This is a genomic window from Bacillus cereus group sp. Bce041 (genome assembly GCF_052646455.1).
Map to the genome: position 1 here is coordinate 1 of NZ_JBQXON010000005.1, position 57,671 is coordinate 57,671.

Here is a 57,671-nt window from a genome sequence, read left to right on the forward strand (position 1 = left end):
TTTTTCTTCTTCTTTAGCTTTTGCTATTTCTCTTGCTTTCTCTTCTTCTTTAGCTTTTGCTATTTCTCTTGCTTTTTCTTCTTCTTTAGCTTTTGCTATTTCTCTTGCTTTTTCTTCTTCTTTAGCTTTTGCTATTTCTCTTGCTTTTTCTTCTTCTTTAGCTTTTGCTATTTCTTATGCTTTTTCTTCTTCTTTAACTTTTACTTCTTCTTTAGCCTTTACTATTTCTTGCGCTTTCTCTTCTTCTTTAACTTTTACTTCTTCTTTAGCCTTTACTATTTCTTGCGCTTTCTCTTCTTCTTTAACTTTTACTTCTTCTTTAATTTTTGCCTCTTCTTTAGCCTTTGCTATTTCTTGCGCTTTTTCTTCTTCTTTAACTTTTACTTCTTCTTTAATTTTTGCCTCTTCTTTAGGTTTTACCATTTCTTGCGCTTTCTCTTCTTCTTTAACTTTTACTACTTTTGCCTCTTCTTTAGGCTTTACTATTTCTTGTGCTTTCGTTGTTTCTTTCGCTTTTGCTACTTTCTGCGTCTTTATTTCTTTCTTTTCTTTAACTGATTTTTGTACTTTCGCTACTTGCTTCGTTTTCTCTTCAGTTTTCTTTTCAGTTGGTGCTGTACTTGATAGGAAAGAAACGTTTGCATAAGCAGTTTTTCCTTTATACTCAAATTGCAGCCATCCGTCTTTTACTTGATGCGTTGATTCAATTACATCATCTTTTTTTAGTCTGCCAAGAATTTCTGAATCCGTGTTTGCTTCAGTACGTACATTTAACAAATTCGCCGTTACATGATATACATCTTTTGTAAACTCCGAACTTACAAACACTTCTTTACCATTCAACTCAATTTTTGACCAGCCATCTTCGGTATTTATGACTTTTAACTCTTGCCCATTCTTTACTTTTTCGACCACTTTTGATTCTGTAGTCGGTTTTTCACGTACGTTAAGTACATCTGCTGTTACGATTGTTTCTGCGGTAGCAGTTGTGGTAAACGCTCCTAATCCAAAAACAGTTGCTGTTGCTGCGCCAATTACTTTTTTCATATTAGCCTCCATTAAATTTTTTTGAATTTTATCAAATGCCTCCGTAAAATTGTATAATTTTACATAATATCAAAACATTTGCAACAGTATATTAATACGGCTTAATATACTGTTATTAAAAATCCTCACTTCAATACTAACAAATTCTTATTTCTAATTCTATATATTATAAATCTCCTTATCTTTTATAAAAGCTCCATGCCCTTCTTCACACTAAATAGTTGTGGCAATTCCCGCCAAAAATAAACTTACGATTGCTAAAATTTGAGTAGCGACTATAGCCCCTCTTAAATGAAACTTATAATCTTTATATCCTTTCATACCTTCCGTACTAGGAATCACAACAAACCTTGGAGTAATCCAGCAAAAAATTAGCCAATCAATTATAAGTAAATCTACTAAATTGAAAATCATTAAAATACCAAAAGTGTGTAAATAGGAATCCATATACATTAACTTTTCATGCTTATGTAGTATATATGTAGAAACGAAAGGACTACCGAAAAGAATAGTATTATATACAATATTAAAATAAATGGTTTGCTTTTTTTCATGAATCGATTTTGGAAAAACTACTTTTTGAATATCTTTCGGATAATCAGTTAAAGAAAGTCGTGGATTATAATATAAGGACCCTAAAATCATTACGGATAGTACAATAGACATGATGACACCAACGTACATCATTTGCTCAAATTGATTCATAAGCTTCATTCACCCTTTTCTGTAATTACTATGATGGTCATTCACTTAATTACATATTGTATGTACGTACATAATCAAAAATTAACAACTAGCTTTAATAGCGAAGCAAAATTGTTGCAATGCAAATGCAAATTTAATACAGTGGAAGCCTAATTGATACAGATAGGATTGGTGAAACCTATGAAAATTGAACATATTGCAATTTGGGCAAATGACATAGAATGTATGCGTGATTTTTATATGAAATACTTTAATGGTAAAGCAAACTCTTTATATTATAATAAAACGAAACAATTTGAATCTTATTTTATTACGTTCGAATCTGGAGCAAGACTTGAACTTATGCGTAAAAAAGGGATTGAAAATAAGCCTAATTTAAACATAACTGGCTATGCTCATATGGCTTTTTCTGTCGGTAGTGAAGAACGTGTGAATGAACTGACAAAGGTGATAAAAGATGCTGGTTATCCTTTATTAAATGGACCACGTTTTACTGGAGATGGCTATTATGAAAGTGTAATAGGCGATCCAGAAGGCAATCAAATAGAAATTACGATTTAACTTACCCTTTTCCACCACCTCCGTATTTTTCCACGGATTAGGCGGTGCTGTTGCTGAGGTGCCAAATGAGGCAACTGCTTACTTTTACCGAAAAGCACTATCAAACATGTCAATATTCGCTACTTGGGAGCAACCAGAAGGTGCCGCTGGAAGTATTCGATGGGTTGAAGACTTCCGCTTAGCGATGCTTCCATTTACAAAAGGTGTCTACGTTAATACGCCTGACCTATCCATTAAAAATTGGCCAGATGCATACTTCAGTTGCAACTTTGACCGATTAATGAAAGTAAAAGCGAAATATGATCCGAAAAATGTCTTTAACTTTCCGCAAAGTATTCCGCTTTTTTAAACTATATACTCCACCTAATCTATCTAAATGCAAAACATCCATTTTAAAAAATGGATGTTTTGTAAAAGTAAGTTTACATAATATAATTATCAATCACTTATACCGAATAACTATTCAATCACCGAAAGTAAAACTTTCTCAAGCTCTTTTTTGGATAACATACTTTCGTTTATATAGCCATTCTTTTAATTGTACTTCATCCAAAGTTTCATTCCCCTCTCGTGATCTTTCACACTATATTCGCTCGTTTTTCACAAAAGGTTCATTTTACATGAAAATTTATTTATTACAATAAAAATATAAGGTATATTTTTAAGAAAAGGAGGATTTCAAGAATGAATCAAGAGGATAAAATTTACGCTGAAAAAGTGTTAAAAAATCTATTCATCGGATCACAAGTTGATGGATTACAATTTGGTATTTCTCCAGCCGCTATAAAGATTCATTTCACAAACTTTCACGACTCAGTTGATTATGACGGACAATTATATATCAATATCGAATCCAAATGGTTTTTATTTAATAAACCTCAAAAAAGATACCCATTAAATGAAGCTGAATTTGAAGTTTATTCTGAGGAAGAAGAATATGAAAGAATATGTAAGATAAGAAGACAAAAAGTTACCGATATACAACTCGGCTTAGAAAGCCCTCATTTAATTATTACATTAGAGAGTGGACAAATTATTTTTTTAAATGGTTTTCATGATTATTATGAATGTTGGCAAGCTGGTGTCCTATGTGAGCAATGGCTTGTAGTCGCTACACCTGGGAATGAAATCGCCACTTGGGCTCCCGATGAGTTTATCGATAAATAAACTGTCTTCACGAAGAAGAACCGAAGATATTTTATGAACTACATAACTATTTCTATTACACTTAAACGAATGACCATTTTACTTTAATAGAAATCACTTTATTAAATTTGAAAGGATGATAATGATGGCATCTGTCCATGATTTTGGAATAATTGACGATTTTACTATTCAAAAAAATTACGAAGATTATACACCAGAGAAATATCATTGTATTTCTGTTGATGATGATATTATCAGTAGTTTAAATCAAAATTTATCAATTATGAAAACCTACTTCCATACAGTCAAAAATCAGAAATACGGTTTAGCTTATTGTGGTATTACAATTATCCCGCCTGAATCATTAGCAATTTTCTATGAAACAGTTACATCCTCAAAGTTCTTCAGAAAATCTGATGAGCTGAATGAGTTAGCTTCAAAAATTGTACAAGCTGCAGCAGAACAGAAGTACATGATCCATTATGGGGTTTAAATGTAATTCAAAAAATGCTTAGGATTTCTCCGAAGCATTTTTTGTATGTTACTAATACATTTATTCCTTAACCATTTAGTCAATGCTTGAGCCTATGGACCCATCTTTTACAAGTGAGGGCGCCCCTATTAATCTAAATAAGCGTCTCATTTCCAATCTTCCAGCTAAACCATCTCCCGTGCCCTTCTGTTTCTCCAACCGTTTCACGATATTCGTTTCCGTTAATATAATAATCAATATGAAGGTCACGATCCCACATGTTGTTATACAGGTGGAATACATCACGTTTTGCGCCAATTTCTTGTATTTGTTTTTCTAACTTATGTTTTACTTGTTCTGGTATTTGATTTGCAACATGTGTATGGAAAATACAAATAACAGCTTCTTCACTTATTTGTTCAATAATAGATGATAATAGCTCTACACCGTCTCCTTCTATTAATTGGACAGATTCATTTTTCACTAAAGATGCAGCTTGATCAAACATCTCAAGCCTTTCTTTATGTTCTGGCCAAATTAAAGCACGTAACCATAAATAATCTTCCTCATTATGTAAATCATTCACATGTAAGTCCAGTCCAATTCTTTCTACGACAGATGGGCTTTCTTTTAGAAAATGCGGCACATTTTCCCCTCTTATTTCAGAAGTTACATGCACATTTGAATTTATATTTCCGTACATTTCATCCGTCCCGTACGAATAACTATATTGGTCCCAGAACAGTTGCAACCCAGAACTTGTCCCAATTTCAATTAACGCTAACGGCTTCTTCACTTTGTTAAATATGTAGCAGAAACTTGGGTATAAGTATGCGCACCGTCTTACTTCATTTGTTTGAACGAGTTTCGTTTGTAACAAAGTAATGATTTCTTCTCGGTACTCTTTACAGAAATCTTTAAAATGATTAAAAGCTTTATCTAAATTTGTATCAGCATTTTCAACTAAACTACTATAATACGTTTTTAAATGATGTTCTTTCCCTGCTAGCAATAAATAATGTACTGCACCTAATAGTAAGTTTGGGACTGGTTGACCTACCTGAGCATAGGACGATAGTGTAAGTACTTCCTCATCTTCAGCAATTTTCATTGATAAATATTCATATAAATCACTTGACCCTTTACATTCCTTTATTGAAAAGTTTCGAAATAAGTTTGAAATTTGTTCTTTTGTACACATTAGAGTCCCTCCTTTTTATTTTTCAGAATAATCTTACCATTATAGAAAGAATAATCCTATAAAAAGGTACTCGATTTAGTCACTTAAGGATACGTAAGCTTTTTCGAGATAATTTCAAACTGTAATTTTTTTCTATTTATCACCTTAAAAGAGCTTGTTAAATAAGATTTTTAGCGAATAAAACGTTAAATAGTTTAAAATTATCAGATAACACTAGATATTTTAGTCTATTAATTATTATAATAGAGTATGAGATGGTTATATAATTGAGACAAAAAAGGTATACACCTAGGTGGGGCCTAGGCGGTGTTTCTCTTTTACGGCTTAGACATAGAAAACACCTACACTTTTTTGCCAATATAGGGGATGGAGAGATTATCATGAGCAACATGCAGCAAAAAACAGACGTTATCTTAATTGGTGCAGGAATTATGAGTGCAACGTTAGGCTCATTACTAAAAGAATTAGCACCAGAATGGGAAATTAAAGTTTTTGAAAAACTCGCAAGTGCCGGGGAAGAAAGCTCTAACGAATGGAATAATGCAGGTACAGGGCATTCTGCGCTATGCGAACTGAACTATACTTCCGAAAAAGCTGACGGATCTATAGATATTAGTAAGGCTGTAAAAGTGAATGAGCAATTCCAGCTTTCAAGACAATTTTGGGCATATCTTGTAAAGAGCAAATTAATTCGTAATCCACAAGATTTTATTATGCCACTACCTCATATGAGTTTAGTACAAGGGAAAAAAAATGTTGAGTTTCTAAAAAACCGTTTTGAAGCGCTTTCAAAAAATCCACTGTTTCAAGGAATGGAATTTTCTGATGCTCCTGAAACATTAAAAAAATGGCTTCCACTCATTATGGAAGGCCGCACATCTAATGAACCGATGGCGGCAACGAAGATTGACTCTGGAACGGATGTTAACTTCGGTGCATTAACACGTATGTTGTTTGATTACTTAAAAACAAAAAATGTCGAGCTAAACTACAAGCATAGTGTCGAAAATATTAAGCGCACGAAAAATGGTTTGTGGGAAGTAAAAGTACACGATATGAATAGTGGTAAAATTGAGCATCATACTGCTAAATTCGTCTTTATTGGCGGCGGTGGCGGTAGCCTACCTCTACTTCAAAAGACTGGTATCCCTGAATCAAAACATATCGGTGGATTCCCGGTAAGTGGACTATTTATGGTATGTAAAAACCAAAAAGTTGTAGAGCAACATCATGCGAAAGTGTACGGTAAAGCTAAGGTTGGTGCTCCGCCAATGTCTGTACCTCATCTAGATACGAGATATATAGACAATAAAAAAGCTTTACTGTTTGGACCATTCGCAGGCTTCTCACCTAAATTCTTAAAAACAGGTTCAAATCTTGACTTAATCGGTTCTGTAAAACCGAATAACGTCTTAACGATGTTAGCCGCTGGTGTAAAAGAAATGGGACTTACAAAATACTTAATTCAGCAAGTTATGTTATCACACGAAAAACGTATGGAAGAATTACGCGAATTCATTCCGAACGCGAAAAGTGAAGATTGGGATATTGTAGTTGCTGGGCAACGTGTACAAGTAATTAAAGATACTGATGCTGGTGGTAAAGGGACACTTCAATTTGGTACAGAAGTAGTAAGTGCAGCTGACGGCTCAATCGCCGCATTACTAGGCGCATCACCAGGTGCTTCTACTGCTGTTCACGTCATGCTTGAAGTATTAGAAAAATGTTTCCCAAGCCGCATGATAGAATGGGAAGAAAAAATAAAAGAAATGATTCCTTCATATGGCATTTCACTAACTGAAAATCCAAGATTGTTCCAAGATCTTCACACTTCTACTGGTCGTACACTTGGATTAAACGAAAAAGAAACTGTTCATAATTAATGAAGAAATAAAAAAACGTCCGATATATTCGGACGTTTTTTTGTCTACTAAAAATTATACTTATCAATATTATCTTTCGTAAATACAACTCGTTCTGGTAATACGATAATTCCATTCCCTTCTGCCTCATAATCATATCCTTGAATGGAGTTTGGCTCTACCTTCACTTTTCCAATTCCTTTTACTTCGAAGCTATCCCCTACTTTTAACTTCTTCCCTTTTACAACAATTTCATTTGCTACATACGTTGCGAGAGCACCTTGTTGTTTTACATCCCATAAACCAAATTGTGCTACTGTTCCTCGTTTTACGTAATCACGCATAACGTTTGGTGTAGAGAAGCCAGTTACGACAACCTTTTTATCCATTTTTAAATTTTCAGCTGCTTGTGCCATTGCCGGAAGTGCCGTTGCATCTGGACAAATGACTGCATTAATATCAGGATACGTTTTTAAAATATTCTCTCCTACTGACAAAGACTTTTGCGCATTATTTTCACCGTACTGCGTCGTTACAATTTCCCAGTTCGGATATTTCTTTTTAATAATTTCTTTCGCTTTCGTTACCCATTGGTTTTGATCCGTTACTGTCGGGCTAGAATAAAAGAAGGCTACTTTTCCTTTATCTCCAATTTGCTTTGAAGTCATTTCTATTAATAAATTAGCAAGTTGGTCTGGTGTTCCTTGGCTTATATAAAAAGAACGATCTTTCGGATTCACATCAGAATCCCACGTTAAGACAGTCATTCCTTTTTTCTTAGCACGTTGTAGTGATTGCGATAAACCATCAACTGATGTAGAGGAAACCATAAGTGCATCATAGTTTTGGTTAATAAAATTATTTATATACTTTACTTGCCCGGATACGCTCGCTTCAGACGGTCCATCATACTTCACTTGCACGCCTAACTTATCTCCCATCTCTTTTGCCCCTTCACCACCCGATGTGAAGAAACCAACTCCTGTTAATTTCGGAATAAATGCAAATTTCACATCATCAACCTTTTTCTTATCTGCCGTTTGGCTAGAACACGCAATTAAACCGATTAAACAAATACATACAATCAATACAATCCCCAGTTTTCTCTTCATGACATTTCCCCCTTATGCAAATTCTTTCTTTTCTCCGCTAAGAATTGATGTAATTTGAAATGTCTCATAATAACTGAAAGAATAAGGATAATACCTATTACTACATTGGATTGTTCATTTGTTAAACCCGTCATTTGCAAGCCATACTGCATGAGCCCAATAAAAATACTCGCTAGTACAGTACCAATAATACTTCCTTTTCCCCCCGTAATAAGTGTCCCGCCTAATACGACTGCTGTAATGATTGGTAAAATTGTTTCACTTCCCATATCAGCACGTGCGGAACCAAAATATGCGGTTAAGAAAGCACCTCCTAATCCACCTCCTAACCCGGAAAGTATGTAAGCGATAATGACTACTTTTTTCGTTTTAATCCCGGTGTATTTTGCTGTATTTTCGTTCGCACCTGTTAATTTTACATGGCGCCCGTATATAGTTCGGTGAAATAATACAGTACATAAAACTGTTAATACGATCAGTAGCCATAATAAATTCGGTATTCCTATAAAACTACCGTTTGCCAGTTGTACAAATGTGTCAGGTAAACCGCTTATTCCTTCGTACCCAGAAGCACCTGCCCCTCCTGAAATGACGAGGGCAATTCCCCCGTATAAAAACATCGTTCCGAGTGTAACGACGAGTGGTTCTACATCCGTCATTTTTATAATGAGTCCGTTTAAAGCGCCTGCTAAACAACTAATTATTAGGGCGATTATAACAGCAAACAAAATAGGTATTCCGTTCATCCAAAGTACACCGATTAAGATTGAAGTGAGCCCCATTATTGAGCCGATCGATACATCAATTCCTCCTGTTACTATAACAAAAGTCATTGGTATCGCCGCAATTGCGATAAATAGGAAATCATTTGTACTAAAAAGGAGATTACTAATATTTAAGAAATCACTATTTATTAAACTAAAAAGGATGAATTCTACAAGAAGTAATACAATTAGAACCCCTTCCCATCTATATACATACTTCATAGATTCATCCTCCTTTCTGCCTTCCACTTTTTCATAACACTATCTAATATGATGATAAGTAATAATAAAAAACCTGAAATAGCATTATTCCAAAATGCTGGTATTTTTAAAAAGACGAGTGAGCTACTTATTGTTTCTAAAAATAACGCTCCTAATGCAGCTCCAAATAAAGATCCTGTTCCTCCTTTTAAATGAATTCCTCCTAGTACAGCGGCTGCGATTACTTGTAATTCTAATCCTGTACCTGTTTGATTTGGCACGAAACCGATATTCATAACAAATATGCAACCAGCGAGCGCAGCGCTTATGCCTGAAATCATAAACGCATATATCTTCACTTTATTTACAGGTATACCAATAAGCCTCGCGCCATCTTCATTATCACCTACCGCATAAAAGTATCTTCCCAATGGCACTTTTCTTAAAAAGAAGTATAGTAGTAGTAAAATAATAAGAACGAACCATACAGTTATAGGTAAACCAAGAATGATGATAGATGACAGCTGCTTAAAATCGTTTGGAATATCTTCAATCCACTTCCCGCCTGTGAAAATTAACATTGTACCTCTAATAATTCCTAACATGCCTAATGTCATAATAATGGCTGGTACCCGAAACTTCGCAACTCCAATACCATTTACGAAACCAATAATGGCCCCAAGTATAATAGCTACAAATATCGACAAGAATGCACTATACCCATTCGTTAACATCATTCCGCAAACTGCTGCACTTAACCCCATGCTTGAACCAACTGATACATCTATATTTTTCGTAAATAAGACGAACGATTGACCGATTGCTAGCACGACTAAAATAACGCTTGATTTCATCAGTAAAGATAACGAGTTAAATTGAATAAAACTAGGGTTTATCATTCCTACAATAGCTATATAAATTAGTAGTAACAGTATGATAGACGTTTCATGCATTTTTAACATATGTTTCATTCCGCTACACCTCCGTATGCAAGGCGTGTAACTTCATTCACACTCAGTTGTTCTTTTTCCATATGAGAAACAAATCGCCCATTTCTCATTACATATACACGGTTTACTAATTGGACAATTTCTTCAACATCTGAAGAGATTAATAAAATTGCGAGTCCTTCCCTTTTCATTTTTTTTATCGTCTCATACACTTCAAGCCTTGCTTTCGCATCAATTCCGCGAGTCGGCTCATCAAGAATAATAATTTTAGGATTACATGCAAGATACTTCGCAAGCACGACCTTCTGCTGATTACCTCCTGATAAAGATGCCAGTTCTTTATTCATATCCTGTACAACAATTCGGAACTGTTCTATAAACGAATTAACTAAAGCGCTTTCTTTTTCTTTATTTATAAAAAAGCGATTATTTTGATATAAACTTGCTGCTGCAATATTTTCTTTAACAGAAGCAATTGAGAAAATTCCATTCCTCGCCCTATCCTCTGGCACATAAACTAGTCCTTCGTCTAGCCTTTTATGCAAAGAACACGTATCAATTGATTTTCCACCCAATAAGATAGACCCTGATTTTATAGTTTTCAATCCAAATATCGCTTCTGCTAATTCCGTTCTGCCAGATCCTATAATGCCAGCAACACCTACAACCTCACCCGCATGTACAGTGAATGATATATTTTCGAATGCGTGACCATTTATATCAACCACTTCTAATATTTTTTTCGTCTTTACTGTCTCTTGAACTACTTCTATTTTCTCTTTCTGTTTATATCCTTTTGGCAATAGTCCCTCCATCAGCATGTCATATGTATAGTCACATACATCACCTTGGCTTACAACCATTCCATCACGTAGTATTGCTACTTTGTTGGCAATTTCAAAGATTTCTGGAAAACGATGCGTAATATAAATCATCCCAATTCCTTTTTCTTGTAAACTTTTCATCAACACAAAAAGACTCTTAATTTCGTGTGTTGTTAATGTCGATGTTGGCTCATCTAGAATAAGAATCTCAGCTTCTCTTATTAATCCTCTAACGATTTCTACTAACTGTTGTTGCGCAATCGATAATGTTCCTCCTAGTTTATTAAGGTCAATATCCCATCCTAAGCTGCTAATCAATTGCTGAATCTGTACTTTTAGTTTCTTTTTCTTTTCTTTTAACCCGATACATATATTTTCTTCAATAGTCATATGCGGAAAAATGAGTGGTTCTTGCGGTATTAAATAAATACCTTTTCGGTGTGCTTCTGATGGATTTGAAAACTGTTGCTTCCTTCCTTTTACATACATCTCTCCATCATCATACGAATATAACCCCGTTAATATTTTCATTAATGTTGATTTCCCGGCGCCATTTCCCCCCACTAAAGCGTATATATCTCCGCGCTCTACTTGTAAGTTCACTTCTTTTAATACAAGTTGATTTAAAAACGCCTTACTCATTTTCTTTACTTGTAATAAAGGTACGTTCTCCACATGATGTCACCTGCCTTTATCCAGAACATTTTTTGAGAAAATGATTATTTGTTCTACTTGTTTTGTAGCATTGTATATTCCTTTTTTTATATCTAGAACACTTTTTTCTACGTACTATTAATCGTTTCAACTGGAATAAACAAAATATATGGTACATATGTTTAAGCTGTGGTCAATTGTTGAAAGGGATGAAGAGTATGACTCAGCTGAACTTTGAAGAAAATTTATTAACTAAAGTAGCTTGGTACTATTATAAAGACCAATTAACACAACAGGAGATCGCGTCACTTCTTCATATTTCAAGAAATAAAGTCGTCCGGTTATTAGATAAAGCGCGAAGTGAAGGTATCGTTACATTTCACGTAAAAGGGACTGGTTTGCACTGTTTAAGTATTGAGCGTGACCTAATGAAAAAATTCCACTTAAAAGATGCTTTTATTATCCCTACCCCAGTAAACAATTATCACGCTTCTCTCGGAAAAGCTGCTGCACAATATTTAGAAACTCATCTCCAGCAAGGTGATTTACTCGGTATTGGCTGGGGAGAAACAATTAGCAAAATGCTAGAAAACATTCATTTTGAAAGTTCTATCAACCTTTCAATCGTAACGCTCACAGGCGGGGTAAATCACTATCTCCCGAGAAAACAAAACTATTTACACTACATGCAAGGCGAACTTCACATTATCCCTACGCCGTTTCTAGCGTCTACAACCGAAATGGCACAAAGTATTCTATCAGAACCGAGTGTAAAAGATATGCTTCAAGTCGCTTCACTTGCTCATACGGCTGTTGTCGGTATTGGGGGATTATCTCAAGACGCTACGATTGTAAAAGAAGAAAAATTAACACTACGTGAGATGACATATATTCGTAGTCAAAACGGTGCTGGCGATATTTTAGGACAGTTTTATAATACAAATGGCGATTTATTAGAGCTCTCGCATCACAATCGTCTAATTGGCACGCCCCTCTCTATTTTGCGCAATATGAAGCATGTCGTCGGTGTTGCTGGAGGTACTGAAAAGATAGATGCAATTTATGGTGCCTTAAAAGGAAAGTTTATTCATTCATTAATTACCGATGAGGAAACTGCCCTCTCCTTATTACGAAAGGATGGTGATTGTTAATGTCCCATTTATTAGCTTTCGATGCTGGTACAGGGAGCATTCGAGCAGTTCTTTTTGATTTACATGGTAATCAAATTGCAGTAAGTCAAAAAGAATGGATTCACAAATCTGACCTTCGTTATCCAGGCTCTATGAACTTTGATGTAGTAGAAAATTGGAAGCTAGTACAAGAATGTACGAAAGAGGTGCTTCAAAAAAGCAACACTCCTGCCTCTTCAATTCTTGCTATTAGCGCTACAAGTATGCGAGAAGGATTTGTTTTATATGATCAAGATGGGCAAGAAATATGGGCGTGTGCAAATGTTGATGGGCGCGCATCCGTCGAAGTTAGTGAATTAAAAGAAATTCGGTCACATCTTGAAAAAGATTTATATACAAAGTCTGGTCAAACTTTTTCATTAAGTGCTTTACCACGCCTACTCTGGATAAAAAAACATGAACCCGACGTCTATAATAATATTTACTCTTTTACAATGTTAAACGATTGGATTTTATATAAACTAAGCGGCGTACTACAAATTGATCCCTCAAACGGATGCACGTCAGGTATTTTTGACTTACAAAATAGAGTGTGGGATAACGATGTCGCTAAGGAGTGCGGTCTATCTTTGCCATTTTCACCAACAGTAAATGAAGCTGGTACAGTAATTGGCAACGTTACAAAAGAGTGTGCAGCATTAACTGGATTACGTGAAGGGATTCCTGTCGTCGCCGGGGGTGGAGATGCTCAAATGGCATCGCTCGGAACAGGAATCGTGAAACCGAATCAAACGTTAATATGCGGGGGTAGCTTTTGGCAACAAGAAGTGAATGTTACTGAGCCAATAACAGATCCACATGCTGCGATTCGAGTAAATTGTCACGTCGTTCCGAACCTATGGCAATATGAAACAATCGCCTTTTTCCCAGGTCTCGTTATGCGCTGGTTTCGAGACGCTTTTTGCCAAGAAGAAAAGAAACTTGCTGATAAACTCGGTGTAGATGCTTATGAATTACTAGAAGAACAAGCGAAAGACGTACCTGTCGGTTCATATGGTATTATCCCTACTTTTTCAAACGTTATGAACTACATTTCTTGGCGTCATGCCGCACCTTCATTCTTAAATTTAAGTTTAGACGCTGACAAATGCGGAAAAAAGGAAATGTTCCGTGCTATTGAAGAAAATGCGGCCTTCGTTACACTTGGAAACTTAAAACTAATTGAAAATCTTACTGGTACATTCCCTTCTGAAGTCATTTTTGCTGGCGGTGCCGCTAAAGGGAAACTATGGCCACAAATTCTATCAGACGTACTCGGCATTCCTGTAAAAGTACCAGTTGTGAAAGAAGCAGCTGCTTTAGGAACTGCAATTGCTGCCGGAGTTGGCGCTGGCATATATTCATCTATGGAAGAGACTGCCGAACAATTTGTACAGTGGGAAAATACATTTGAACCAATCACTGAAAATCACGAGCTATACAAAGAATTCTATGAAACATGGAAAACCGTATATAGCAGTCAGCTCGCTTTAGCTGATAAAGGACTTACAACACATATGTGGATTGCACCTGGTGCACTGTAACTCATTTACATAAAGGAGTGAACTGTATGTTAAAAGCGAATGAAAATGATTTCTCCTATCGCTTCGGTGATAACGGGCCGAAATATTTAATACAAGGCCCGAATATTGATCTTGGTCTTGTTGTCATTCAGCCTGGGCAAGAATTTCAAAATCATTACCATACAACGTGTGAAGAAGTTTTTTATGCGTTAGAAGGTGAAATAGACTTCTATGTAAATAACGAAAGAGTTCCCATTAAACAAGGTGATGTCCTGCAAGTTCGCCCTCATGAATCTCACTATCTGATTAACCATTCTGACAAACCTTTTAAAGCTGTTTTTATAAAGTCACCACATTTACCAAATAAAGATACGGTACAAACGGAAAATCCAACATTAACGAAGGAGTGATTTTGAATGACTTGGGGATTTAAAAATCGATTAAATACAATTTTACCTGATGGTAGAGCGGTTATGTTAGCAATAGATCACGGTTATTTCTTAGGACCAATTCACGGACTAGAACAACCACTTGAAACAGTTAAAAACTTACTTCCTTATACAGACTCCCTCTTTTTAACACGCGGTGTACTTAGCTCCTGCATTCCTGAAAACTGCAACACACCGATGGTTATGCGTGTATCTGGTGGCGCTACTGTCGTCGGTAAAGATTTAGCGAATGAAACAATTGTTACACCTGTGAAGGAAGCAGTGAAGCAAAACGCAATTGGCGTTGGCGTTTCTGTTTTTGTCGGATCAGACTATGAAACACAAACTGTTACAAATCTCGCAAATGTAGTCTCTGAAGCTCACGATTACGGCCTACCAGTACTCGGCATTACCGCAGTCGCAAAGGAATTACAAAAACGTGAAGCTCGCTTTCTAGCACTTGCTTCCCGCGTATGTGTTGAAATGGGTGCTGATATTATTAAAACGTATTACTGCGAAGGATTCGAAAAAATAACGAGCACATGCCCTGCCCCAGTCGTCATCGCGGGCGGCCCAAAACTAGATTCAATTGAAGACGCATTAAACATTACGTACAATGCATTGCAAGAAGGAGCAATTGGAGTAGACATGGGCCGAAACATATGGCAATCCGAGCACCCAGCTGCGATGATCCAAGCAATACATGGCATTGTGAAAAATGGATTGAATGTGAAAGAGGCACTTGAACTTTATGATGATGTGAAGAATTAATGTGAAAAGACAGACTATTTATTAGTCTGTCTTTTTTACTTTACAGTGAAACTTTCATAATCCGTCTTCTAATATGATACATACTTAAATTTTATACACCTTCAAATGATTACTCTTGTTGATCGCTATTAAGCTTTGAAACTTTCTTACCTTCTCTATAATCAAGACAAGACACTTCAATTAATAAGCCATTAAATACTGTAAAATAAAAACCATAACTACTACCTCGCATCGAATAAGGTTCCTTATCTATTTCAATGCCGCCTGCTACTAAACGATTATACGCTTGATCAACTTCATTTGAAGTATCCACTAAAAAACCAATATGAAAAGCTTCAGGATACATAACTTCCTTATTTCCCTTAAATGCTTTTGGATCGCTCAGCACAAGTATAAATCCACTTTCATCACTCATAACTACAAGTGCTTTCCCTTTTTGTTCCAAAAATTGAAAATCAAAAAATGTTTCAAAGAAATGTCTCGCTTCTGATAAGTCATCAACACATAAATTTAAATGATTCAGCTTCATGTACTCATCTCCTTTTAAAAAGAAGGGATATAGACTCATTTTCATAACCCTTAAATATGTAAGGCAAGATATTCAAGCGTTCCATCTAAGACTATGCTTTATAAGTCTAATACTTTTCTCCATAGCCTAGAACGTTTTTTATGACTGCAATTATATAAACTGTTCGACGTGAAATATTAATGTACCTATATAAAATAGTCTCATTATTTATTTTCCAGATTGTGTAGAACCCACTCAACCAGGAAAATTGCTGAAGGGATGCGCTCTGTTGTATCACCTAAAAATAGCTTATTAAGTAACTCATCTAAATGAATTGGCTTATTCGGCAACGTTTGAATATACCTTAAAGCAGATCCCGCTGGCGGTACTGGCTTATTATTAATAGCCCATATCCCTTCTAACAATGTCCAAGTTGACGTATGAACTAAGTATGAAGCTTTTAACTCATCATTTGCTTTTAAAGCAGATTGAATTTTAATAAGCGAACTATGCAACCAATGAGAAATGCCCTTCATTTTGTCGCTTGAAACACGATAGTTTTCAAATTCATATGTAGCTATTTCCTTTAACTTTTTTAACTCACCGCTTTTATCAAACAAAATTTTCCCTTCTAGAAATGAGTATAGTTCCATCGGATTGTTTTTAAAGTTTACTTGAATTTGATTAAAATCTGCACCCTTATATTCAACTAAAATATCTTCTCTCATTTCAGAATGAAATTTCTTCTTTTGTCCGTCTTCTAAAAGAATATAGAAGTCTAAATCAGATTCAGGATATGCATCGCCTCTTGCAACAGATCCAATTAGCATGAATCCATTTACCTTTTCCATAGATAAGACTTCCGCTACTATTGTTTGCACTAATTTTTTATGTTGTTCATATGTAATGAATGCAAGTTTTTCTATCATTCCCATCCCCCCAGTCATAAAAAAGAGGATACATGATTGCTTCTACAACATGTATCCTCTACTTATATATTACGACTGTTGATAAGCCGATTTCGATGATTTCACATAATAAACTGCATGATCCACATTAATAATATGATCTGGCTTTGGTTTACCACGGCCCGCTCTATGTCCAGCTAAGTGTTCTTCACTTGTTTCCCAGTTTTTCCATGCTTCTTCAGATTCCCAGCGAATCATTACGACAACTTCTTCGTCGCCGCGTCTTACTTTTTTCACGAGAACACTTAAATCGATGAAGCCTTCAAATTTTTCAATAATACCTTCTCCAGTGAAACGTTCTACAACTATATTTGATGTACCTTCTTTTACTGTAAATGTTTTCGTTTCGATAAACATATATCCCACTCCCTCTTTGTTATACGAATACTAGTATTCTTCTATTATAATTGATTATGATAATTATTTTCAATTGTAAAGTTTTAATTTTTTGAATTATGCTGATTTCTTTTCTATCGCCTCATCTAAAAATTTGAAATATGGAAGTAACATGCCTATTAAAGATGTAACACATATAATTGCACCGATGATTACATATAGCGCTCTTACTCCCCACATTTCACTCAATATCCCCCCTACTAACACACCTAATGGCATAGCGGATCGTATAAAAAATAAACGCACTGAAAATACTTGTCCTATCATATTATTTGGGACGGTTTGTTGGCATATTGTCGTGTTATGAACATTGAAAAATGCAATACAAATCCCTGCTATTACTTCAATTATTATTGCAATGATAATACTATGATTGAATCCTAATAAAATGTATGTGAGTCCCCCTATAAACAATCCTCCAAGCATAAGTATACGCCGGCTTTTATATGTTACTTTTCCGACTAATACTGAGCCAATTACGTAGCCAAGTGGAAAACCTGCCATGAAATAACCGTACTCTGCATATCCCGCTGACAGCTCGTCTTTTATATAAGGAAGATTTGTGACCATCGTTACCCCTACTCCAAACTGCACGAAAGTAAGAAATATACCGAGCCAAACGATGATTGGTTTTGTGAAAAAATATGTAAAACCGTGAAAAAACTGTTCTAGCCACGTTTTCCGAATAGGTTGCGACGTTCTATTTTCTTTTATATAAAATAAGAAAGTGCCACTAACAAATAAACATATGCATACGAAAGATAATGTAAGTTCTGTTCCAATCAAATGAATGACTACTCCGCCTAATACTGGCGCAAGAAACATCATAAGGCGAGTCATTCCATCAATGTACGCATTTGCATCTTGAAGTTGTTCTTTCCCTGCAATGCTCGGTGTAATTGCTTGACTTGCAGGTGTATAAAGTGGTGTAATAAGTCCCACTACAATTTGAACAACATAAATGTGCCAAACTTCTATACTACCCGAAACTAGCATCACCAAAGGTAATAAAAATACGGACGCTCGTATCCATTGTGAAAATATCATAATCCACTTCCGGCTCCATTTATCAATAAATGGGCCACTTATTAATTGCAATATGAGTGATGGGATGAAATATAATAACCACATACTACTTAAAGCCATTTCTGATCCTGTTAACTCATATACTAGAATTGAATTACCTAACGTTCCGAAAGCCCCTCCTAATTCAGAGATTGCACTACCAATCCACATAAAAAAGAACGAACGATTTTTCAATACACTCTTCATTATAGCTCACCAACTTTTCTCTTAAACTCCTCCCTTTATGTACATTCTTGTTGCATATTATCTACTCAAAAACGCTTCTAATTCTTTCGCTAACGACTGCACTGCTTTCTTCCTTAATACATACTTTCCATCATGTATATCAACTAACTTCGCTGCACGTAACAATTTCAAATGATGGTGTACTGTCGATTTACCAAGCTGCAATCTTTCCGTTATTTCCTGTAATGTACGTTCTTTTTCAAACAACATTTTTACAATTCGCAATCTCGCCTCATCCCCAAGAGCCTTATGTTTTTGAACTAAAAAATAATTCGGTTCATACGGATCTTCAGGATGAATGCTTTCATTCGCAACTGGATAATGAAATACTTTCGTATCATCAATATCTGCTTCAATATTCCACGGTCTGTACGTCATTTGCGGAATAAGAAGTACGTGATGAACACTTGGCTCTGGCATATAGTTCACGCCACCAGTCGCCCACTCGACAAACTCTTCCGGCTTCATCTTTTTATTCATTTCATTTTTTGCTTCATAATCTCGTTTTAATATAGAAAGTATTTCTTCTTCCTCACTCTTAATTACACTCTCATACCAACCTGTCATTACAGCGATTAAATGAGATTTCAGCACTTGTACATCTACATCACATATAAAGCGAATGTACGTAGAGAAAAACTGATGATCATGTGTTAATTCCTTTAGTTCATGTATTGCAGTTCCATCTCTACTTGCGGCTAAACGTCTTTTTTTCTCATATTTCTCCCCTAAAAACGGTAAACATATATACTTCAAATCTTCTTCTGAAAGTGAATCGATTTTAACATGAAACTGTGATACATCCTGTATGTCTTCTTCATACAACAACTGAAGCAATGCTTTCCACGTATTATTTTCTTCGACAAATTGTAAGTGCTCTCTCATTTCTTCTGTTAATGATTTCTTAATTTCTTCCCATTCATTTTGACTCTTTTCAAGTGTATCAATTAACCTCTTATGAGTAATTGCTGCAATGCCAAGCGCACATTCGAAAAGTATCGAATATTTCACTTGAACGTTATAAGTTTCCCTCTTTCTACTCGTTATGTGATAGACCTCCATTTTTATCCCCTCCTTGTTTGCTATATATCAAATTCTATTTTTATCGAATTTAACCTTCTATATTTTTAGAATTATTTTGCGACTTCAAAAAAACTCTAATCCATGAGCAAATAGAGAAAGGTTTATACTCTTTTTCATTCTGACTCAATTAAAGCCTTGATTATTAAGTATCATATTAAAAAGAAGTTTTTTAATGGCTCTGTTATAAGTTGTCTTTCACCCTCTTGTGCAACTATAGAAAAGGTTTATTGAAGAGAAAAGAGAATTGGTTTTATTAAGAAAAATGAACAGGAGGCTATACGAATGGGAAGAAAAGAAATGTTGCAAAATGGAGTCCAACAAGTTTTTTACGAAGAAGAATGGTACCCACCAATATCAGAAGCGTTAAAGAATCTTACGGTTGAACAAGCATGTTGGCAACCAGAAGGTGCTGCCAGTAATACGATTTGGGAAAATGTGAACCATTTATTAATCTTTAAAGAACGCCTACTTTCCCGCTTACATGAAGACGACACATTTGTTGCTCCACAAAATAATGATGAGACGTTTATCCAAGGTGGACCTAATGATGATGCCGCTTGGTAGCAAACCGTAAAGCGAACGCTTCAAGTACATGATGCCTTACAATCTTCATTAACCGCCCTTCAAGAAGCAGAACTAGATCAACTAAGTCCTTCTCTACCAGTTTGGCAACAATATATGAATATCCTTTTGCATGATGCTTATCATACAGGACAAATTATACAGCTTCGGAAACTTCAAGGTTCATGGCCAACTCACCGTTCTTATTTATAAAGTGAAATTTTAATCAGCTCTTACCAATCGGGATTTTGCGGGCAGCCCATCCCCACCTCACTTCTTTGCTTTCCTTGAATTTTGAGGTAAAAATCTTACTGTCCGTTAATCCGGAATAAACGATGTTTAAAATCGCATACGTTTAATATCCAACAAAACAATTGAAAACAGCTAATTGTTCGATAATTACTGCGATTTCTCAAAATAAAGCAAATTAAAATACATTGATTCCTAACATAACTTACATGCTTCATAACTTCTAATCATAATCCAAATTTGGAAGAATAGATGCTTTTTTATATACAAATAATAACTCTCAAGGAGTTGTTGACATGTATTTCATATTGAATATGTTAGGGATTTTCGTTGTCATATTAATCATTTTCTTATGTTCGCCTAATAAAAAACATATAAAATGGAGACCAATTGTAATTCTCATCCTATTGGAGCTTTTTATTACGTGGTTTATGTTAGGCACAAAGCTCGGCAGTATTATCATTAATAAAATTGCGTCATTTTTCAGTTGGCTACTAGCATGTGCGAATGAAGGTATTCGATTTGCATTTCCTTCAGCTATGGAAAGTCAGCACATTGATTTCTTCTTTAGTGCGTTACTTCCTATCATTTTTGTTATTACTTTTTTCGATATTCTTTCTTATTTCGGAATCTTAACTTGGATTATTGATAAAGTAGGTGCAGTTATTTCAAAGATTTCTCGTTTACCAAAGTTAGAAAGTTTCTTTTCGATTCAAATGATGTTTTTAGGAAACACCGAAGCACTTGCGGTTGTTCGTGATCAATTATCTGTTTTAAAAGAAAATCGATTATTAACTTTTGGAATTATGAGTATGAGTAGCGTTAGCGGATCCATTCTTGGTGCTTATTTATCAATGGTTCCAGCAACATATATTTTCAGCGCAATCCCATTAAACTGTATTAACGCATTAATTTTAGCCAATGTATTAAATCCTGTGGAAGTTTCGAAAGAAGAAGACGTTGTTTACACACCTTCAAAACATGAAAAAAAGGATTTCTTTTCTACTATTTCAAACAGTATGTTAGTTGGGATGAATATGGTTATCGTTATTTTAGCTATGGTAATTGGTTATGTAGCTTTAACAGCATGTTTAAATGGGATTTTAGGATTTTTTGTAACGGGGTTAACAATTCAAAAAATCTTCTCCATTATCTTTAGTCCTTTTGCATTTTTACTCGGTTTATCAGGCAGTGATGCTATGTATGTAGCTGAATTAATGGGGATCAAAATAACGACGAATGAATTTGTTGCAATGATGGATTTAAAATCAAACTTAAAGTCGCTACAACCGCATACGGTTGCGGTTGCAACGACATTTCTAGCTTCTTTTGCTAACTTTAGTACAGTAGGTATGATTTACGGAACTTACAATTCATTATTTGGCGGAGAAAAATCATCAGTCATCGGTAAAAATGTTTGGAAGCTTCTTGTTAGCGGGATGGCTGTTTCTTTATTAAGTGCTATGCTCGTTGGGCTATTTGTATGGTAATTAATTTTAATAATAAAAGACACCCAAGCCAATTGAGTGTCTTTTATTATTATTTTCGAATTTGTCCATTTCCACGAATCACATATTTTGTAGAAGTTAATGCTGGAAGCCCCATTGGTCCTCTTACGTGTAACTTTTGTGTACTGATACCAATTTCCGCTCCGAATCCAAATTCGGATCCATCTGTAAAACGAGTCGATGCATTATGATAAAGTGCCGCGGCATCTACAGAAGTAAAAAACTTGCTGACGTTTTCCTCGTTTTCAGTAATAATTGCTTCAGAATGCATAGATCCATACGTATTTATATGATGAATCGCTTCTTCAACAGTGGAAACCACTTTCACTGCTAGTGTGAGAGATAAAAACTCAGTTTCCCAGTCTTCTTCTGTCGCAAGTAAGATAGAAGAATCAATCGCCACTGCTTTATTATCACCACGTAGCTCCACTCCTCTTTCATTCAAGGAAGAAAACAACTCGCTACCATATTGCTCTGCCCAATTCTCATGAAGTACAATCGTCTCAATTGCATTACATACAGATGGACGCTGTGTTTTTGCATTTATAATAATATTAAACGCCATTTGTTTATCTGCTGTTTCATCAATGAATATATGACAATTTCCCGCACCTGTTTCAAGTACTGGAACAGACGCTTCTCTCACTACTGTATCAATTAATTGTTTACCGCCTCTTGGTATAAGAACATCCAAGTACTCGTTCAATGTAAACAACTGTTTTGCACTATCTCTCGTTGTATCTTCTATGAGCTGTACACTTTCTGAAGGCAAGCTAGTTTGCTTAAGCGCCCGGTGAATAACGCTAACGATGGCTTTGTTAGAATGGATAGCAGAAGAACTACCACGTAGTATTACTGCGTTTCCTGTTTTTAAACAAATTGTAGCAGCATCAACAGTTACATTCGGTCTTGCCTCATAAATCATCCCGACAACACCAAGTGGTACGCGCATCTCCTGAATAGATAGTCCATTTGGCCTTTCCCATGCACTTACACATTCTCCTACAGGATCACGTAATTCAATTAGCTGCTTAATCCCCTCTGTCATATCAATAATACGATTTTCAGTTAGCAGAAGACGATCAAGGAGTGAATCAGAAAATCCTTTTGCCTTACCTTCTTCAATATCCCTCTTGTTTTCTTCTAAAATATAAGCTGTTTCTAATATTAACTGATCAGCTATTGCGGAAAGTGCTTCGTTTTTTTGCTCTGTAGATTTAAGCACAAGCTCTCTAGCAACCTCTTTTGCTTTTATCCCCTTTGCCAACACTTCATTCATTTTTATTTCCTCCTTTTTAAAGTGAAACCCAATGATCCCTATGGATGACTTCATAACTATGTCTCTCGCCTCTTACTTGAATATCTTGGCTTTGCATACCTTTTACATCTATTAGTTCCTCTGCACTATATGTGCATTGTCCTTTTCCTATTACGCGCCCTTGTTGCGTTACAACCTCTACAACTTCACCCACTTGGAAAAATCCTGATACATTCGTAACACCAGCTGGAAGTAAACTCTTACCATGCTGAATGATGGCAGTAGCTGCCCCAGCATCTACTTCAATTTGTCCGCTAACAAGCGAATGTAAGGCAATCCATTGCTTGTTCATCTTCATTTCTTTTTGAGGAGCATTACCAACATACGTTCCATCACCCTTACCCTTCAAAACATCTACAAACTTTTCCTGTCCACGTCCTGTTCCGATAAATACACTCACACCAAGAGAGAGCGCTGTCTTTGCAGCGTCGATTTTTGATTTCATACCGCCAGTCCCAAGTTTTGAGCCAGCATCTCCTGCAAGAGAAGAAATTTCTTCCGTAACTTCAGGAAGAAAATAATATTTTTTTGCATCCGGATTTTTCTGAGGATTTTTGTCATATAACCCGTTCACATCCGTAAAGATCATAAGCATATCCGCCGAAACAAGCCCGCTTACTAAAGCTGACAGCATATCATTATCACCGAACGTCAGCTCCTCTAAAGAGATGGAATCATTTTCATTAATAATTGGAAGAGCGGAGCGGTTTAATAATTCTCCTAACGTAGCGTAAGCATTACTATATTGTTCTTTTCTAGAAAAATCACTCCTCGTCAGCAAAAGTTGCGCAGTAACGATGCCATATTTACGGAATTCCTCCGTGTACGCCTGCATTAACAAACTTTGTCCGACAGCTGCTGCAGCCTGTTTCCCTTTAATCGTTACAGGTCTGCTAGGATATCCTAGCGCTGAAAAACCTGCAGCGACGGCTCCAGATGTAATTAACACAACCTCGTGCCCCTCTTCTTTCAACCGAGCCAATGCGGCAACGTGATCTGAAAGCTGTTCTGTAGAGATGCCTCCGTGACTATCTGCCAAGGAACTACTCCCAATCTTTACAACAACTCGTTGTTTTTTCACTTTTTTATCCCCCAAGTCTAAAATCAAAGTTTTTTATAAATTACACTTCATTCACTTTGTAACTATATCTATTCTCATCAATGCTGCAATGAGGTATTTAAGAGCAAAATAAAAATGACCGCTTCGCCCTTAATAAAATAAAAAGGACGAAACGGTCATTGTTCCGCGGTACCACCTTAATTGATATACATAGATATCCACTTGGTGCCTATAACGCAGGCGAACGCCTAAACTTTCATTTAAGACTCAGGGATAGGTTCGATATATTCTATACGAGGAATCTTTCAGCCGGTGAATTCCACTCTCTTTCGCAAGAAGACATATGTACTAATTCCCTTCAACGATTTTCAATCTAATTTTTTTATATTATGCGATATAGTTCGATTCGGTGTCAAGAGGTATTTTTAAAAATAAATAGAGCCGCAAGTTATTTGTATGAAATTATCGCCCTACTGAATGAAAATACAAAATGATATAAGTTTAACTCATATTCATAAACATAAAACCTTACATTATAGTGTATATATTTACATAATGTCGAATATAATTAATTTTTATCTTTTAGTGTTGCAAAAAGGAATATATTCTCTTAGAATGTTTCTTTATATTGCACAGGGATGTTATTCTTATTCTAAGAAAATAATATCAAACCGATATAATTGATTATAAAAGGAGCAAGATTGAGTTATTATGGATAAACAAATTGGATTCATCGGTTGCGGAAATATGGGAATGGCTATGATTGGCGGAATGATAAACAAAAATATAGTGTCTTCAAATCAAATTATTTGTTCAGATTTAAACACTGCTAATTTAAAAAATGCTAGTGAAAAATATGGGCTAACTACAACTACCGACAACAATGAAGTAGCTAAAAATGCTGATATTTTAATTTTATCAATCAAACCAGACCTATACGCGTCAATAATTAATGAAATAAAAGAAATAATCAAAAACGATGCTATCATCGTTACGATCGCTGCTGGGAAAAGTATTGAAAGTACTGAAAATGCCTTTAATAAAAAAGTAAAGGTTGTAAGGGTAATGCCTAATACTCCTGCTCTTGTTGGAGAAGGAATGTCTGCATTATGCCCGAATGAAATGGTGACAGAAAAAGATTTAGAAGATGTACTAAACATTTTCAATAGTTTTGGTCAAACAGAGATCGTAAGTGAAAAATTAATGGATGTTGTCACATCCGTAAGTGGTTCTTCACCAGCTTATGTATATATGATTATAGAAGCGATGGCAGATGCTGCTGTACTAGATGGTATGCCAAGAAATCAAGCATATAAATTCGCTGCTCAAGCTGTGTTAGGCTCTGCAAAAATGGTACTAGAAACAGGAATACATCCAGGTGAATTGAAAGATATGGTTTGTTCTCCTGGCGGAACGACAATAGAAGCTGTAGCAACATTGGAGGAAAAAGGACTGAGAACAGCGATTATTTCAGCTATGCAGCGTTGTACGCAAAAGTCTGTTGAACTATCTGGTCAAACTAAAAAGTAAAACTGTAAAAGAGATCGCGTTAGCTATGAATTCATATGAATTTAATTAGAAATTCACTACATGATAAACGGCCAAACTCATATATAATTGAGTTTGGCCGTTTCAGTTTTAATTATATTAAAATAATTTCATTCAAATCTTCTTTACAGGTTCTGTTTTATCCCTTACCTATTCCCTACTATGATTGTGTAATTTTATTAGAAACTAATAATTTTTCAATGCACTTCGGTAACATATCTAATAGCGTTTCAAATGCGTAGTTTACATCTAGACGTTCTGTCCATTGATGTGCATCTTTTCCTACCGGCCCCATATTTAATACTGGAACATCAAACTCTTCTAATTCCTGAAGCGGAATTGAATAACCTTTATCCCATAATGGCATATTGTCTACAAGCGAACTCATTGAATCCAGTGGATACTGCAAGCCTACATAACTTAAATCTGAAATCCCCCCAAAATAATTTTGGTTTTCAAATGTAATTTTATGATTGTAGTGTGCATACTTTTCCATTTCTACAACTACCTCTTTTATTAAAGGATTGTTGCGTGAACTCACAGCTGGATAGTACGGCGGAGCGAAGAAAAGTACAATCATCGGTGCCTTTTCTTTACATAAAATCGCTAATTTATCTACTAAATCAATGGTTACCGCACGATCATCTTTATCTCCTCTATTTTTTATAATATTAGATTGAATATGATTTATTTTTTCTCGTCCATGTTGCTCAATTGCATATGTGATAAGCTCTTCATAAGTTAATACATTTACTTTGAGATTAGGTGGTATAAATGGATTATATTTAGAAAAACGATATGCATGTTTTTCATACGACTCTTCTATTTTCTCTGCTACTTTCGTTACTTTTTGACGTAACAATGAAACTACATCTGTCATTGATTTTTCTAATAAAAACAAATTAAATAATGTAACTGCACGATGCGGAATTTGTACAGAATAATCCTCTTTTAAGTCCCTTTGAAGTAAGTTAGTTGGCGGAGGACTCGCTTCCCCTTCTACAATATCACAAAGGTCTGTGTTTAACTCTAATTCTGCTGTTATTAATGAAGCCATATAACTCCCATTTAACCCTGCAAAAGGTTCACCTACATGTGTCTCTTTTCCGTAGCAAAGAAAACCAGGTAACACTTTACCAATAGAGCCAGTGTAAATATACTTATTTTGGTCACCAGGATGTCTTGAAAACATAGGCTCTGAGTTTAGTACCGTTTTATACTCTAAATCATGTTCTCTTGCTAACTCTAGTAATCTTGGAACAGCAGCTCTCATCCCTACAGAGTTTACTTCTTCATCTGGTACAGCCAATAAAAGAACATTCCCATCAAATCTTTCTTCGCAAGCTTGCTCAATCATTGCCATTTGTAATGCGAGGCCGCATTTCATATCCATTGTTCCTCTACCAAACAGCCATTCTCCATGTTCTATATCTTCACGTACATGGTCTGGAAGTTCATCTTTATGAGAATAAAACATAGATGTTAACTTTTTAGGATTAAATGCATCTTCTTTCCACATTCCGTAATCTTGTACATCTACAACATCAAAGTGACTTACTAGAATTACAGTATTTTTTGTACTATCGCTTTTCTTTACTAGTGCTGTAACAAAATATCGTCCGTCCCCTGTCGGATTTTTTTGCAAATGGTGCGGGTTTTGTTTGAAATACTGTAAGTCAGATAATTGTTCCACAACAAAGTCTGGCAATATTACTTCAGCTTCTGAACCGGTAATACTAGGAATTTCAACAAGACTGCTTAATAATTGAACCAATTGTTCTTTTGATTGCCACTTTGACATATAAATCCCCCTATTTTCCGCATTATGAAAACTAATTCCAGTATATGAATAAAAAATGACGACAGCTATCAAAATTATAGTTCTGATGTACTGCCGATTTTTATTGATATTTCATGAGCCGCTTGTTTTACCTTGCTAATAAGAAAAGATAGTCGATCATCATTAATACGATGACTAATTAACCCAACACTTAATGCTCCTACTACTTTATGATTAAATCCGATAATAGGTGCAGCTACTGAAGCTGTCCCTTCTGTTTTTTCACCATAACTGACAGCATATCCTTCATTTTTTATTTGCTTTATTTGATTAAGAAGAATTTGCTTTTGTTCTGGTAATGAAGGAAGTAAATACTCTACAATATGTTCCATTTCATTCGTTTTCATATTGGCAAGCATCGTTTTATTTGCAGCACCAATTGAAAGTGGAATTTGTTCTCCTAGATTATCGATAACTCGAATTTTTAAAGGACTATCAATTCTTTCAATGATAATAGAATGTGTTCCGTTTGGAATATTCAAATAGACACTTTCTTCCACTTCAGAAGCCAAACGTTTCATCACTTCTCTTGCAACAGATCTATAGTCTACCTTCTCCAATTGACGCAACCCTATTTCCATCCACATTGGTCCAATTTTGTACTGTTTTGTCTCTGTAATTTGTGTAACTAACCCATGCTCCATTAGAGAGTTAAGTAATCTATGTACTGTACTAACCGGGAGATGTGTTCCATCGGCTATATCAGAAATAGCCCAATACTCTTTTTCATTTGTAGAATTCAATAATTTAATAATACTTATCGCTCGATCAATGGACTGTACCATAACTCGCCTCAACTTTACTCGTAATATGTTAGTACGCTTAATTAACTATCAATTTAGCAAACATTCGAAATGAAATCAATCTATTTATTTAATTTTCTAACAATAAAAACATATCACTAACAACGAATTGAAAACGCAAACAAAAAAATATTGACTTTTCTTTTTAATTATCTGAAAATTATAACAAGATTTCACATCACGGAATACATTCCATAATACGGAAAAACATCAAACGTTATTCTATCAACTACGAAAGTGAGGAAAACAATGGCGCAAGTAAGCAATACAAACAATGAATTAAAACGTACGATGAAAAGTAGACACTTATTCATGATTGCACTCGGTGGTGTGATTGGAACCGGGTTATTTAACGGATCTGGCTTTATTATAAGTCAGGCTGGACCTGGTGGATCCGTACTTGCCTTTATTGCTGGTGGATTATTAATGTATTTCGTTATGCTATGTCTTGGTGAACTTGCTGTAGCCATGCCTGTTTCAGGTTCTTTTCAGGAATATGCTACTAAATTCATCAATCCTGCAACTGGCTTTACAATCGGATGGTTGTATTGGTTAAGCTGGGCGAATACGACCGGTCTTGAATTTACAACTGCCGGTATTACAATGCAGCGCTGGTTTCCTGATATTCCTGTTTGGGTTTGGTGTTTAATATTTGGCGTTACCATCTTCACTATTAACGCATTATCTGCTCGTAGTTATGCAGAAACAGAATTTTGGTTTTCAAGTATAAAAGTATCTGCCATTATAGCTTTTATAATTCTTGGTGGCGCCGCTATGTTCGGTTTTATTGATTTAAAAGGCGATGAACCAGCTCCACTTCTTTCAAATTTCGTAAATCATGGTGGTTTATTTCCGAATGGACTTGCAGCTATTCTATTAACAATGGTTACAGTCAATTATTCCTTCCAAGGTACAGAGCTTGTCGGAATCGCAGCAGGTGAAAGTGAAGATCCAGCAAAAACTTTACCTCGTTCTATTAGAAATATTATATGGCGCACAATGTTTTTCTTCGTCTTAGCAATCTTTGTTCTTGTTGCTTTAATTCCTTGGGAAGAAGCTGGATTAACAAAGAGTCCATTCGTTGCTGTTTTTGATAATATCGGTATTCCATATGCAGCTGATATTATGAACTTTGTTATTCTTACTGCTGTTCTTTCTGTCGCAAACTCAGGACTATACGCTGCTACTCGAATGCTTTGGTCTTTATCAAAAAACGAAATGGCTCCAGCATTTTTAAAGAAATTATCATCACGTGGGATTCCTCTCAACGCTTTAATCATGACAATAGCTATTTCTGCTTTTTCTCTTTTGACAAGTGTAGTAGCTGCTGAAACTGTTTACTTGTGGCTCATTTCAATTTCCGGAGTCATTACCATTATTGTTTGGATGTCAATTTGTGTTTCTCAATTCTTTTTCCGCAAACATTATTTAGCAGACGGCGGAAAATTAGAAGACTTAAAATTTAAAACGCCACTTTATCCACTCGTACCAATTCTTGGTTTTGGATTGTATGGCATTATATTAATCAGTCTTATTTTTATCCCAGAACAACGACTTGGAATCTATTGCACTGTCCCATTTATCATCTTTTGCTACACTTACTATCACTTTAAAGTTAAGAAAAGAAATTCTACTAACACTCATAGTGAAACTAAAATTAGCGAGACTTCGTAATATTTGACTATACATAAAAGACTACACATGGCGTTTCACTTCATGTGTGGTCTTTTTTCATCATTTTAATATGATTTCATCTGAATTTAATGAATATATCCCCTTTCCTACAAAAGTAGTAGAGTGTTCATTTAAACACTTACTACCTCAGTGGGATTTATCACATTCCAATTTCAATATAATAGTAAATAGGTATATCGGATATAGATGTACATTACTAGGCTTATACATATTTCAACTTTAGAATTATATTCACTATTGAATTGGTAGTTACCAATAAAGAAAGAAAGAAAGGAATGATCATAATAATACAGAACATATACGAAACTCATTTACATGTAAGAAATTTAGAGAAGGCAATAAATTTCTATCAAAACAAGCTAGGATTAACGTTAGCAAGAAAACTCTCCAAAAGAAGAGTGGCTTTCTTTTGGGTCGGAGAAAATAAACAACAAATGCTTGGACTATGGGAAGTACATAACATTGAAGACTTTGAGCCGAGACATTTTGCTTTTGGTGTAAATTTAGAGTTTTTAATGACTTCTAAAGCGTGGCTAGAGGAACGTGGAATAGCAGTGATAGGAAGTCAAGGAAAAGGAAATCAAGAGCCAATTGTCCAAAGGTGAATGCCTGCTGCAAGTGTATACTTTCTAGATTGTGATGGAAACAAATTAGAATTCATTTCTATGTTACATGAGAATCCAGATGAATTAGAATATGCGTCCTATTTAAGTGTATGGAATGCGGAACACCAAGAAAAATGAATGGAATTTTCGTTCAAGTCTTTTCTTATTTTTGGATATAATGTTGTACGATCCCCCCTTTTACTATGAATTTGTTAACATAATGCATTTACTGTCATCTTATATTTGTACTTACGTACGAGCAATTCCTAATCTGCTTCAATTACAATTTGAATTATGTAAATTTTCCTCTTATCTGGTCTGGCATCTACTCTTTAAACACAAACTCCCCTTAAATCGAAAATGATTAAGGGGAGTTTTATATACGATGCAATTATAGTTCAGATTTCACTCGAACAGAAACATTATTTTTAATTATATTTTTGACATCTTTAAAGCTAACAAAATTGTTACTTTTCTCATCCCAAAGACGGAAACGTAGTGATTGTAAGCTTGTAGCAAGCGTAATCGTTGGTACATTTTTTAACGGAAGCGTATTATTGTGTGCCTCTTCTAGTTTATAGTTAGGTACCCTTGGGCTTAAATGGTGAACATGATGGAATCCAATATTACCAGTTAAGAATTGCAAAATTTTAGGAAGCTTATAAAAAGAACTTCCTTCCACTGCCGCTTTCACATATTCCCAATCTTTATCCTCTTCAAAATAAGAATCTTCAAATGTGTGCTGTACGTAAAACAGCCAAATCCCTACTGAACCTGCTATTAAGAATATAGTACCATGTACTAACAGAAACGATTGCCACCCAATTGCCCAGCAAAGTATAGCTACTACAGCAACAATTATAATATTCGTCAAATAAGTATTCATACGTTCTTTCTGCCTTGCACCTTTTCGGTTAAATCTATTTTTAAGCAAGAAAACATAAATCGGACCTAATCCAAACATAACGAATGGATTGCGATATAAGCGATATGCTAAACGAAGTCTAAATGGTGCAGCTACATATTCATCAACTGTAAGCGTCCAAATATCCCCTGTACCCCTCTTATCCAAATTACCACTCGTAGCGTGGTGAATAGAATGTTCATGCCCCCACTGATCAAATGGGAATAATGTTAAAACACCCATACACGTTCCAACTATTCTATTTGCACGTCGACTTTTAAAGAACGAATAATGGGTGCAATCATGAAAAATAATGAAAATTCTTGTCATAAATCCAGCGGCTAACAGTGCTGGAACTAATGTTAACCAATAAGAAACTGACAAACTTTTATAAGCAAGGTACCATAAAATAATAAATGGCACGATTGTGTTGATCAGTTGCCAAACACTTTTTTTAATCGTTGATTTTTCAAAAGGAGCAACTTGTTTTTTTAAATTTTTAGTATTTTCTAAGGTCATTGTTCTAATTCCTTTCCTTTTTGTTGCTAATTCATATTATAGCACACTATTAGTATCAGGTGTTAAAAGTAGCTATAATAAATATTATATACTATGAAAATCTCTTTTTTCTTACTCATTACTTACAAATTACTTACGCCCAAAATAGCTTCTATAATTGGACAGGCGGAGTATTTTATTTATAAAAGAAACTTCGAATTTTTCCAATAAGTACATAAAAAAACAGCAAGTTTTTTCACAAGAAGAAAAAAGCTGCGATAAGTCAGTTTCACCGACTTATCGCAGCTCCTCTTCGTTTTACCTTATTTTATCGATGAAGCCACACTGCACCTGCAGACTTGTCTTCAGCTTGGCCTACCACTTCAAACTTCAGTCCTAGTTTCGGTAACTTACGTCCTGCATCAGGAATAATGCTGTTGATGTATTGCTTAGAATCATCAAATTTTGCCACTCCTGGTAATCCTTTATAATCGAAGATACCGCGAGTTGGTGAATTTACTTTCCATGCTGGTGTTTGATCAAATGAGAATGCCGCATCGGCAATTTGGTAACGCGTACTGCTCTTCACAGTAGGTTGTCCGTTTAATGTCCCTACAATTGCCTCTGGATGAGAATCTACTACTCCTAAGAACCCTTCACCTGGATGAACGCCTACCCAGTTATCTGTAAAGCTTTGATCCGCATACCATACAACCATTCCTGTATTAAATACTGGACCACGTGCATGTTGTAACGCAGTGTCAGAACCAGCGTAATTTCTCCACTCTACATAGTAATTATGTTTTTTCTGTTCAAATCCGTTAGACACAGTAAAGCCTTTTAACGTCATTGCTGGCTGACCTTCTGCATCATCAGAGAAAACAACTTTTCCATCTACAGTTAATGCTGCATTATCTAACGCAAACCCTTTATAAGCTACTGCAATATCTGTTAAGTACTCAAATTGCAGTTTTACTTTTTTTCCTTTGAATTGGCTTAAATCGTATGATTTATCAACCCACTTACCATCAGTTGTATCCGCGCCGCCTTTTACATCTTTTTCGCCCATTCTATCAATGCGTGTCTTCGTTCCATCTTCTGCAATCGCATATACGTCAAGGAAATCATACTTCGCTTCAAGTTCGTAAAATGCCTTATAATCGAACTTAGCATCCTTTGCATTTGTTAAGTCAAATACTGGTGTCTCAAGTGTTGTATGAATGTCATTTCCTTTTGTACTGTAATAGAACTTCTTACCAAACGCTGATTCGATATTTTTTATATCTTTGTCCGGCAAGTTAACACGAACGATTCCAGGTCGTTTAGATTTTGTAGTACTTTGATCTACATATGTCGCAACACCGATTCCTTTGCTAAGTTTGTCATAATCTACTTCAAGGATATTCGCCCAGTTCCCCTTCATATTCTTTTGGAAAAATTCTTTATTTTGTGGTGAGAAACTCGTTGGCTCTGTTCCTGCAATTTTTCCAGCCCAGCTACCACCACTCATAATAGACCATGACTCAACAGGTTCACCTTGTCCTGAGTACTTTGTATCATATTCATCTGGTAAGCCTAAATCATGGCCATACTCATGTGCAAACACACCAACTGCCCCGTCTTCAGGCTCGATTGTATAATCATATGCAGCCATCTTTCCGCCCCAGTTCGAAACAGAAGATTTCGTGCCATCAATTGCATATGGTTTTGAACCTAGTTTTGAACGATGTGACCAAATCGCATCATCTTTCAATTTACCGCCGCCAGCTTCTTGACCAACGCCAGCATGTACAACCATTAAATGATCAATAATGCCATCTGGCTCATTTTTATTTCCATCACCATCTTGATCGTATTGATCAAATTGGTCATAGTCTGCTAAATTGACTCCTTTTGCTACCGCTGCTTTTAATGCTTCTTTCACAAAATCTTTTGGTCCTAAAGGCCCCTTGTTATCATGCCCAGTACCTGCATCAGCACCATAATCTGATGCTTTTCCTGGAACAGTAAGCCATTCTGTTACAGTCCCATCAACTGTGTAGCTACCACCAGATTGTTCTTCATAATATTGCTTAAATGTGTTAATCTTCGATCCATCAAATAAAGTAAATGGTTCATCACCAAATAACATTTTTTGATAATGTTCACGATTAAAGTCTTTAGAATACATGTATCCTGGCTCTTGATCAATATTGTTATGCTTAAAATCGCTAAATTCTACAAGTAAAACAAGTACTTTATCTTTTCGAACAGCTCCATTGTATTCTTCTTGCTTCGCTGATGTAGTAGGTACTTTTCCATTTAATTTCCCAGGGTTCAATGCTGCACCTTGTCCAGCTACCGGGCCTACTTCAGGCTGCTGCGCCTGTTCATTTTCCTTCATTTTTGCATCTTTTACTTTTTTCATAAAATCAGAAGCTTCTTGCGTAAGACTATCTCCTGTTAAGATTTCTTTCCCAGGGTTTTCCCCTTTCTTTTTCTCAACATATTTTTCGACAGCCTTTGACGTCTCAGCTTGCGATGCAGATTGATCAATTACCCCCCGTTGTTTTAGGGCTTCAGCCAAACGCTCCTCCGGTATTAAGTGCTCATCTATTGGTAGAGATGATGTTGGTGTCTCAGCATACGCTGCGTGACCTCCAAAAGCAAACGTACTACTTAGTACTGCTGCTGTTGTTAATACCGCTAATGGTTTTAATTTCTTTTTCTTTTTCAATGTATTTCCTCCCCAGTGTCTGCAAATTATCGTTTTTTGCCGATAACAACATAATATTCGTTATAATACGAATATTCAATCTTTTTCAACAAATAAAATGTTGAGAAATATTTTTTATGCAGGGTGAAATACATAAGATAGAAAAACAAACTCACCTATAAATAACAGTGAACTTTTTTAGTAAAAATAAGAATTAAATATTTTCTATACTACTTAATCTATGGGTTACCATATTACTCACTAATCTCATTATTACAAGCTAATAGTGGTTCGTACATCATTATAGCGTGATTCTCTGTTACATATTGATCTTCTATTAACTGTTTCTGTAGATTATATACTTTACGTTGAATCACATTATGTCGTATATAACCGCCCCAGTATGCAGGTTGAATTGAGTGTTCTTTCTCATACACTTCATATTGATAAAGTTGCGGATAGACTGTTCTCCATTCACCAACTAAATGTTCATCTGTCATATAAAGGTGAAGTTGATACGGTTGATCCGTTTCATTTTTAATTTGTAAATCCAAATAGTTATAGGAACAAGTTGCCCCACTCCCAAACGGTTGAGTTCGCCTAGAATCAGGAAAGACATCAAAGCTATGACGATATCGTTCGGTTACTGTCAGTGGTGTATGTAGAGTCATCCAATATATTAAATTTGAAAGCTGACAAAGACCTCCTCCAATACCTGATTGAAAAGATCCGTAGTGTAATACCATACCTTCTACATACCCTTTTTTCCTCGTTGGCTTACCTATTAAACGCCAGTAAGAAAATGTTTCTCCCGGTCTAATGACGATACCATTTAGTTTTTTAACAGCAATTTTCAAATTAACAACCTTATTCTGTTGATACCACATATCTACATCTTTAAGCTTACGAAGTAATATTGTTTGGTGCTGAATTGCTGTACAAGGTAGCTTTTCTTGTTGGAACCTTTTTGCATATGTTTTTCCGTCTGCTAACCACTGAATGTGCCTCTTTGTAGAGTAATACCACTTACCTAGCATAATGCGATACTTAGACCGCTGTTTAGGACGTAAGTGCACTATATTCATTTTATTCCCTCTCTCTTTCTTCAACTAAATTCTAATATATTTCTAATTCAATAAATTACAGTTTTCTTAACTGCATAATAATTTCCGCAAAAAAATAATAAATTTACTCTAGTGGAGATTTTATTTTGATGATTGCTTTATAATTATATAAAACTGAGCTTCAATACAATAAATTGAAATAAACACATTATAAATATAACGGATAACCTTAAATAAAAAATAATGAACATTAAAGAAATTCTAAAGTATTAATATATTTTTCGTAAATATTAATTGATAACCCATTAGACTTTACTATATGTATAACTTCTTATTCTACAAAACGAAATTTTTTAATGTAAGAAAAAACTATACTTTCCCTTTAACATTGATACCAGTCTCATATGGAAAACTTTACAAAACAATTCGAACACTTGCATTTAGAATAAACACAAAAAATTGCCACCAGTTAGCTTAACTGGTTGGCAATTTTTTAACGAGAATGCTTTACAAATAGTTGAATTGCTTCTTCTGGTACATAGCACTTTCCATTACTCTCTACAATAATACTTCTTAATTCATACCCTTTACCATTGATACGAATTATATTTTTGTTACCAAATAATTGTGCTTCTACTTTATTATGTTTTACTACGAGTAACGGGTTTGCTCCTTCGGTTTTGTTGGCTGTTACAGTTGCACCGATCTTCTTAAAGGCTTGTTCACTCTCTAAAAATATTTTATTCGTTACTTCTTCTAAGTTAAAGCCCATCGCTTTCGCCATCGTCTTCGCAATGTCTGTATTTTGGATTAAGCCTTCTGGTTTTTGAGGTCCATAAGAATGTAAGAATACATCCTCACCTGTATGTCCTCCTGTCGTAAAGCCGATATTTGCACGATTAGCCAATAATGTAGTAAGAATTCGTCCTACATCCATTTTCTTTTTTGCCGCTTTTAATTTTTCTTTTTCATCATGAGTTAGATTATCCAAACCGTATAGTTTAGCTACATCTTCTACATTTGATAAATCAGATTTCAGTTTATTTATAGTTCCTTCAAGTGTCATTTTCGCCTTTTTCAATGGATCAATGTATGCAGAAACCGGTGTAGTATTGTATCCTTTTGTCGTATTCCTATTCCCTATAGAGATGCCGCTGTTACCATGATCAGTTAAAGCGATGAGCATCGTATCCCCATCTTTCTTCGCAAATTGTAACGCCTTTGCTACCGCTTCATCAAATGCCAATATATCACTAATCATCCCAATTGGATCATTAGCATGGGCTGCCCAATCAGGCTTACTACCTTCTATGAATAAAAAGAAACCATCTTTATCTTTTGATAATGTTTGAATTGCTTTTTCTGTCATTTGAGAAAGTGTTGGTTGTTCTGGGTTTGTTGCTATACGATCCGTATCAAACGCAAGAGCATGATGTGAGAAAGAGCCCCAAATTTTATTAGATTTGGAGTTCAATAACGCATCTTTCGTTTCAACAAAATCGTATCCTTTGTTTTGAATCACCTTTACTAAATTTTCACCATCTTTTCGGATTCCATTACTTTTCATAGGTAACAGCGCCGCTTTTCCCCCGCCTAATACGACATCTATATTTTGATATACTTGCTGCTTCGCAATTACGTCAAATTGCTTGCGATTGACATGGTGAGCCGAGAATCCCGCCGGAGTAGCATGCTGAATTTCAGATGTAGCAACAATTCCAGTTGCACGGCCAGTACGTTTTGCACCTTCCAATACGTTTGCGACCGGCCGTAACTTGTCCTCTTCTTTTATTGGCTTTAAGCTAGGCGAACTTACAATAGAAGGTAGTACGCCTACATATCCTGAATTCGATTTATTTCCAGTTGCTAATGCTGTTGCTGCTGGCGCTGAGTCTGTAATAGCTGATTCCGCCGAAAACGTACGAACTCCTCCTGTTACAATTTGATCTAACGTAAGCGGTGCCCCTTTATACCAGCGAGCCAATGTTGTCGCCGTTGAACTCGTTCCGTCCATAACCATCATAATTATATTTTTAGGCTGATGTTCTACTTTTTTCACCTTAGCTTTGGCCGCATGATAATTCATCATACTTTCCATACTTAATACGCTTACTATTATAGCTGCCACTAATAGCAACTTTTTCATCTTCACACCATAATTCAACATGATTGTTCCTCCATAAACTTTGCATTCATTTAAATACACACTATTTCCTTTTCCATACCAAAACCTACATATGTTTTATTAGTTCCCAATTCTCATAAAGCTAACAATAGTTACTTTCCCTTTCTTTCCTTTATTAAATATCGGTATGTATCATCTATCTTATAAAAAAGATTTAACACCCTTTTCATTAATTACTTGTTTAACAATAAATCCTCGATCAAAAGAAATAAAAATTTATTGTTAAACAATAAATTTCGTGTTAAATTAATAAGATATTAAATAAATGAGGTGCTTTTTATGAAACAAGGATCCACACTCTTTTTAAAGACCGTTGTGATTCTGATCGGAATCCCCGTTCTTGCTATGTGCATTTTTTTAGTCCCTAAAATAGGAGCTTTCGCTGCAGAATTATATCCAGATATTGCATATATTAAATATCTTGTATTTATCAATTTATATGCAACAGCAATACCTTATTACTTCGCACTGTACCAAACATTTAAGCTTTTAAACTATATTGATAAAAATAACGCATTCTCAGAGTTATCTGTTCAAGCTTTAAAAAATATTAAGTACAGCGCATTGGCAATTAGTGTATTATATGTATTAGATATGCCACTTTTCTATCTCGTGGCAGAGAGAGATGACGCCCCTGGCATTATTATTATCGGAATGATTATGATTTTTGCTTCAATGGTAATCGCGGTCTTTGCTGCCGTTCTCCAAAGACTATTAAAAGATGCTATAGATATAAAATCAGAAAATGATTTAACGGTCTGAGGTGAATAATATGGCAATTATTATTAATATTGATGTAATGTTAGCGAAAAGAAAAATGAGTGTAACAGAGCTTTCGGAGAAGGTTGGAATTACAATGGCTAACCTTTCTATCTTGAAAAATGGAAAAGCAAAAGCAGTCCGTTTTTCAACTTTAGAAGCAATATGTAAAGCATTAGAATGCCAACCGGGGGATATTTTAGAATATCAACCTGAAGATACCGAGTAAAAAGAGTCCTTCATACGAGAAGGACTCTTTTTATTACACATTACGGTGCAAAACTAATTTGACCAGTAAACAATAGGATAATTGCTATGATCCAAAATATAAAAAATGATGAGGACAGTATTAATGAAAGAATAGCAATTCCCTTCTTCTCTGTTCTTTTCGTCATTGTGATTATTGAAAGTATGATCCCTACACCTGTCAGGGCAATTGTAATATAATCTCCAACTATATTACCTGCATTGGCTATCCTTGTTGGCGTTATAAAAACGAATAGAAAACACAAAATGCCGATGAGTAAAGATACATAGCTTATTATACTGTACTTCTTTTTAGGAACTATTTCAGTTTTCATACTAACCCCACCCCTTCTATATAGCTATGAGTTTATATTAGCATGAATAACCATAATTTAGTTATGATAAAAAGCAGATAAAACGGCCACTATCACTTTATCTGTCTATTTCTATCTAACAACTAACCTGACTATTTCTTTACTAAAGATATACAATCATTCTTTAATCCACGGCAATTGGTATATAATAGCTCTAAAAAATAAAGACTGTACCTTTAAAATGAAAGATACAGTCTTTATTAATAACTTTTTTTATAAAGAAAACTCTCTATCACTCACTACCTTAAAAAACTCCGAGTAATGTGATAAAGAATAATCCGCTACATCACAATTACCTTGAAACATACATGTTGAAATACCTAATTCTTTTGCAGGTAATAAATCTAATTCTCTATCTCCAATAGCTAAATCAATATTGTATTTTTTATGCAGATGATTATAAGCTAAAGAGTTTGGCTTTCGAGGAAAGCCATCGTCAATTGTAACCATATCTACGAAGTATTTTTCCCAGCCGTAATATTTTAAAATGCCCATAACCCCTTCCCTATGTTTATGGGTCATAATCACATTTTTATTTGCAAATTTCAAAACCTCTTCGACACCTGCAAAAGGTTTCATATCTTTTGGCGTGAATTTCTCCTTCAAAACTTTAATCTTTTCTTCCTGCTCGCATGAAATATTATAATACTGAATTGCATGAGAGTATGATATTTTTAAGTTTTTGTATATTTCTTGTTTTTCTACTGAGTCACCTAATATTTCAGAAAGCATCATTGTATATGCAGGATACGTATCAAATAACGTCCCATCAAAATCCCATAAAATATTCATTCTATTCACCTTCTATTTTCAAATCATTCAATGACTAAATCCGCCCTATCCCTCGGCAATTCCGTTTTTAAGTAATAATCCTCTGCTTTCCAATACCTATTTTCAAACTTTGAAAGGTTTTTCTGCGTTTTTTCACTCTCACGTAGAAACCTTGTCTCTCTTGGACAGTCCAAATAGACCATATAATGAAAAAAATCTCTCCATTCTTTTCGCTGCAGAAAAACTCCTTCAATAACAATTACGCCTACAATAGGAATCTATACTTTTTCCATTTCACATATATCTGTTTCTTCATGAAAGAAAGGTAATTTCAATTTTGTTTCATGTTGTAGCTTTTGAAAAAATTTCCGCCTTAGCCATTCAATGTCCCATTGTAAATAATAATACTCATACCATTCTTCATATCCAGTATGATATCGTTTATTACGCTCCACTATATGATCATCAATATGGAAAATACGAAACGGAATGCCTTCTTGTTTCATATTTTCTTTTAAATTGGCTACGAATGTTGTTTTTCCAGATCGACTTAAACCATCTATACCTAAAATGAATCTATTTTCCCTATGCTTCTTCATAATCGTTATAAGTTCGTTTGTACTCATTACTTCTTCCACTCTTCTTTTAATAAAGAATATAAAATGGTATCATGAGCAACTCCATTTTGAATCATATGTTTTCGAAGGAATCCTTCTTCTTGAAATCCTGCTTTTATTAATAACTTTTGAGAAGCATTATTTTCTACATATACAATCGCTGCGATTCTTATTAGTTGCAGTATTTCAAATCCGTAAGCTAAAATTGCTTGTAATGCTTCCAATGCATATCCTTGTCCCCAATATGTATCATCTAATTCATAACCAATTTCAGCTCGTTTATGATGATTATTAATTAAATGAAATCCGCACGTTCCGATTAATTGGCCCGTCCCTTTTTTCTCGACTCCCCAGCGAAATACACTGCCCTCTTCATAACGATTTTTGAACGTTTGAATCGTTGTTTTCGCTTGCTCAATATTTTGGAAAGAATCCATTCCGAAATAACGTATAACTGATTCTTTCGAAAAATATTGGAACATCGTTTCTGCATCTAATAGTGTAAGTTCTCTTAAGAATAAACGTTCTGTTTCTAGTTTCGGAAATCCCATCTCTCTTTCTCCCTCTATTCTAATGAACTGCAAATTTCAATATAATTTCCATCTGGATCAGCAATGTAGGCAATTGTTTGTCCCCACGGTTTTACAATTGGCTCCACTAAAATTTTTATACCTTGCTCTCTAAATTGCTCAATCGTTTCTTGTACATTCTCAACAACGAATCCTAACTCGAAATGAGAAGACTGTAATTCACCTTCTGTAAGCGGTAATCCTGTTAATTCTTTCACATCTTGCCGCGTATTCATCGCTAAAATGGTAGTTCCAGTATTAAATTCAATATATGTTCCGTGCTCTGCTTTTATAGGTAACTGTAAAATATCTTTATAGAACTTTAAACATTCCTCAAACTTTTCTACATATAAAATGATGTACTTCATTTTCAAATTCATTTTACATCCCCCTTTGTATCTATCCCTAAAATTTCGACAAAAGTCTCATAAAAACCTTGTTCCTTGTAGTAATGAGCAAAAAAAATGAGGCCGATTTCTCGGCCCCCCAGCTTATTGGCATAAAACAGGAGATTTGGTTTGGACATAACCAGTTCGTACTTTTATTATATTTTATTTTTTCTGAATTTTAAATACATTAAACACCTATTTATATTGAGAAAGTTTTTTGCTTGCATAAAATTAAAGATTTTAAGAAATGATACAAATGGAGGTGTATACATATGGAACCAATGCTATGTCCAAGTTGTAAAACGAACCGTACTCGCTTTAATATTCTTGAGCAACAAGTAAAACCAGTCAAAATAAATCCACAAACTGGTCAAGTGGAAGAAGAATACACAAATGAAACGATGAATGCTTTTCATATGGCTTATCAAGGACCTACATACCGTGTCCAATGTGCTGTATGCGGACTTGTTGAAAACCCTGAACAATTTATTAAACCTGCGCAAAATCAGTCTTTCTAATAAAAATATGATTATCCCTTGTAGAAATAGATTTTTCTATAAGGGATTTTTTCGTTTAATACGTTAATTAAAAATGTATTTCTTCCTTATTATATTTTAAATTCCACACCATTTTAGTAATATTTATATAAGGGAGGTGAAACAAATGATTTTAAATAAAAAGATAATGCTTCCATCAACATTTCTACTATTAACTTGTCACATAATCATCTTTTACTTTTGGATTTCCGATTGGAAGAAAATCTCGAGTTCTTACGGTTTAGCTATATGGATACTTTCTACTATTTGTGGTCTTTTACTTTATTTCCTTTATAAAAAACAAAAATCTAATAAAGTGATATTCATTGCTAGTTCGTTATTATTAATTACTTCTTCATTTATGATTTTTTTAGGTATTGTTACTGGTATCATCTTTGTAACTGTTAGTTCTATGCCTTAAATATACAATATTTTATTATATAAAAAATACCTAACAAAACAAGGATATATAGAAATTAAAGAAGATGATTTCCATTCAATATACAACCATCTTCTTTAATAAACCCAATCTTTGTTACAATATTTCATTTTTTAACTTTTTAATCTTCCAATATACATTAATAAATATATATAAATACATACAACCTATAAATCCTATCATGCCTTTAAATATATAAGGAATTCTAGATTCTGATGGTCCAAGAAAACATAAGTAAAGCGCTGGCATTATTGTTACAAACATAATTACAAAAAACTGTAACAACTCAGTAAGTTTTTGTATCCTCGTTTCCTTCTCTGAATATATATCAGGTAACTCATTTTCCTCTTCTACTTCTTTACAAAAGTAATTCCACTTCGCAAAACTCGTTACATGTTTCCAGCCACACATTTCATATATTTGGATATATTCTTTTTGTTTTTCTGTCGAATCTTTATACTCTAATCTAAAGTCTGCTTTATATACTACATCTTTCGGCTCAGTTTTCTTAAACGTATACATTACGTTATACTTTTGTAACGCCCAGCCTTGTTGATGCATTTTACGTAAATACGCTTCTTCTTTTTCTAAGCTCCATACTGCGAAAGGTTTGAATATCTTCTTTGTCTCCATCTCTCATTCACTCCCCTAATATACTATTTCCATTCCTTACAGATCTCTGCAATCTGTTATACTCGAGCTCTAACACTTCTCTCCCAAACGGCGTTAACTCATAGCACTTCTTTCTGTCTGTAGAGGCAACTTCAACAATTAACTTCTCTTTTAGTAATTTCGTCGTATTTCCATATAAAGTACCAGGGCCGAGCTTTACTTCCCCATTTGTCATCTCTTCTACCATTTGCATAATTCCGTAGCCATGCAACGGCTTCACGAGTGACAATAATATGTAATATGTCGCCTCAGTTAACGGAATATATTTTTGCGCCTTCGCATTCATTATAACTACCTCCGATACATCGATATATGATATATCGACTCACGATACATCATATATCGATATTGTATAATTATATTCCAAAATATGCAAGAGTAATTTAATAATTAAATATCCATTTCTTTGAATTAAAAAATCATACCAATTTTCTGAATAATTTGTTAAAATATAGAAATATTAGCTCTTTTATAATGAAAGGAATGGTACATATGATAAATAAATTGAAAGAAAACATCGGATCTGTGTTTGTTGGTAAAGAAAATGTTATTGATCTACTGCTCGTTTCACTTCTTGCTGATGGACATGTACTACTCGAAGACGTGCCTGGTACTGGGAAAACGTTACTGGCGAAAACCATTTCAAAAAGTATTGGTGGTAGTTTTTCTCGCGTTCAATTTACCCCTGATGTACTTCCAAGTGATGTAACAGGTATTGAATACTTCAACCCAAAAACAAGCGAATTCGAATTAAGAATTGGACCAGTTATGACAAACATTTTGCTAGCAGATGAAATTAACCGTGCAATGCCGAGAACGCAGTCGAGTTTGTTAGAAGCGATGGAAGAACGACAAGTGACGCTGGAGAAGCAGTCAACTCCTCTTCCGAAACCGTTCTTTGTTATTGCGACGCAAAACCCAATTGAATCACAAGGGACTTTCCCTCTTCCAGATGCACAGCTTGATCGCTTTTTAATGACGATTTCAATCGGTCATCCAACTCCTAAAGATGAGTTACAAATGATGCGACGTTTTCGGAACGATTTACCATTAGAAAGTGTCACATCTGTCATCTCATTAGAAGATATTTTAGAAGCTCAAAAACGAGTAAAAGAAATATTTGTTTCGGAACCGTTAGAACATTACATTATTAAACTTGCTCATGCTACAAGAAATCATGATTATATCGCTAACGGTGTAAGCCCACGTGCCACATTAGCTTTAGTACGTGCTGTTCAAGCTTTAGCCTTTTTACGCGGGAGAGAATATTGCACACCAGAAGATATACAATTGTTAGTTCCTTCTGTTTGGAATCACCGTATCGTCTTATCAATGGAAGGTGCCCTGCGTACGACAAAGAATGATATTATGCAAAGTATTTTAAAAGAAGTTGACGTACCTGTGGAGATTGAACAAGCATGAATGGACAGCGTGTTGTAACTGTGCCTTTATTTTTTCAACTCCATATTATTCAACTAACCGTTCCAATCGCATTACTTTTCACATTCTTTTTCCCGCAACGAATGCTTATGTTTCTCTTTTTCTTCTATTATTTATTTGCGATTTTTATTTATAAATATGTCGCTTTCATAGAGAAGAAGTTTCAAATCATAAATGAGAAACAAACTACACGGATTTTTCCTGAGGAATCTGGACAGTTTTTTATTCATTTAAAAAATGGAGCCAGCATACCAATCGTTAATGGCGTTTGTTACTTTCATTTAAATTCGTCCCTTATACCGCATAAAGAGCAAGGCATTGAACAAATATCAAAAACGTTATTCTCTTTCCCATTTTCACAACCTGCACATTCGGCACAAAAATGGGGGTTAACATTAACCGCCACGAAGCGTGGTGTGTTTCAAATTGAACAATTTGAATGTGTATTAAAAGATCCATTTCATCTATTAACTGTACATTTACCTGTTTTTGATAAATTAAGGACTGAAATTATTGTGTATCCTTCTCCTAAAGAAGTAGCAGGTTTGCAAGAACTTCAGCAACTTTTGAATGGATCTTATCGAACGAATTTTTCTTTTTACAATGATGAAACATCTATTATCGGTGTAAAGCGATATGAGCGTGAGTCTTTCCGCTCTATTCATTGGAAGGCATCTGCTAAAATGCAACAATTACAGGCGAAGCAATATGAACCTGTAAAAAATTATAGTTGGACGATTTGTCTTTCTTTAGCTGCCGATCGTGGATTTGGTTGGAAAGATAATGTAGAAGAACTTATTTCATATGCAACATACATTTTCCAGTATGCAACGAAGCACCACATTCCGTTTGAATTGTTTATTAGTGTATTAGCAGAAGGCGGTGCATTACATGTACCGTTAAATGAAGGACAAACACAATATGCAAAAGCTTTAGAAGAATTAGCCCGTATTTCAGATGATAGTACGTTACTTCCGAAACAAGGATTCCTTCATTATGTAAAGAGAAAAAGAGAACGATCGTCTACAATGATATACATTGGTTTACAAAGAAATGAACTCCCTCTTCTCTCGCAGCCAACGTTTCTCATTACTAGTGAAGGGATGGTGGAACCAGTTGAAAACTTGGCTATATCACATTCATGATTTCATTCTGCTCCTTCTGCTTTCATTATTAACAGAAAGAGATGAACTAATTAGTATTGCAATATTTTTAACAACAGGCTATATTGGAGTATTTCTTATTCATAAATTTATGCAGAAAAAAACAACAGGATTTGTAATACTTTTAGTTCTTCAAATCGTTCTTTTCTCTTTATTTTTACCTTTTTCTCTATTTGGCACAATCATATTACCACTATTTTTCTTTATCGTACATGTGGTCGGACCTGGATATCCAGTTCAAAAATCTTTAGGTGGTATTGTATGGTTTGTCGTTTCAGCTATATTTTATGCACCCTTTCCACCGTTGTGGAAACTATTAATGTTAGCCTTGCATCTTATGATTACATTTTGGTTAACCGGGGCAAATCGCAAACAACAACTATTACGTTTTTCTTCTATCATTACGATTGGCTTAATGAGTATATTAATTGTTCAAGTATTTCCTTTCATTCGACTTATTTTTGGTTTTATAACGGAAGTAGTCGCATTAGGCGTCGGCTATGCTTTAATGCCATTAATTAAAGCAGCGGAATTAAAAGATACTGAAGATGTTTGGGCAAATAAAGGACATCTCTTAAAACCAAAAATTGAAGACGGAAAAAAAATTCCTGATTTTGATCCAATACTCATAAATAGCACTACAATAATAGTCTGTACAGCTATCGCTATTTACGTCGTTTGGAAAATAGTAAAAAAACGAAAACATTTAAGTTTACCAAATATGCCCGCCTTCGAATCTACTATCATTACTGATAAAGAAGGAATGAGCCAAAATCGTTTTAAACGAAATAAACCGCCACATAACGAAATTCGGAAGGAAATTTTTAAGCTAGAGAGTAAGTTAACCCCTCCTTTAAATAGAAAACGGGGAGAAACTGTTGAGGCTTGGCTAGAAAGAATAAACGATGAAGAAGATGTAAATATTCAAAGTGATATTATTATAGATACTTATAATACGGTGCGTTATTCAAATAGTGCAAACACTGTACTTCTACATGAATTTAAGGAAGAGATTCATAAGCTTTATGCATATCAAAAAAGTTTGAAGAAACGAAAGAAATAACGTAACAAAAAGACTCCTATATTCATAGGAGTCTTTTTGTACTTCTACGTTGCTTTTTAAATGGAAGCATTCTTCCCTGCTTCAATTTCTAATGACTCTTCATGCCACCAAAGTGTTTCTTCAGGGTCTTCTTTAGCGATTTGGTGTGCTTCTTTTTTCGTTTCTACTGTAGGATATGAACCTTTTAGCGCACGCCCTGAAGTTGTAACGAATAGTACACTAAATACAACTAATCCAATAATACTTACACCTGCTAAATAAAATGCCGGTGCGAGCGGGTTACCAGTTGCATGAACTAAGTATGAACATACAAGCGGTGTTGTTCCACCGAATATCGATACAGAAATATTAAATGAGATCGAAAGTGCTCGATAACGTACATCAGTGAAAAAGAGTGATGGTAATAATGAAGGTAATGTTCCTTCATATACACTTAAGAAGAAACCTAGTACGAAAATACCTGCAAATATAGCTGCAATATGTCCGTTACCTATTAGTAAAAATGCTGGAATTGCAAATACAGTTAAACCAAGTAAACCAATTTGCACAACGCGTTTATTACCAATTTTATCACTTAATTTACCGAAATATAGTGCTAGTGGAATCATAAGTGCCATCGTAATAGAAATAATTAATAAGCCTGTTGTTTCTTCGACTTTAAGTACTTGAGTTAGATAAGAAGGAATATACGAAAGAATCATATAATTTGTAATATTAAAGAAGGCGACAATTACTGTGCTTAATAAGAAGTCTTTTTTGTGATATTTAATAATATCCATGAATGAAAATTGTTCATTGTCTTCAGATTCCTCTTGTGCTTTTTCCATCTCTTCAAAGATTGGAGATTCATCTAGATGACGGCGTAAGTATAAACCGACCAAACCAATTGGTGCAGCTATTAAGAACGGAATACGCCATCCCCAGCTGAGCATTTGCTCATCTGTTAACAATAACGTCAAAATGGTAACAATTACCGATGCAGCAATGTAACCTGAGAGTGTTCCAATTTCAAGACCACTACCGAGTATACCACGCTTTTTATCTGGAGAAGATTCTGCGATATAAACCATTGCTCCTGAATATTCGCCGCCTGTAGAGAAGCCTTGAATCATTCGGGCAACTAAAAGTAGTATTGGTGCCCATACACCAATTTGTTCATAGGTTGGTAGTAATGCGATGAATAATGTAGAAAGTGCCATTAAAATAATAGTAGTACTTAACACGATTTTTCGGCCGTACTTATCTCCTATTCTACCAAAGAATACACCTCCGATTGGTCGAACGAGAAAGGCTGCTGCAAATGTACCGAATGTAAGTACAAGTTGCAATCCACTATTATCAACACCAGAGAAGAATAATTGACTTAAAATTACCGCTAAATACGCGTATAATCCGAAGTCAAACCACTCCATTGCGTTCCCTATACCAGTAGCAATTACTGCTTTCCTGGCTTGTTTAGGATTAACAATATTAACGTCTTGAGGTTCAAAATTTAAATCATTATTTTGTTGCATATAATAAAACAGCTCCTTATTTAATTTAACTTCTTTAAGCACACCTTCTCTTATTGAATAAAATTAATTCGAAGCACTTAAGGAAAAGCAACGTCTCCTTATCTGTTATTATTATTTCACATAATTAATTATTTGTCCAATTAAATGCTCTTTTTATATAAAATTAAACCCTGTTTAACTTGTTATAGAATGACGTTCAGCTTATATAACACATACCTTTACACTACAAATGAAACTTTCATTTATTTATATTTATAACGTTTCTATAATTGCTTCCTTTAACCTAGAAATTAGTAACTTTTACTAAAGATTTGCATATATTTAAAAAGTGAACTCATTAGCTCGAATTTTGTCTTATTACATTCAACTATAGTATTATTATAGATTTAAAGGAGGCTATTTTATGTTGGAAATAATACTTTTACTTGCTACTGTTTCTTTTCTCTTCATTATTTCTGGATTTTTCATTACCTTAAAACAATATAAAGAAATAAAAAATATAAAGACTATATTAACTACAAAAAAAGAAAATGAGAAAACTACATCCAAAAACTCAATCCCTATGCAATTAGACCTTAGCGTTCTCAATAATTTACTCGCGTCTGGAATAAATAAAGGTTCCAATTCAAGTAATGAAAATTCTAAGTCTGATAAAACTAAATAGTGGTTACGTATATAATAAAATATATATCTCCTATTTTATCTAACCTTATTAATAACTACCTCTGATTAAAAAGGAGACTACTTATGTGTAAAAATCCGATTTCTATTATTATTCGTATACAGCATAACATAAAAGTTTTACCTGAAATTTTGAAAGCCTGTGAACAACTACAGCCTTTAGAAATTATCCTTACTATTAACGGATGTATCGATGATTCCATTGATATTTCACAATCTTACAATTGTAAAATTATCACACTAGAAGTACCGACAGAATCAAATAATTGTTATGTAATTGGTGCAAAAAAAGCAAAGGGTAAGTACCTCTTATTTTTAGATGCAAATTACATTATCCAATCTTCCTTACTTACACAATTTCTTCAACCATTACTAGACGAATCAGCTGACATAGTATTAAACAATTTAGATGACTTTTTTTATCAAAAGCAAAAGCCAACTATAGAAATGATTTGGCAGCAAGTTACGAATCATTTTTTTCATCGTCCAGATTTACATGTTAACTCACTATTATTTCCTCCCTATGCAATAACAAAAGAGATTCTTGATGCAATTACTCCAGAAAGTTTATTAAATCCGATATTAGCACAAATGAAAATTATTAAAAATAAATTTCGCATTAGCAATCATTTCAAAATTTCTATACCGCAAATTCCCTCCTTCCCCTCAAAACAACTCATTCGTTATCACCTAGAAGCAATTGAAAATTGGGTAAATATATTACAAGATTCAAGAGGAAACTATACTGATAATAATCGAAGGCGGGATATTATTTTAGAACTTCAAAACGGCGAACAAAGAGCTATATCCAAAATAATTACAGGTAAAGAGTTTTATTCAAATACTTATGGAAATAAACAATTATCCATCATTATCCCTGTTCAAAATGAAGAAAAAACGATAGAATCTATCATTTTTGAGGTGCAGAAATTAAAACCTTTAGAAATCATCATTATTGTTAATGGATCAACAGATAAAACAGAGGAATTGGCGAAGAATTGCGGTGCAACAGTTATTACTTACAAAGAAGCACTCGGCATTGATACCGGACGTGCCGTTGGTGCATATTTTGCAAAAGGTGATATATTATTATTTATTGATGGTGATTTCTTAATTCCTAGTTCTGATTTATTACCATTTGTACAATCTGTTCAAAATGGAACCGATTTAGCTTTAAATAAATTAGAGCACTACTACATGTATCGTGTTCCTTATACTATCGTAACTGCATGTAAGCATGTTGTTAATTTAGCATGTAATCGAAAAGATTTAGGTATGGGCTCCACAACTGCTGTCCCTCATGCTTTTAGTCGAAAATGCATTGATACAATTGGGTTTGATTCTCTTCTTTCACCAACCTTAAGTCAAGTTAAAACAATTTTAGCAGGATTGCATGTACAAAATGTTCATTCTATCGACGTTGACAAGATAAATCGAGTTCGACCAGAAAAACACTTCTCGCAGGAAGGCTACCTTTCATTAGCAACGCAACAAATCATTGGTGATCATATAGAAGCAATTTCTTACCTCATTGAACAAAAAAGAAACACTGAATGCTTTTAATTGTATATTCTTACCACCAAATAATATATGAATTCATTTTAAATATATAGCAAAATAAAAAAAGATGGTTGTAACCATCTTTTTTATTTTTACATTAGATCAAAAGAAAAGTAGCAGGCAGGCTTTTCATTTCTGTATCTTTCTTAAGAAGTTTGAAAATAGAGGCTTGTTAATGAAGAGTCAACACTTAAATCATCTTTTAGTGCAATTGAGAAACATGCAACTAATGGTAAAGTAATAACAATTGATCCACTAGGACTAATTACAATAGTAGGACTTGTCCCACATGTGCCTCCACAATCGACTACTGCATCAATTCCACTACCAGGGGTAATTGTAATTTTAAGACACACATCTAAACAAACATTATTCGTAGTACATGCCATAACTCTCCCTCCTTTCTTTTAACAATATATGCAGTTAATTAAATTCGGACACGACTCTCTTACTAAGTCTTATAAATTAGATGTTATTTTATTATTAACTGCATAGAAAATTAACGTTTTATTAAACTATCTAAATCAACTAAAAAACTCAAATCATCCTTTACTGAAATAGAAACACATGCAATAAACGGTATTACATTAAAATTAGATAAACATTCATCATTGCACCTTACGAATATTTCTGCCCCACCATTTGGATTGACTTTAGTTTCTAAAGAAATATGAAAACAACTTTTATTGATGCAAGACAAGATATTCCCTCCTTTCTTATATCTAATATCAATTTATCCAAAAATAAAAATACCGTTACAACTTTATTTACTCTTTACCTTCCATACTTAAAATAAAAAAGATAAAAGCTTCTTCATATATATAAAGAAGCCTTTACCTTTTAGTTACTTGTTCATTTACTATCAGTCAGTGAAACATGCTCTTCACTTGTACCTGAGCTAAAAATAATAAAAATTTTTGATTTTAGTTTCATTGCAATACTAAATATCGTCAAGTTGCATAAATGAAATGTTTAAGTTACTCATTCAATAGACAAATTTACCTTTTAAAATAAATCTTTAAAATCCTTATTCTTCAATAAATATGAAAGTCCTTCTAAATGATCCCCAGTAATTCTCAATACAGCTGGTGGATGTCCTATCGTCGCAAAATGCTCTTGTGGCCGAATACGATTTGGTTTCATTACATCTACAAAATGGACACATTCGACTTTATACCCTTCTAATATTGCCTTTACTTGTGCAACACACGCTGTGTGAAGAGTGTCCCAGCCAATTCCCTCTAAACATTTTCTACTAATAGCATGGGGAACAGCAATTGTAGATCCTACCCCTAAATCTTTACGGTTACAAGCAATATTCAACATATATTTATATAAACTTACAATATATAGAGGAAATCTAAGATTTAAATTTAAATCATTTAAAACCATATCAACACCATCCGCAACAGCTTGCGTTAACGGATGAAGATCTTTTGCTGGAATAGCAAAATCAGCATCAATAAAGAGAAGTATATCTCCTGTCGCTTCTTGTGCACCAATTGCCCGTCCTACATCATGCCCTAATCTTTCTTCATAAACAATTACTGTTGCCCCTGATTGCTTAGCAATTGCTTCTGTTTGATCTGTTGACCCATTAATGACAACAATTATTTCTTTCGGTTCAATTTTTCTTGCCTCAAGAATAACTTCTTTAATCGTTGATTCTTCATTTTGTGCTGGTATAATAATTGATAACTGTTTTCCATTATAAATAGAGGAATTCATTCCCCATCCTTTATGGAAACGTGAATAATTCTTTTGGTTTTTTAACTGCTCTATAATTTCTCTTTTTCTTCCTCCATCTGTATAATTACCTCTATCATCTTTTCGTTGTAACCAACTCTCCAAAGCTTTTATATTTTCTTTAATCTCATATACTTCTAATTTAGTTAATCCATTTTTATAGAAAGAGGTTTTGTTTGCAGGCATATTATTCAAGGAGGTGTTAGTGATGGCTGACGAGGATTGTAGTCGCCACCCTTTCTCAATAAGAGTTACTTGGGACAGAATAGGGTTCTGCAAGATATCATATCCAATGTCTTCAATTGCTTTTTTAGTAATAGCATATGGCATAGATAACATCGAATCATATTTTAAATCCATACGCCCCAATACATCGTTTACTATTTTTTTATACACCATAGCAATGCTTGGCCATTCTACTCTCATCTTTTCAAAACAAACCGAGTCTATATTATTTAAAATTACATCCTGTTCCTTTTTTAGTAGCGGTTCTATAAATCGTTCTAATTCTACCGAAAAAATAACATCTTCTCCATTTAAAAATAAGACTACATCACCATTGGCGACTTTTGCCCCATGAACTGGTGCTTTCCATTTACTTTTCTCCTCAATCACAACAACGTTACTTTCAACAAATGTTGGTATAGATTGTATCGCACTCATTCTATCATCAGCTACAATAATAATTTCTAGTGGTTTTATATGCTGCACTTTATTTAAAATTTGATTCAATTTTGATTTTTCTTCTCCTAAAACTATAACAACTGATAGGTCCACTTCTTTTTGTTCTTCTTTTACAGTCTGATTAGGTTTTACTTTTTTTATATATTCAATTGTTTCACTCTTCCCTACAGCTGCATGCCCTGCTTTTTTATCAAAATATAATTCAATTATAATTTGATTTACTTCCGTGTCTTTATCAAGTTGCTCTAATTCGGAAATAAATGGTAGCAAATGATTTTGCACATCAAATTCACACGCGAAATTTTGCAAAAAATAAATATTCGGTACATATTTAATGTGATTAAAAAATTTCACAACATTAATTCTTTCGCCAAATTTCTCTTCAACTTCTTCTCTTGATAAATTTGGATAAGACAAATCGAAAACTAGATTTATTGGTACAGGTATCCATTTTAATAAATTTGTTTGAGGATTATTAATGAAAGCTGTGGAGCCCTTAACGAATCCAGCTAAAATTAAAGACATAAATCCTCCCCCAGAACTGCCATAAAACAACACATTTTTCGAATCAACTTTTAACTTTACAAATACTATTTCTAAAATATTTGCTATATCTTGTAAATAAAATCTATTTAACTCTCCCTGTCCCCAACCTAAAGATAATTTTCCAAGATATAACGTAGGGTCATTATAATATATAACAGTATCTTCAAATTCATCCATCCAAGAATGTCGATGAAAAATAGGTGGACCAATTGGCTGTTCTTGAAACCCACCTGCTCCGGATCCAAAAACAATAGTGTTAGAAGCATCGGGCTTAATACGAATTAAAAATTCATACGTTACTTTATCCCAATCAACCTTGAGTATAAATGGTTCTGTAATTTGAAAATCCATTTGCCATAATTGTTCATATGAAATGTTAATTATTTTATACTGGTCTAACAGTTTAATCACCCTTTCCATCCATTTCGAGTTGTTCTATCAAGTAAGAGAGAGCTTCAACGTGATCACCAATGATTCTTAATACTGCCGGAGGATGCCCATTGTGACTTACATTCTCCATTAAACGAATTCTATTCGGTTTTACAACATCAACGTAATGTACACATTCTACTCTATACCCTTGTAATATTGCTTTTACTTGTGCAAGACTAGGGCATAGTAAGCTTTCCCAGCCTATTGCATCTAAACATGATCTACTCATAGCATGTGGAATTGCTACTAATGAGCCATTGCTTAATTCTGGACGATTATATGCTAAATTAAGCATATATTTTACGACGTCTACAACATAAAACGGAGGGTGTAACATCGGATTCAAATCATTTAATGCTATGTCTACACCAGCTGAAACTGCTTTTGTAAAATGATGCAAATTACTTCCTGAAACACTAAAATCACCATCAATAAATAAAAGAATATCTCCTGTAGCTTCAAGCGCTCCAATAGCACGTCCAACATTATGACCAAGTCGTTCGTTATATTCAATAATAGTAACACCAAGTCTTTTAGCAATATTAGCCGTTTGATCTGTCGAACCATTTACAACGACGATGATTTCTAGTGGTTCTATTTTTCTCGCCTCAAGTATTACTTGTTCTATAGTCTCTTCTTCATTTTGTACTGGTATAATGACAGAAAGTTGCTTCCCATCATAAATTGAAGAATGCATTCCCCACCCTTGATGATAGGAAGGGTATCGCTTACATTCACCTAGTTTTTGAACAATATCTCTTCTTTTTCCTGCATCAGTAAACCCTACTCTTCTTCCTTTTTTCTCTATCCATTTAGCTATACCGCGTAAATATCTTTCTACTTTCTCTTTTTCATTTTTGGATAACTCTTTTTTTATTAAATATCCTCCTTCCTCTATAGTCTCATCTTTAGATAACGTATTGATTGCATATTGATCGTTAATCCGCCACCCTTGATTCACAATCTTCATATGAGATAGAACGATATCTTCCATATAATTAAAGCCGATATTTTCCACTACTTCCTTCGTAAGCGCATATGGTAACGAAAGTATTGAATTGCTTTTTAAATCTGGTCGACTTAAAATTTCATTTAACATTTTTCTCCATACAATATCCATATTTGGACATTTACCTATTTCTATCAATTTATCTATTTTATTTAAAACTACATCGGCTTGATTTGTAACAATTGGCTCAATAAATCTCTGCATTTCATTTGTGGATAATAAAAAATTACTATCTACAAATAACAATACATCTCCTTTTGCTGCCTTTACAGAAGCTTCATACCCATCATAATACGTACTATATTTATCCATCAAAACAATATGGCATTTATGTTTCTTTGCTATTTCATACAAATTACTTCTATCGTTAGGAACTAAAATTATAATTTCAAGAGGATTTAGCTTCCATATAGATTGAATTGACTCTTCTAATATTTGCTCTCTTTCACTGTACAAAATAATAACCGTTAACGATTTCATTACACGCCCCCTTTACACATCATGTGACATAAAATATTAAGTATTACCATTTCCTATGAATTTGCTACTTTATTAACATATTCAAAAGTGAATTATACTGTGTGAAAACAAACGTCTATTTTTAAAAATATAATTCTGCACTTACCTCCTTTCTCTTATCATTGTTTGTTACAACTCTCACCATAAAAAACAAAAAAAGTCCTAATTTCTTTAGGACTTTTTTAAATAAATTTATCAATATTATTAATTTTATATACTACCTTTTTCCATGTTATACCGCGATCTTTTGTAGTAAATATTTCTTTTTTATTACACGCCCAACCTTTACGCCGATTAAAAAAATGCAAACAAAATACATTTTTTAACAATGGATTACTTGATACTTTAATCCATTTTGCTCCTTTTTTTATTATTTGATACACACTTCCATTTTCACTATTTATAACCCAGCCATAATAGGAACTAAAAAACGAAACAGCCACTTTACTAGTATTTATTGTTTTATTTGAAATATGCCACGAATTCCCCTTATCAAATGAGTAATTCATTAAAAATACATCATCATTCTTTTTAGTTGGTATTACTAATAAGTTATTTTTATAGATTGCTTTATAAGCCATAGCAGTCCCATTATTAATTCCTTCAAGACTTGGAATATCTTTTATAGGATGCCAACTTTCCCCACCATTTATTGTTTTAAATACCGTTGATGTTTCATAATGTTTTTGTAATGAAATAAACCCAATTAGATCGTTTATAAATGTTATCCCTGAAATACTATCACTAATACTTATATTTTTTATTACTTTCCAAACTTTCCCTTTCGTTTTCAAATAGTATAAATTATGTTCAAATTTATTTGATGCGAGCTTTCTAGATAATACAATCCATATACTATCCATATTCGTAGCATGCAATTGTACTTGAACATCAGTCGATTTCTCCCAATCTTCTTCAACCGGTAAAATAAACTCACTCCACCTTTCTCCTCTATTAACTGTATAAAATATAGCTGGCAATAAATCGTCATTCTTTTTTGTTAAACCATATGCCCAAGAGCTTCGAGCGTTTATTGGATACCCAAATAATACAATTGAATTAAGAGGATTGACAACATCCCATTCTACTCCTCTATTTTGAGTATATAAGATAGCCTGCTTTTTATTTGTATATTGAATACTAGCCCAACCATATTTATCCGTTCTCATTTGTAAAGAAGTAAATTGAATATCATTATTTTCCAATATATCACCTCATTCTTATTATTTATATATTCGTATGCTATTATTTTCAAAACGTTCTATCATTAGTTATTTAAACCACCTGCTTTATCTACTATCTTTATACTTACTTTCCCTTTTCTTCACCACTCAAATATAACGAAATTCCTTCTATTTTTCCGTTATCATATACAAACGACTGTATTTTACAAAATTCAACTATAAAAAATGCACCCCAATTGTAAACTATCCCCAACAATTAGAGTGCACTTTATATAAAATATAGCTTTAATTTTTAAGCACTTACTACAGCAGCAACTTTATCTAAACAAATAATAAACTGATTCATAAATGCGTCAATTTCCTCTTTCGTAATAATATACGGCGGAAGTAATCGAATAATATTCCCTTGTGTTACATCGACTAACATTCCTTTATTCATTAGCTCAACCTGTAATTTCTTCACATTTTCATTCGTATCATTCAGACTAATTCCAAACATCATGCCAGCATGACGCACTTCCTGTATATAATAAGAATTTTCTTTCTGAATGTCTTGCAGTTTGTCATTC

General features: G+C 34.3%; 53 protein-coding genes, 4 pseudogenes and 1 other annotated feature (1 of these 58 running past the window's edge). Of the genes and pseudogenes, 23 read left to right on the forward strand and 34 right to left on the reverse strand.

Translation table 11 applies throughout. From position 1 onward, the window contains the following. Positions 1-1,047 (reverse strand): annotated as a pseudogene (locus ACUN13_RS16895) (SH3 domain-containing protein); the annotation flags it as partial. 213 nt (positions 1,048-1,260) lie between these two features. After that, positions 1,261-1,752: a nitroreductase gene (locus ACUN13_RS16900; RefSeq protein ID WP_142292950.1), complete on the reverse strand. Its 492-nt coding sequence runs from the start codon at positions 1,750-1,752 to the stop codon at positions 1,261-1,263. A 180-nt stretch (positions 1,753-1,932) separates the two neighbouring features. Here ACUN13_RS16900 and ACUN13_RS16905 point away from each other — a divergent pair, with 180 nt between their 5' ends. The 4 genes from ACUN13_RS16905 (at position 1,933) to ACUN13_RS16920 (ending at position 3,952) form a co-directional block, all read left to right on the forward strand. Then, complete coding sequence (locus ACUN13_RS16905) at positions 1,933-2,313, forward strand: VOC family protein (RefSeq protein ID WP_445423885.1); 381 nt, start codon at positions 1,933-1,935, stop codon at positions 2,311-2,313. 58 nt (positions 2,314-2,371) lie between these two features. Then, positions 2,372-2,662, forward strand: coding sequence for a BBE domain-containing protein (locus ACUN13_RS16910; protein ID WP_002025969.1), 291 nt, complete (start codon positions 2,372-2,374; stop codon positions 2,660-2,662). Between the two features lie 335 nt (positions 2,663-2,997). Next, positions 2,998-3,480: a hypothetical protein gene (locus tag ACUN13_RS16915; protein WP_088345534.1), complete on the forward strand. Its 483-nt coding sequence runs from the start codon at positions 2,998-3,000 to the stop codon at positions 3,478-3,480. Positions 3,481-3,601: 121 nt separating this feature from the next. After that, a complete protein-coding gene (locus ACUN13_RS16920) occupies positions 3,602-3,952 on the forward strand; it encodes a short-chain dehydrogenase (RefSeq protein WP_075677206.1) in 351 nt (116 codons plus the stop codon). A 133-nt stretch (positions 3,953-4,085) separates the two neighbouring features. Here the strand turns inward: ACUN13_RS16920 and ACUN13_RS16925 are convergent, their stop codons facing one another. Beyond that, positions 4,086-5,132, reverse strand: coding sequence for a DUF2332 domain-containing protein (locus ACUN13_RS16925; protein ID WP_063220891.1), 1,047 nt, complete (start codon positions 5,130-5,132; stop codon positions 4,086-4,088). Between the two features lie 380 nt (positions 5,133-5,512). Here ACUN13_RS16925 and ACUN13_RS16930 point away from each other — a divergent pair, with 380 nt between their 5' ends. Beyond that, positions 5,513-7,015 carry a malate:quinone oxidoreductase gene (locus tag ACUN13_RS16930; RefSeq protein ID WP_000069140.1) on the forward strand — a complete coding sequence of 501 codons (1,503 nt, stop codon included), beginning with the start codon at positions 5,513-5,515 and terminating at the stop codon, positions 7,013-7,015. 47 nt (positions 7,016-7,062) lie between these two features. Here ACUN13_RS16930 and lsrB read toward each other — a convergent pair whose 3' ends face one another. From lsrB to ACUN13_RS16950, 4 genes are read right to left on the reverse strand one after another with little or no spacing between them, the layout of a single operon-like run. Then, entirely contained in the window at positions 7,063-8,106 is a 1,044-nt protein-coding gene (lsrB, locus tag ACUN13_RS16935; RefSeq protein ID WP_000823665.1) for an autoinducer 2 ABC transporter substrate-binding protein LsrB, read from the reverse strand. Continuing rightward, positions 8,103-9,092 (reverse strand): ABC transporter permease, encoded by a 990-nt coding sequence (locus tag ACUN13_RS16940; RefSeq protein ID WP_000878521.1) that lies wholly within the window; start codon positions 9,090-9,092, stop codon positions 8,103-8,105. The genes lsrB and ACUN13_RS16940 overlap by 4 nt, the downstream gene beginning before the upstream one ends. Then, entirely contained in the window at positions 9,089-10,042 is a 954-nt protein-coding gene (locus tag ACUN13_RS16945; RefSeq protein WP_000682144.1) for an ABC transporter permease subunit, read from the reverse strand. The genes ACUN13_RS16940 and ACUN13_RS16945 overlap by 4 nt, the downstream gene beginning before the upstream one ends. Next, positions 10,039-11,520 (reverse strand): sugar ABC transporter ATP-binding protein, encoded by a 1,482-nt coding sequence (locus tag ACUN13_RS16950; protein ID WP_000432615.1) that lies wholly within the window; start codon positions 11,518-11,520, stop codon positions 10,039-10,041. The genes ACUN13_RS16945 and ACUN13_RS16950 overlap by 4 nt, the downstream gene beginning before the upstream one ends. Before the next feature lie 197 nt (positions 11,521-11,717). Here ACUN13_RS16950 and ACUN13_RS16955 point away from each other — a divergent pair, with 197 nt between their 5' ends. From ACUN13_RS16955 to lsrF, 4 genes are read left to right on the forward strand one after another with little or no spacing between them, the layout of a single operon-like run. Next, on the forward strand, positions 11,718-12,650 hold the full coding sequence (locus ACUN13_RS16955; protein ID WP_000192709.1) for a sugar-binding transcriptional regulator: 933 nt from the start codon (positions 11,718-11,720) through the stop codon (positions 12,648-12,650). Continuing rightward, complete coding sequence (gene lsrK / locus ACUN13_RS16960) at positions 12,650-14,212, forward strand: autoinducer-2 kinase (protein WP_445423886.1); 1,563 nt, start codon at positions 12,650-12,652, stop codon at positions 14,210-14,212. Before ACUN13_RS16955 ends, lsrK begins: the two co-directional genes overlap by 1 nt. A 26-nt stretch (positions 14,213-14,238) precedes the next feature. Continuing rightward, a complete protein-coding gene (locus ACUN13_RS16965) occupies positions 14,239-14,601 on the forward strand; it encodes a cupin domain-containing protein (protein WP_000909986.1) in 363 nt (120 codons plus the stop codon). 6 nt (positions 14,602-14,607) lie between these two features. Next, a complete protein-coding gene (lsrF, locus tag ACUN13_RS16970; protein WP_000219765.1) occupies positions 14,608-15,390 on the forward strand; it encodes a 3-hydroxy-5-phosphonooxypentane-2,4-dione thiolase in 783 nt (260 codons plus the stop codon). Between the two features lie 109 nt (positions 15,391-15,499). Here the strand turns inward: lsrF and ACUN13_RS16975 are convergent, their stop codons facing one another. The 5 genes from ACUN13_RS16975 to ACUN13_RS16995 all read right to left on the reverse strand — a co-directional run bounded on the left by ACUN13_RS16975 (position 15,500) and on the right by ACUN13_RS16995 (position 19,635). Beyond that, positions 15,500-15,919, reverse strand: coding sequence for a VOC family protein (locus tag ACUN13_RS16975; protein WP_000773080.1), 420 nt, complete (start codon positions 15,917-15,919; stop codon positions 15,500-15,502). Between the two features lie 203 nt (positions 15,920-16,122). Continuing rightward, the gene (locus ACUN13_RS16980; protein ID WP_000570640.1) at positions 16,123-16,827 is read right to left on the reverse strand and encodes a nucleotidyltransferase family protein; all 705 of its coding nucleotides are present in this window, start codon (positions 16,825-16,827) and stop codon (positions 16,123-16,125) included. A 69-nt stretch (positions 16,828-16,896) separates the two neighbouring features. Continuing rightward, the gene (gene hmoA / locus ACUN13_RS16985; RefSeq protein WP_000469498.1) at positions 16,897-17,223 is read right to left on the reverse strand and encodes a heme-degrading monooxygenase HmoA; all 327 of its coding nucleotides are present in this window, start codon (positions 17,221-17,223) and stop codon (positions 16,897-16,899) included. A 96-nt stretch (positions 17,224-17,319) separates the two neighbouring features. After that, a complete protein-coding gene (locus tag ACUN13_RS16990) occupies positions 17,320-18,534 on the reverse strand; it encodes an MFS transporter (protein ID WP_409532154.1) in 1,215 nt (404 codons plus the stop codon). Between the two features lie 57 nt (positions 18,535-18,591). Beyond that, positions 18,592-19,635: an ArsR/SmtB family transcription factor gene (locus ACUN13_RS16995; RefSeq protein WP_025687459.1), complete on the reverse strand. Its 1,044-nt coding sequence runs from the start codon at positions 19,633-19,635 to the stop codon at positions 18,592-18,594. A gap of 303 nt (positions 19,636-19,938) precedes the next feature. On the opposite strand from ACUN13_RS16995, the pseudogene ACUN13_RS17000 reads away from it, so the two are divergent. Together ACUN13_RS17000 and ACUN13_RS17005 are read left to right on the forward strand one after the other, a co-directional pair. After that, a pseudogene (locus tag ACUN13_RS17000) lies at positions 19,939-20,430 on the forward strand (DinB family protein). 332 nt (positions 20,431-20,762) lie between these two features. Continuing rightward, positions 20,763-21,956: a NupC/NupG family nucleoside CNT transporter gene (locus ACUN13_RS17005; RefSeq protein WP_000273596.1), complete on the forward strand. Its 1,194-nt coding sequence runs from the start codon at positions 20,763-20,765 to the stop codon at positions 21,954-21,956. A gap of 49 nt (positions 21,957-22,005) precedes the next feature. On the opposite strand, the gene ACUN13_RS17010 is transcribed toward ACUN13_RS17005, so the two are convergent. Together ACUN13_RS17010 and proB are read right to left on the reverse strand one after the other, a co-directional pair. Further along, a complete protein-coding gene (locus ACUN13_RS17010) occupies positions 22,006-23,253 on the reverse strand; it encodes a glutamate-5-semialdehyde dehydrogenase (protein ID WP_025687458.1) in 1,248 nt (415 codons plus the stop codon). 16 nt (positions 23,254-23,269) lie between these two features. Next, on the reverse strand, positions 23,270-24,373 hold the full coding sequence (gene proB / locus ACUN13_RS17015; protein WP_000744808.1) for a glutamate 5-kinase: 1,104 nt from the start codon (positions 24,371-24,373) through the stop codon (positions 23,270-23,272). Positions 24,374-24,512: 139 nt separating this feature from the next. Next, positions 24,513-24,723: a binding site (T-box leader), on the reverse strand. A 340-nt stretch (positions 24,724-25,063) separates the two neighbouring features. Here proB and proC point away from each other — a divergent pair. Continuing rightward, entirely contained in the window at positions 25,064-25,882 is an 819-nt protein-coding gene (gene proC / locus ACUN13_RS17020; RefSeq protein ID WP_000360723.1) for a pyrroline-5-carboxylate reductase, read from the forward strand. Between the two features lie 178 nt (positions 25,883-26,060). Here proC and ACUN13_RS17025 read toward each other — a convergent pair whose 3' ends face one another. Together ACUN13_RS17025 and ACUN13_RS17030 are read right to left on the reverse strand one after the other, a co-directional pair. Continuing rightward, complete coding sequence (locus ACUN13_RS17025) at positions 26,061-27,701, reverse strand: M20/M25/M40 family metallo-hydrolase (RefSeq protein WP_000049571.1); 1,641 nt, start codon at positions 27,699-27,701, stop codon at positions 26,061-26,063. A 74-nt stretch (positions 27,702-27,775) separates the two neighbouring features. Then, complete coding sequence (locus ACUN13_RS17030; protein ID WP_000250758.1) at positions 27,776-28,525, reverse strand: IclR family transcriptional regulator; 750 nt, start codon at positions 28,523-28,525, stop codon at positions 27,776-27,778. 267 nt (positions 28,526-28,792) lie between these two features. On the opposite strand from ACUN13_RS17030, the gene ACUN13_RS17035 reads away from it, so the two are divergent. Continuing rightward, the gene (locus ACUN13_RS17035; RefSeq protein ID WP_000079991.1) at positions 28,793-30,217 is read left to right on the forward strand and encodes an amino acid permease; all 1,425 of its coding nucleotides are present in this window, start codon (positions 28,793-28,795) and stop codon (positions 30,215-30,217) included. 305 nt (positions 30,218-30,522) lie between these two features. Then, a pseudogene (locus tag ACUN13_RS17040) lies at positions 30,523-30,981 on the forward strand (VOC family protein). A gap of 253 nt (positions 30,982-31,234) precedes the next feature. Here ACUN13_RS17040 and ACUN13_RS17045 read toward each other — a convergent pair. The 4 genes from ACUN13_RS17045 to ACUN13_RS17060 form a co-directional block, all read right to left on the reverse strand. After that, positions 31,235-32,266, reverse strand: a complete 1,032-nt coding sequence (locus tag ACUN13_RS17045; RefSeq protein ID WP_000171504.1) for a fatty acid desaturase — start codon at positions 32,264-32,266, stop codon at positions 31,235-31,237. Positions 32,267-32,573: 307 nt separating this feature from the next. Further along, positions 32,574-34,961 (reverse strand): immune inhibitor A domain-containing protein, encoded by a 2,388-nt coding sequence (locus ACUN13_RS17050; RefSeq protein ID WP_025687455.1) that lies wholly within the window; start codon positions 34,959-34,961, stop codon positions 32,574-32,576. A 233-nt stretch (positions 34,962-35,194) separates the two neighbouring features. Then, positions 35,195-36,025 carry a VanW family protein gene (locus tag ACUN13_RS17055; RefSeq protein ID WP_001028236.1) on the reverse strand — a complete coding sequence of 277 codons (831 nt, stop codon included), beginning with the start codon at positions 36,023-36,025 and terminating at the stop codon, positions 35,195-35,197. Positions 36,026-36,497: 472 nt separating this feature from the next. Next, positions 36,498-38,171 (reverse strand): alkaline phosphatase, encoded by a 1,674-nt coding sequence (locus ACUN13_RS17060; protein WP_000935912.1) that lies wholly within the window; start codon positions 38,169-38,171, stop codon positions 36,498-36,500. A gap of 297 nt (positions 38,172-38,468) precedes the next feature. On the opposite strand from ACUN13_RS17060, the gene ACUN13_RS17065 reads away from it, so the two are divergent. Both ACUN13_RS17065 and ACUN13_RS17070 read left to right on the forward strand, forming a co-directional pair. Further along, positions 38,469-38,951 carry a DUF2975 domain-containing protein gene (locus ACUN13_RS17065; protein ID WP_438906182.1) on the forward strand — a complete coding sequence of 161 codons (483 nt, stop codon included), beginning with the start codon at positions 38,469-38,471 and terminating at the stop codon, positions 38,949-38,951. 10 nt (positions 38,952-38,961) lie between these two features. Next, the gene (locus ACUN13_RS17070; RefSeq protein ID WP_000974619.1) at positions 38,962-39,177 is read left to right on the forward strand and encodes a helix-turn-helix domain-containing protein; all 216 of its coding nucleotides are present in this window, start codon (positions 38,962-38,964) and stop codon (positions 39,175-39,177) included. A 40-nt stretch (positions 39,178-39,217) separates the two neighbouring features. Here the strand turns inward: ACUN13_RS17070 and ACUN13_RS17075 are convergent, their stop codons facing one another. The 5 genes and pseudogenes from ACUN13_RS17075 to ACUN13_RS17095 all read right to left on the reverse strand — a co-directional run bounded on the left by ACUN13_RS17075 (position 39,218) and on the right by ACUN13_RS17095 (position 41,905). After that, on the reverse strand, positions 39,218-39,529 hold the full coding sequence (locus ACUN13_RS17075) for a hypothetical protein (protein ID WP_000845558.1): 312 nt from the start codon (positions 39,527-39,529) through the stop codon (positions 39,218-39,220). Between the two features lie 252 nt (positions 39,530-39,781). Next, positions 39,782-40,360: an HAD-IA family hydrolase gene (locus ACUN13_RS17080; RefSeq protein WP_001024236.1), complete on the reverse strand. Its 579-nt coding sequence runs from the start codon at positions 40,358-40,360 to the stop codon at positions 39,782-39,784. Between the two features lie 23 nt (positions 40,361-40,383). Next, positions 40,384-40,965: pseudogene (locus ACUN13_RS17085) on the reverse strand (kinase). After that, on the reverse strand, positions 40,965-41,507 hold the full coding sequence (locus ACUN13_RS17090) for a GNAT family N-acetyltransferase (RefSeq protein WP_000506640.1): 543 nt from the start codon (positions 41,505-41,507) through the stop codon (positions 40,965-40,967). The pseudogene ACUN13_RS17085 and the gene ACUN13_RS17090 overlap by 1 nt, the downstream one beginning before the upstream one ends. A 14-nt stretch (positions 41,508-41,521) precedes the next feature. Further along, on the reverse strand, positions 41,522-41,905 hold the full coding sequence (locus ACUN13_RS17095) for a glyoxalase/bleomycin resistance/dioxygenase family protein (RefSeq protein ID WP_001049849.1): 384 nt from the start codon (positions 41,903-41,905) through the stop codon (positions 41,522-41,524). Between the two features lie 281 nt (positions 41,906-42,186). On the opposite strand from ACUN13_RS17095, the gene ACUN13_RS17100 reads away from it, so the two are divergent. Both ACUN13_RS17100 and ACUN13_RS17105 read left to right on the forward strand, forming a co-directional pair. Continuing rightward, positions 42,187-42,432 (forward strand): hypothetical protein, encoded by a 246-nt coding sequence (locus ACUN13_RS17100; protein WP_000433602.1) that lies wholly within the window; start codon positions 42,187-42,189, stop codon positions 42,430-42,432. A 145-nt stretch (positions 42,433-42,577) separates the two neighbouring features. Then, positions 42,578-42,871, forward strand: a complete 294-nt coding sequence (locus ACUN13_RS17105) for a hypothetical protein (protein WP_000602672.1) — start codon at positions 42,578-42,580, stop codon at positions 42,869-42,871. A gap of 114 nt (positions 42,872-42,985) precedes the next feature. Here ACUN13_RS17105 and ACUN13_RS17110 read toward each other — a convergent pair whose 3' ends face one another. Together ACUN13_RS17110 and ACUN13_RS17115 are read right to left on the reverse strand one after the other, a co-directional pair. Continuing rightward, entirely contained in the window at positions 42,986-43,522 is a 537-nt protein-coding gene (locus ACUN13_RS17110) for a DUF2812 domain-containing protein (protein WP_000448311.1), read from the reverse strand. 7 nt (positions 43,523-43,529) lie between these two features. Beyond that, on the reverse strand, positions 43,530-43,847 hold the full coding sequence (locus tag ACUN13_RS17115) for a PadR family transcriptional regulator (protein WP_000991882.1): 318 nt from the start codon (positions 43,845-43,847) through the stop codon (positions 43,530-43,532). Positions 43,848-44,053: 206 nt separating this feature from the next. Between ACUN13_RS17115 and ACUN13_RS17120 the strand changes: the two genes are divergently transcribed. The 3 genes from ACUN13_RS17120 to ACUN13_RS17130 are packed head-to-tail and all read left to right on the forward strand — an operon-like array spanning position 44,054 to position 47,227. Further along, positions 44,054-44,983 carry an AAA family ATPase gene (locus tag ACUN13_RS17120; RefSeq protein WP_000608784.1) on the forward strand — a complete coding sequence of 310 codons (930 nt, stop codon included), beginning with the start codon at positions 44,054-44,056 and terminating at the stop codon, positions 44,981-44,983. Next, entirely contained in the window at positions 44,980-46,146 is a 1,167-nt protein-coding gene (locus tag ACUN13_RS17125) for a DUF58 domain-containing protein (protein ID WP_001014398.1), read from the forward strand. Before ACUN13_RS17120 ends, ACUN13_RS17125 begins: the two co-directional genes overlap by 4 nt. After that, the gene (locus tag ACUN13_RS17130; RefSeq protein WP_000860490.1) at positions 46,118-47,227 is read left to right on the forward strand and encodes a DUF4018 domain-containing protein; all 1,110 of its coding nucleotides are present in this window, start codon (positions 46,118-46,120) and stop codon (positions 47,225-47,227) included. The genes ACUN13_RS17125 and ACUN13_RS17130 overlap by 29 nt, the downstream gene beginning before the upstream one ends. A 56-nt stretch (positions 47,228-47,283) precedes the next feature. Here the strand turns inward: ACUN13_RS17130 and ACUN13_RS17135 are convergent, their stop codons facing one another. Further along, positions 47,284-48,741 (reverse strand): MFS transporter, encoded by a 1,458-nt coding sequence (locus ACUN13_RS17135; protein ID WP_001186926.1) that lies wholly within the window; start codon positions 48,739-48,741, stop codon positions 47,284-47,286. 403 nt (positions 48,742-49,144) lie between these two features. Between ACUN13_RS17135 and ACUN13_RS17140 the strand changes: the two genes are divergently transcribed. Both ACUN13_RS17140 and ACUN13_RS17145 read left to right on the forward strand, forming a co-directional pair. Then, positions 49,145-49,405 (forward strand): hypothetical protein, encoded by a 261-nt coding sequence (locus ACUN13_RS17140; RefSeq protein WP_000889743.1) that lies wholly within the window; start codon positions 49,145-49,147, stop codon positions 49,403-49,405. Between the two features lie 83 nt (positions 49,406-49,488). After that, positions 49,489-50,985, forward strand: coding sequence for a glycosyltransferase (locus tag ACUN13_RS17145; protein ID WP_000335251.1), 1,497 nt, complete (start codon positions 49,489-49,491; stop codon positions 50,983-50,985). A gap of 143 nt (positions 50,986-51,128) precedes the next feature. Here ACUN13_RS17145 and ACUN13_RS17150 read toward each other — a convergent pair whose 3' ends face one another. The 6 genes from ACUN13_RS17150 to ACUN13_RS17175 form a co-directional block, all read right to left on the reverse strand. After that, positions 51,129-51,371 carry a hypothetical protein gene (locus ACUN13_RS17150; protein WP_000752474.1) on the reverse strand — a complete coding sequence of 81 codons (243 nt, stop codon included), beginning with the start codon at positions 51,369-51,371 and terminating at the stop codon, positions 51,129-51,131. 110 nt (positions 51,372-51,481) lie between these two features. Beyond that, entirely contained in the window at positions 51,482-51,682 is a 201-nt protein-coding gene (locus ACUN13_RS17155; protein ID WP_001277646.1) for a hypothetical protein, read from the reverse strand. 305 nt (positions 51,683-51,987) lie between these two features. After that, positions 51,988-54,309 (reverse strand): glycosyltransferase, encoded by a 2,322-nt coding sequence (locus tag ACUN13_RS17160; protein WP_409532169.1) that lies wholly within the window; start codon positions 54,307-54,309, stop codon positions 51,988-51,990. 52 nt (positions 54,310-54,361) lie between these two features. Then, complete coding sequence (locus ACUN13_RS17165; protein WP_000839312.1) at positions 54,362-55,879, reverse strand: glycosyltransferase; 1,518 nt, start codon at positions 55,877-55,879, stop codon at positions 54,362-54,364. 221 nt (positions 55,880-56,100) lie between these two features. Beyond that, complete coding sequence (locus ACUN13_RS17170; protein ID WP_000429609.1) at positions 56,101-57,123, reverse strand: hypothetical protein; 1,023 nt, start codon at positions 57,121-57,123, stop codon at positions 56,101-56,103. Between the two features lie 271 nt (positions 57,124-57,394). Continuing rightward, positions 57,395-57,671: the end of an aspartate aminotransferase family protein gene (locus tag ACUN13_RS17175; protein WP_001286472.1), read on the reverse strand. It continues 941 nt past the right edge of the window; only the last 277 of its 1,218 coding nucleotides appear in the window; the start codon falls outside the window, past its right edge — the gene reads right to left on this strand; it ends in the stop codon at positions 57,395-57,397.

What these genes read in the sequence shown, in the direction of transcription:
- ACUN13_RS16900 (WP_142292950.1), bottom strand. Translation starts at nt 1,752, where the DNA reads ATGAATCAATTTGAGCAAATGATGTACGTTGGTGTCATCATGTCTATT.
- ACUN13_RS16905 (WP_445423885.1), top strand. Translation starts at nt 1,933, where the DNA reads ATGAAAATTGAACATATTGCAATTTGGGCAAATGACATAGAATGTATG.
- ACUN13_RS16915 (WP_088345534.1), top strand. Translation starts at nt 2,998, where the DNA reads ATGAATCAAGAGGATAAAATTTACGCTGAAAAAGTGTTAAAAAATCTA.
- ACUN13_RS16920 (WP_075677206.1), top strand. Translation starts at nt 3,602, where the DNA reads ATGATGGCATCTGTCCATGATTTTGGAATAATTGACGATTTTACTATT.
- ACUN13_RS16925 (WP_063220891.1), bottom strand. Translation starts at nt 5,132, where the DNA reads ATGTGTACAAAAGAACAAATTTCAAACTTATTTCGAAACTTTTCAATA.
- ACUN13_RS16930 (WP_000069140.1), top strand. Translation starts at nt 5,513, where the DNA reads ATGAGCAACATGCAGCAAAAAACAGACGTTATCTTAATTGGTGCAGGA.
- lsrB (WP_000823665.1), bottom strand. Translation starts at nt 8,106, where the DNA reads ATGAAGAGAAAACTGGGGATTGTATTGATTGTATGTATTTGTTTAATC.
- ACUN13_RS16940 (WP_000878521.1), bottom strand. Translation starts at nt 9,092, where the DNA reads ATGAAGTATGTATATAGATGGGAAGGGGTTCTAATTGTATTACTTCTT.
- ACUN13_RS16945 (WP_000682144.1), bottom strand. Translation starts at nt 10,042, where the DNA reads ATGAAACATATGTTAAAAATGCATGAAACGTCTATCATACTGTTACTA.
- ACUN13_RS16955 (WP_000192709.1), top strand. Translation starts at nt 11,718, where the DNA reads ATGACTCAGCTGAACTTTGAAGAAAATTTATTAACTAAAGTAGCTTGG.
- lsrK (WP_445423886.1), top strand. Translation starts at nt 12,650, where the DNA reads ATGTCCCATTTATTAGCTTTCGATGCTGGTACAGGGAGCATTCGAGCA.
- ACUN13_RS16965 (WP_000909986.1), top strand. Translation starts at nt 14,239, where the DNA reads ATGTTAAAAGCGAATGAAAATGATTTCTCCTATCGCTTCGGTGATAAC.
- lsrF (WP_000219765.1), top strand. Translation starts at nt 14,608, where the DNA reads ATGACTTGGGGATTTAAAAATCGATTAAATACAATTTTACCTGATGGT.
- ACUN13_RS16975 (WP_000773080.1), bottom strand. Translation starts at nt 15,919, where the DNA reads ATGAAGCTGAATCATTTAAATTTATGTGTTGATGACTTATCAGAAGCG.
- ACUN13_RS16980 (WP_000570640.1), bottom strand. Translation starts at nt 16,827, where the DNA reads ATGATAGAAAAACTTGCATTCATTACATATGAACAACATAAAAAATTA.
- hmoA (WP_000469498.1), bottom strand. Translation starts at nt 17,223, where the DNA reads ATGTTTATCGAAACGAAAACATTTACAGTAAAAGAAGGTACATCAAAT.
- ACUN13_RS16990 (WP_409532154.1), bottom strand. Translation starts at nt 18,534, where the DNA reads ATGAAGAGTGTATTGAAAAATCGTTCGTTCTTTTTTATGTGGATTGGT.
- ACUN13_RS16995 (WP_025687459.1), bottom strand. Translation starts at nt 19,635, where the DNA reads ATGGAGGTCTATCACATAACGAGTAGAAAGAGGGAAACTTATAACGTT.
- ACUN13_RS17005 (WP_000273596.1), top strand. Translation starts at nt 20,763, where the DNA reads ATGTATTTCATATTGAATATGTTAGGGATTTTCGTTGTCATATTAATC.
- ACUN13_RS17010 (WP_025687458.1), bottom strand. Translation starts at nt 23,253, where the DNA reads ATGAATGAAGTGTTGGCAAAGGGGATAAAAGCAAAAGAGGTTGCTAGA.
- proC (WP_000360723.1), top strand. Translation starts at nt 25,064, where the DNA reads ATGGATAAACAAATTGGATTCATCGGTTGCGGAAATATGGGAATGGCT.
- ACUN13_RS17025 (WP_000049571.1), bottom strand. Translation starts at nt 27,701, where the DNA reads ATGTCAAAGTGGCAATCAAAAGAACAATTGGTTCAATTATTAAGCAGT.
- ACUN13_RS17030 (WP_000250758.1), bottom strand. Translation starts at nt 28,525, where the DNA reads ATGGTACAGTCCATTGATCGAGCGATAAGTATTATTAAATTATTGAAT.
- ACUN13_RS17035 (WP_000079991.1), top strand. Translation starts at nt 28,793, where the DNA reads ATGGCGCAAGTAAGCAATACAAACAATGAATTAAAACGTACGATGAAA.
- ACUN13_RS17045 (WP_000171504.1), bottom strand. Translation starts at nt 32,266, where the DNA reads ATGACCTTAGAAAATACTAAAAATTTAAAAAAACAAGTTGCTCCTTTT.
- ACUN13_RS17055 (WP_001028236.1), bottom strand. Translation starts at nt 36,025, where the DNA reads ATGAATATAGTGCACTTACGTCCTAAACAGCGGTCTAAGTATCGCATT.
- ACUN13_RS17060 (WP_000935912.1), bottom strand. Translation starts at nt 38,171, where the DNA reads ATGTTGAATTATGGTGTGAAGATGAAAAAGTTGCTATTAGTGGCAGCT.
- ACUN13_RS17065 (WP_438906182.1), top strand. Translation starts at nt 38,469, where the DNA reads ATGAAACAAGGATCCACACTCTTTTTAAAGACCGTTGTGATTCTGATC.
- ACUN13_RS17070 (WP_000974619.1), top strand. Translation starts at nt 38,962, where the DNA reads ATGGCAATTATTATTAATATTGATGTAATGTTAGCGAAAAGAAAAATG.
- ACUN13_RS17075 (WP_000845558.1), bottom strand. Translation starts at nt 39,529, where the DNA reads ATGAAAACTGAAATAGTTCCTAAAAAGAAGTACAGTATAATAAGCTAT.
- ACUN13_RS17080 (WP_001024236.1), bottom strand. Translation starts at nt 40,360, where the DNA reads ATGAATATTTTATGGGATTTTGATGGGACGTTATTTGATACGTATCCT.
- ACUN13_RS17090 (WP_000506640.1), bottom strand. Translation starts at nt 41,507, where the DNA reads ATGGGATTTCCGAAACTAGAAACAGAACGTTTATTCTTAAGAGAACTT.
- ACUN13_RS17095 (WP_001049849.1), bottom strand. Translation starts at nt 41,905, where the DNA reads ATGAATTTGAAAATGAAGTACATCATTTTATATGTAGAAAAGTTTGAG.
- ACUN13_RS17100 (WP_000433602.1), top strand. Translation starts at nt 42,187, where the DNA reads ATGGAACCAATGCTATGTCCAAGTTGTAAAACGAACCGTACTCGCTTT.
- ACUN13_RS17105 (WP_000602672.1), top strand. Translation starts at nt 42,578, where the DNA reads ATGATTTTAAATAAAAAGATAATGCTTCCATCAACATTTCTACTATTA.
- ACUN13_RS17110 (WP_000448311.1), bottom strand. Translation starts at nt 43,522, where the DNA reads ATGGAGACAAAGAAGATATTCAAACCTTTCGCAGTATGGAGCTTAGAA.
- ACUN13_RS17115 (WP_000991882.1), bottom strand. Translation starts at nt 43,847, where the DNA reads ATGAATGCGAAGGCGCAAAAATATATTCCGTTAACTGAGGCGACATAT.
- ACUN13_RS17120 (WP_000608784.1), top strand. Translation starts at nt 44,054, where the DNA reads ATGATAAATAAATTGAAAGAAAACATCGGATCTGTGTTTGTTGGTAAA.
- ACUN13_RS17125 (WP_001014398.1), top strand. Translation starts at nt 44,980, where the DNA reads ATGAATGGACAGCGTGTTGTAACTGTGCCTTTATTTTTTCAACTCCAT.
- ACUN13_RS17135 (WP_001186926.1), bottom strand. Translation starts at nt 48,741, where the DNA reads ATGCAACAAAATAATGATTTAAATTTTGAACCTCAAGACGTTAATATT.
- ACUN13_RS17140 (WP_000889743.1), top strand. Translation starts at nt 49,145, where the DNA reads ATGTTGGAAATAATACTTTTACTTGCTACTGTTTCTTTTCTCTTCATT.
- ACUN13_RS17145 (WP_000335251.1), top strand. Translation starts at nt 49,489, where the DNA reads ATGTGTAAAAATCCGATTTCTATTATTATTCGTATACAGCATAACATA.
- ACUN13_RS17150 (WP_000752474.1), bottom strand. Translation starts at nt 51,371, where the DNA reads ATGGCATGTACTACGAATAATGTTTGTTTAGATGTGTGTCTTAAAATT.
- ACUN13_RS17160 (WP_409532169.1), bottom strand. Translation starts at nt 54,309, where the DNA reads ATGGATTTTCAAATTACAGAACCATTTATACTCAAGGTTGATTGGGAT.
- ACUN13_RS17165 (WP_000839312.1), bottom strand. Translation starts at nt 55,879, where the DNA reads ATGAAATCGTTAACGGTTATTATTTTGTACAGTGAAAGAGAGCAAATA.